Consider the following 57,671-nt stretch of genomic DNA (forward strand, 5'->3'; position numbering starts at 1 on the left):
GACGTAAATTACGTTTAAGAATCAAGCAGCCGCTTTCTGGACAACGATTAGCACTCGAACTTTGTAACCGCTATGATTCTTTTGATTTAAACGTAGAGTCGATAAAAATCAGTAGTAATCCGGGAAACCAACAATCCAATGTTATTACCTTAGATAATCGACCACAATTCATTGTCCCAGCTGGATCCACTTTATGGACAGATGACATTGATTTTTCAGTAACCAAAGGAGCCGATATTCTGATAGAGGCATTATTCTCCAACGAGATCAATCGAGTATCTTCCTCGGCAAACTTACTATCTGATCAAGTAGTCCATTCGAATATAAGAGAAACCAATAACTTTATTTTTGGGATTACTTCAGTTGCTCTAGAAACGAAAGTTGATGCAAAAGTCATTGCTTTTTTTGGCGACTCTTTGACGAATCAAGGATATTTTAGTGATAGTGTCATCGACAATCTAAACAAACGTGGTCTGATTGCAACAAGCTTTAATGCTGGCATATCAGGCAATCGTCTGACACATGCTGGTTCAGGGATTTCTCGTTGGAAAGACAGCTTTGGTGTTGCAGGAATCGACAGGTTCCAAGCAGATGTCGTGGATCAAAAGCCAGATTTGATCGTTTCATTGATTGGGTTAAATGACTTATTTCATCCAGGAACGGGCTCTCCACTTTCAGAATTACCTACCAAAGATGAGTTGATCAAACACTACAAAGTTCTAATAAATCTGGCAAAAAAAGCAGACATTCCGTTTGTTCCCCTCACGCTTCCCCCTTTTAACTATTCTTACAACCAAGGAAAGCCGAGTTGGACCGAGGAAAAAGAAGCTATCCGAACTGCGTTTAATCAATGGATAATGACTCAAGCAAATACGATCGATATCAATGATATGGTAAGAGATCCTTCTGATAAAACGAGATTAGCTTCTGCATTTGATTCGGGGGATCATCTGCATTTTTCTCAAACTGGAGGGGAAATTTTAGGAAAAGCTGTGGCTGAGAAAATTCTTTGCCTTTCATTGCTGTGAATTGATAGACTCTCAACAAAAACTGTTAAAAATAGTCAAAAATAAAACCTACCTCCCATACACATCTGGTTAAAATGTATACGGGAGGTTGACTTTTTCACTATGAATTTTCTTCAACTCTGCACTTGAATATCCTTACTCTCGATCACTAGCAATTATTCTACATACAATGTCACAAATTTTGCATGGCCTATCTTTTCAAGAGTGACTACATTCTTTTCCACAAGAAGTGCTTCTTTTGTAGCTTCTTTTAAATCGACTGTTTCTACTACGTTCACTGGATGGTTAAATGTGATCGTCGCGTGTCCAACTTCATCTAAAAGCCCATTGTATAGACGCAAAATATAACCTGGACGAGCTTCGGCTTTTTTCAATACACTTAGGGTCAAATTGCCATTGATCTCAAAAAGACTATAGTTTGCCGGTAAGGTTGGTTCAACCGGCCCTAAAGTAAAAATCAATCGGGAATTCAGGAATTCTGCGGATTGATAAAGCGTGATCGGTGTTACTGCTTGTTTGGCACGTTGCGCAACATTTGCTTGATCAAATCCTTGCGCAAAGTAAGCAACAGAAAAATCAAAATGCATCGTTTTGTGACACTGCGCAGCTGGTGTCGCAATCACTGATTCTCCTGAAGCACGCCCTGGACGATACAGTAGATTCTCTTTCCCCATGAAGCCATAGGTTCGGAAAATCGTTAAGCGAATCGTATCAAACGCTTCCCCCACGATCTCATATTCACGTACACCCTGAGGCATTACTGCTACGCCATGGGATGCATCGAATAAACTGACAAACGATTGACACGTTTCTATGGCGATCGGTTGCTCATTCCATTGCTCTTTATTGGCTTCCCAAAGGGCCATTTCTTTTTCAAACATAACCGGACGCTGCAATGTACCAAACTGTTGGTCAGCCAGCGAAAATTTCGAGGCAATTCCGGTATCAAATAGCACACATACCCGATGGCTATCCACTTGTTGATTTTCAACCGTTAATTTGAAATCAATTTGTTGCGATTGTTTTTTTAACACGATCGTCAATTGGATCGGCAGTGAAGCCGAGATCTTCTTTTCTGCACGTTCAGCTAAATCCTTCGGAACCCTCAGGGTGAATGCCACATCAATCTTTTGGTAGATCGCTGATTGCAGAATCGAGATCGTTGGTTGCGCATCAATTGATGAAATCACAAAATCTTTCACAGGTGGTGAATAATTGAATGAATCACCATCGTCGCCATTTTCTTCAATAATCCCTTGATTTTGATAAAGCACTTGATTGGTTTTATCTAGAATATCCAACGAACCATTGCTATTGACAGTGATCTGATAGTACTCATTTTCGATCGTATTGGTTGTAATCTCCTGCAATGGTGCGCTTGTATCACCTTTTAAATCAATCGTCAGCTGGGTATACCCCATACTCGGCACGTCAGTCGTTTCTATGGCAATTTTTGCTTTATAGACTTTCTCCGGCAAATAGATCTCCTTGACTGGATCTAATATGTTCCCCTGATTCAACACATACTCCGTTTGGTCGGTAAGCTCTAAAATCGTATAAGGTAACGCCTGACCTGACTGGTCAAGGATCGCAAACTCTTTTTGCGGCAAATAAACCTCTGCTTCGATCACCCCATTACGTTTTGTGTCATAGGTATTGAAAAGCGTAAAAGTAATTTCTTTTGCTTGTGGGTTGTTGATTGCAGTAGAAATCTGTCGTAACGTCAATTCGACAAGATTCATAGAAATATCTCGCGCTTGCTTATAGCGCATATAGATATCTTCGTTGGTCGTATCAGAAACACAAGAACCAATCGAATCATGCGCCGCATTTTCAAACATTAACTTCCAAATCTCTATGACTGTTTCTACGGGGTACTCAAATCCTAATTGCATAGCCATGGTTAAGATAGGCTCCATGACATTGACTAAGTAATGTTGGATCTGGGTGTTCATCGCCTTCAAATCAGGACGTGAAGAAAAAATCGTTTTGTGGATTCGCATCAATTTGCCGTTGATCAGTTCACCAGCGATTTCTTCCAACTCAGGATGGCGTGCTTTGACCGCAGCAATGTATTTTTCGATCGTTGAAAATTGTAACACATACTCATCCTGATACAGTTGATTCATTCGATCAACCAATTCTGGAAGATTTTCTCTAACTGGTGCTTGATCGAAACCATTTGGAAAATACACTTGATCCGTTGCACTGCGTCCCCAAGTCGTTTTAAACGGTTCTTGATGTAAGAACTTTGCTAATTCTACTTCTCGCTCAGGAATGGCACCGCCAATGTAGTACCCACTTGGGATCTGATAAACATTGACCACAGAACCATCTTCTCCACGCCATTTGTACTCTGTGCATTTAACATCGTCATCACTGACACCGCGCCAAAACATCGTGTCAGTGATACCAAACTCACGATAGATTTGCGGCATACTAGCTGCTTGTCCGAAAGAATCTGGCACATAGCCGACATTCATGTAGGTTCCGAATGCTTCACAAATTTTCATGCCATATAACATATTTCGAACAATGCTTTCTCCCGAAATCACTAATTGATCGGTTTGTGTGTACCATGGACCAATGATCAACTTCCCTTGTTGAACAAGTTGTTGAATCCTTTCTTTGTCCTGTGGGCGCCATTTCAAGTAATCATCTAACAGAGAAGCCTGTCCATCTAAAATGAAACTTTCATAAGGATCATCCTTTTCTAGTTGTTCAATGACGTTTTTTAGATCGTGCATCAAATAGATTTTCGAGCGACTCGTCGTAAAATACCATTCGCGATCCCAATGACTGTGGGGTACGACATGTACTGTTTTTTTCATTCAATCATTCCTCTCCCGTGATTAAAAAAGGCACGTAACGATGGGTGTCGTTCGTGCCTATTAATTTTTCTCAATTTTTTTACCATCTGGTACGCATAATTTGATTCTTACACAAATACTTCGAATTTTGAAAATCGATTCTCTTCAAATACTCTCGTTTTCTTCCCCAAGTCTTGACATTGTCAGATGCCTTAAAGCGTTCTTGAAAAATCACCTGCTCGTGCCTTTTCTTTTGCTACTATTTAGCTAATCAGCCTTGTTGCTTAATTTTCAAAGCTCACTTCAATATCATCGAGGGCAATATCTTCTGTTTGTTCTTCTTGCTTATTGAAATTCACGAATAAAGGCGCGACAAAACCGATGAAGGCTGCTCCTGCAAATAGTCCAATCAAATACGCCCAACCGTTTCCAACAGTGAAGAAGCCGTATATTCCCCCAACTGGCGGCATTTTGTCATACATTCCTAATGCGATCCCCAAACCAGAAGCGATTGCTCCTCCCAACATGTTGATCGGCACAAGCCGTAATGGATTGACTAATGTAAAAGGAATTGCTCCTTCTGTGATTCCGATGAACCCCATAATAAAGTTATTACGCCCAGCATCCAGTAGCTCTTTGTTGAATCGATTTTTGTGGAACAAAGTTGCTAAGGCATATCCAAATGGTACCGCACAAATCGCAACATTCACGATGATAGCTGGCAAAAAGACCCCTTCCGCTAGTAACACATTTCCTGCCATCCAAGCAGCTTTGTTTACAGGTCCCCCTAAGTCAGAGCCAATCATTGCCCCCATGATGACTGCCAGTAAAATTTTGTTAACGTCATTTTCAATCATGGTTCGGATCCATTCAACCAAACTAGTATTGATCCACGCCAATGGCTCAGAGAGTAAGGCGCCCATGACGATTGCTACAGACAATGTAGCAATCAAGGGTAAAATTACCAGCGGCATCACCCCAGCAAACGACTCCGGTAATTTGATATGTTCTTTCGCCCACTTCACTAAGTATCCTGCTAAGAACCCAGCAATAACTGCCCCTAAAAACCCAGCATTGGTGCTAGAAGCGACTGCACCACCGATAAAGCCGGCACCTAGCGCAGCCTTATCTCCAACAGAATACGCGATAAAACCAGCCAAGACAGTATTGATCAAGCCGATTCCTGTCCACCCTACTTGTTCAATCAAATAAAGCGCATGTTTAAAGCCTTCCGTGTCAGCATAAGGATCTAAGCTTGTGATCCCCATACCAAGAGCAATCATTTTCGGAATGGCAACAACCAGTGAAGCACCAATAATCAATGGCAGTACAAAACTAATTCCACTCATCAAGTGGCCTTTTAAATCTGCTAGAACTCTTTTCATCATCCTTGCCTCTTTCCTTTAGTTTGCGTTTCTTTGTTCAACAGCAGCGACACATTTCTTCAGCACCGCTTCCGGTGCTTTGATACACGTATTGATATTTACTCGAATTTGCGGTTTTCCTTCAAACCGTTCCATCCCAACAACTTTTTGGTCAGTCGCTAAAAGCAAGAAATCTGCTTCTTTTGCTTCGGCTGCAGTGATCTCATTGACTTGCCCTAACGAGCCTTGCTGTTCGATCTTGACCTCATAGCCAAGTTTCGCACCAGCTTTTTCTAAAGCTTTTGCCGCCATCGGTGTATGTGCCAATCCTGCTGGACAGGCGGAAATCCCTACTATTTTCATATAATTTTCTCTCCCATCATTTCCTTTTTGATTAATTCTGCTAAATAAGCTTTGTCTTCTGATTGTTGAATCTGCTGGATGAATGTCTCTTCAAGCAATGCGGTTGCTAGACGACTCAGCATTTGCAGATGCACCGTTCCTTCATCTTTTTTAGGGACCATCAAAGCAAACACATTTTTGACTGCCGAATCATCGAAAGTTTCCCATTCGATGGCTTGCTCTAAACGAATAAACAAAACGGTCGGTTCCAAAACCGGTTCAGCTTTTGCATGTGGAATAGCAAAGCCTTCTTGTAAGCCGGTTGAATATTGAGCTTCCCGTTCAATGAATGCCGCACATGTATCTGCTGCATTGGTAACGATCCCTGATTCATAGGCATGATGTGCAATCACGTGAAACAGTTCTTCTTTTGATGTAACAGCCACATTCAAGAGAATATTTTTTTCCTGAAAATCCATCTCATCTGCTCCTTTCCTTTATTATGAAACCATTAGCGTAATTCGTGTGGTTTATTTTCTGTACACGTTTAATTTACGGTTTCTGATTCACGATGTAAACACAACAAATTTCCAATTCAAGTGGCAATCATTAGTAAAGCGTTTTCCAAAATGATTGCCAACTCTTCTGGAAATTTTCGGTACTGGTGAAGCATTTCCTTCTTATTCTTTCTATTGTATGATGAGAAAGAGCACGGAGGTGAAACAAGTGTCAAAACTTGCTTATCAACGATTAAATGATCTAATGGAAGTATTAACTAGACAAACGGCGCCGCTACCAATGAAGGAGTTAACGAAAAACTTCTCGATTTCTGAGCGAACGGTTCGGACCGACATTGCAAATTTGAATGATTTGTTAACAAATGTCGGTGCCTCCATCAAGTTGATTCGAGGGCAAGGCTATTTGTTGTCTATTGGTTCAAAAGAGCAATTTCATGACTGGTGGACTGAAAGTATGTCAACTACCGAGTCCTTTCTGACTACGAGTGAAGAACGACAAGCCTATCTACTTTTCCTTTTATTTAAGAATGAAAACCCTTTATCCTTAGATGATTTTCTTGATCGATTATTTATTAGTAAAAACACCTTTTACTCATACTTAAAAACGGCTCGAGACAATTTAGCGACCTATCAATTAAAAATAGTAAATCGTCCAAATATTGGCTTTGAAGTCTTGGGTAACGAATTCGCCAAACGCCAAGCAATCAGTGATCTGTTGATTGAAAAAGATCTCCAAGAGTATTTGGTCGGCTTCACGGAAATGGAACTTGAGTTGTTTGATACGATTGATCTGACCCGTTTGCAAGAATTGTCATTAAATCATCTGGCGTCCTTAGACTTGTTAGACTCTGACTACTATCATAAAAACATTCTTTCTCATTTTGCTTTAGCAATCAGTCGCTTTATAGCCGGTCATCAGATCAACGAATTTCCCTTGCATGTGCCCGCGCTCAAAAAAGATGCCCAGAAAGTTGTAGGTCACTTCTTAGAAGAAATCGATCATGCATTTGATATACAATTGACTGCTGGAGAAAAACAATACTTCATTTACTATCTCGCGATGAATGCACCACGTTTAGTTGAAACAGGTGATGCAAGCGATTCTTCCACGAAAACTGCAAAAGCCATTGTGGAAGAATTATTGACTGCGATCAAACAGACGTCAAACTATGCATTAGAGACAGACAAGATGCTAATAGAAGATCTGACATCTCATATTGAGGGCTTTATCAATATGAATCTAATGGATGCACGCCGTAGCAATCCATTGCTGGCAACGATCAGAAAATCTTTTCCACAGGCTTATGATTTATGTTTGACTCATTTAGAAACGGTAAGCCTGAAACACGGTTTTTATTTTTCTCCTGATGAGATCGGCTATATCGCTTTGCACATCGCAGGTGCTATGGAAAGGAGTTCCATCAGAAATCATCATAAACATCGCGTCATCCTTGTTTGTGGAACTGGTCGAGCCATGAGTCGTATTATTGAAGCAAAAATTATCAAGCACTATCAAGAAACGATCGAAGTCGTTGATCGCTTTTCTTACGTCGAGCTACAACAATGTGATCTTTCTGCGATTGATTTTGTGATCACAACCGTTCCATTAGAACAGTTTTCGGTTCCCTCTATTTACATCAACATGGCCAAGCTAGATAAAGAAATTGGCAAAATCGAACCGTTCATTGAAACGCTCAGTGAAACAAAAGACGGCATCTATTCATTGTTTCAAAAAGCATTTTTTCTTCATGAAAATCATGCAGATAAAGAAACCTTACTAAAGAAAATGGCGCAGCAATTGTACCAAAAAGATTTTGTGCCCCAAGATTTTTATGACAGTGTGAAAAAACGAGAAGCAATCAATCAGACCAATATTAACGAGTGGCTTGCTATCCCCCACCCCATGACATTGCTGGCAAAACGCTCAGCCGTTTCAGTGGCGATCATTCCTGATGGTGTTGATTGGGGAAATGGTGATTTGGTTAAATTTGTCTTTCTCTTTGCGATTCAAAAAGACGAATATGAAGATACCGAAGAAATCTATAGTCTTTTATTAGAATTGATGGATCGTGAAGATATTCAACAAGCAATCTTACAAAAAAGTGACTATCACCACTTTTTGAGCTGTATCAAGCAATTATAAAAGGAGCTGGGGAATCCAGCTCCTTTTGTTGATATGACTAATCTTATTTTGATAGTTCTTTTTTCTCATTCATAGTAAGCAAAATTAAGACTGTTTCTTGACCTTTTTATTTTTTAGTATTATTAAAAAGATGAAACAAATGATACAGAACAATCCAACGAGTATATATCGTTGATCTACAGTTTCTCCTGTCTTAGGCAGAGCATCACTATCTGATTTTTTTATCCTTTTATTTTCTTTCTCCAACTCTTTTTCCCTGGTTGCTTTAATTGAACGATCATTTATTGAAAATTTGATAGGGGTTTTATCGATTTGATACCCATCTGGTGCTTTAGTTTCAACTAACTGATATTCTCCTATGTCTAAATTGCTTATCTCAACTTTTCCATCTTTATTTGTAACTATTTTTTTCTGTACAATATTTCCTTTCGAATCTTGCAACTCAAACTCTGCATTTGCCAGTAGCTTTCCTGTTTCGCTATCTACTTTTTTCAGAGTTACTTTCCCAAGTTTTGGTGATACATAAGTATTCTTGAAAAGAATCGATTCTTGGTACGCTGGACTTGCCACTAATTGCCCCGATTGATCTTCCACATTTACCGTTACATTGTAGACTGTGTCATCATAGGTGATCGTGCTATCTGTTCCTGTGACTTCTCGGATCGTATACTTGTATGTACCAGCTTGGTCATAGTCGATCGCATCGAAATAAATTTTCCCATTGGCATCATTGCTCTTAGTTTGGAGCACTTCCCCTTGCTCGTCCAACAGCTGGAATTGAAATTCATCTGCACTTAGTGCTTTGCCAGTTAGTTCTTTGCTTGCTTCTAGAACCGCACTCCCTTTTGCGGGATTATAGCTATTTTTAAAAGCAGCACTGCCTTCATAGCTTGGACTTGCCACTAATTGCCCCGATTGATCCTCCACATTTACGGTTACATGATAGACTGTGTCATCATAGGTGATCGTGTTATCTGTTCCTGCGACTTCACGAATCGTATACTTGTATGTGCCAGCTTGGTCATAGTCGATCGCATCGAAATAAATTTTCCCATTGGCATCATTGCTCTTGGTTTGAAGCACTTCCCCTTGCTCGTCCAACAGCTGGAATTGAAATTCATCCGCACTTAATGCTTTGCCAGTCAGTTCTTTGCTTGCTTCTAGAACCGCACTTCCTTTTGCGGGATTATAGCTATTTTTAAAAGCAGCACTGCCTTCATAACTTGGACTTGCCACTAATTGTCCCGATTGATCCTCCACATTTACGGTTACATGATAGACTGTGTCATCATAGGTGATCGTATTGTCTGTTCCTGCGACTTCACGGATCGTATACTTGTATGTGCCAGCTTGGTCATAGTCGATCGCATCGAAATAAATTTTCCCATTGGCATCATTGGTCTTGGTTTGAAGCACTTCCCCTTGCTCGTCCAACAGCTGGAATTGAAATTCATCTGCACTTAGTGCTTTGCCAGTCAGTTCTTTGCTTGCTTCTAGAACCGCACTCCCTTTTGCGGGATTATAGCTATTTTTAAAAGCAGCACTGCCTTCATAGCTTGGACTTGCCACTAATTGCCCCGATTGATCTTCCACATTTACCGTTACATTGTAGACTGTGTCATCGTAGGTGATCGTGCTATCTGTCCCTGCGACTTCACGGATCGTATACTTGTATGTGCCAGCTTGGTCATAGTCGATCGCATCGAAATAAATTTTCCCATTGGCATCATTGGTCTTGGTTTGAAGCACTTCCCCTTGCTCGTCCAACAGCTGGAATTGAAATTCATCTGCACTTAGTGCTTTGCCAGTTAGTTCTTTGCTTGCTTCTAGAACCGCACTCCCTTTTGCGGGATTATAGCTATTTTTAAAAGCAGCACTGCCTTCATAGCTTGGACTTGCCACTAATTGCCCCGATTGATCTTCCACATTTACCGTTACATTGTAGACTGTGTCATCGTAGGTGATCGTGCTATCTGTCCCTGCGACTTCACGGATCGTATACTTGTATGTGCCAGCTTGGTCATAGTCGATCGCATCGAAATAAATTTTCCCATTGGCATCATTGGTCTTGGTTTGAAGCACTTCCCCTTGCTCATCCAACAGCTGGAATTGAAATTCATCTGCACTTAGTGCTTTGCCAGTTAGTTCTTTGCTTGCTTCTAGAACCGCACTTCCTTTTGCGGGATTATAGCTATTTTTAAAAGCAGCACTGCCTTCATAACTTGGACTTGCCACTAATTGCCCCGATTGATCCTCCACATTTACCGTTACATGATAGACTGTGTCATCATAGGTGATCGTGCTATCTGTTCCTGCGACTTCTCGGATCGTATACTTGTATGTTCCTGCTTGGTCATAAACGATTGCATCAAAGTAAATTTTTCCTTTGGCATCATTGCTCTTAGTTTGGAGCACTTCCCCTTGCTCGTCCAACAGTTGGAATTGAAATTCATCCGCACTTAGTGCTTTGCCAGTCAATTCTTTACTTGCTTCTAGAGTCAAAGCGACAGGTTTTTCTATTTTCTTGTTTACAACATTTTTCGTCACTTCTTTATCGTTGCCAAAGTCGCTTGGAGTAACAGTTAGTACCTGATCCAATAATTCATAACCCGCAGGAGCTTTTATTTCCTTTATCGTATAATTATCCTTCAGAAGATCATTGATAGAAGCTCGCCCTTCGTCATCTGTTATCAATTTTCCTACAACTTGTCCCGTTGACTCACGTAGAACTTCAAAATGTGCACCAGAAAGAACTTCCCCTGATTCATTCGTTTTAAGAATACTTACCGTGTAATTATATCCTTCGGCTTCGCCTCCTCCTTTTTGGTAATTTGTATAGGCAACGCCATCCTTTATCACTACGTCATTTGATGTCAATACAGCCGTATTAACGATATTCTCTCCATCAACAGGTGTATACGCTAATTCTGCTTTATAGTAAATTGCGTATTGATCTTCACTACCAATATCTCCAAAATCTATTGAGAATGATCGTTGATCACTAGAAATATTGATTTCATAATCTCCAGTCACGTTGACACGATTTACTAATTCCCAATCATTTCCAGCAGCATTTAATTGCCACTTTCCTTTATAAATAATGAACGAACCTGGAACATAATTGACAGCCTGACTATTTATCGCATCGGTGATCGTAGCATCAGGATAGTTACCGCTACTTCGATTGATTGCAACATAATATTGAATCGTTTGATCACTTCCGTCTGTAAACCAACCAGATTTCGTTAAAGGATATGTGGTTGTATCTATACCAGCATAATCAATTTCAATTGGAAAGGTCGTTCCTTCAACATCAATCGTCGTCGTTATTATCTGTTCCTCTTGAACAATTGTTGAATCAACGCCCGCGTAAAAATAAAAAGAGCCATGTATATCTGAATGGATTTCTGCATAATCTGTATAGGTCAGAATAATCTGTTTTGAATCTGACAAAACGGTTGCATTGGCGACGATGTTACCGTTCGAATCTTTTAATTCAAAGGATTCGTTACTACCAAATCTAAGTTCAGGCGGCAAGGTGATCGTTGTCGTATCTCCTTCTTTTACTTGGTTATTTGGTAGATCAAACGTCCCATTGATTCGAAATGTCTCCCACTGTCCAACAGCTTCCGTCAGAGGAGCTCCATTTTTATCCGTGATACTAAAGGAAGTGATCACATCATCAACTGCTGAAAATGGAGCAATGGTTGGCGCTCTTGATTGTTTCTCCGAAGTCTGTAAAGTTTCTGATTTAAGATCTGATTGTACCTCTGTATTCTGTAAATCTGTAGATTCTACCGATCCACTTGATGTGGTGGTCGATGTTTCACTTTGAGACTCACTTGTTCTATTTGTTACATCACTCGTCTCACTTGTGGCTTGTGTACCTTGGGTTTCACCAATACTCATTTCAGCAATCGCGTGTAATGGCGCAACCAAGATAGATGTTACAATTACTAAAAGGCTAAAATAAGTAGAAATTCTTCTTTTCATATTCACCGATTCCTTTTCTATACTATTAATGTGTTGCATACTGACATTTTTATACCGTTGCTACAAGATTCATCTATTTCAACTACTATCTTTTATGCAAATATTCCGTGTACTTTCTTCCATATAAAATTCCCCCAGACATACTTTCTAAAATTCTTCCTAAATAGATGGGTTTATCATTTGAAAGCAAATAAGGTTGTTCCGTTAACATTGTTAATTGTTGCTCAATTGAGAGGAAATTTTCCTTTTGTTTTCTGTATTTCGCTAATTTTTCTGAATCATTCTCAACGACGATTTCATTCTCATTGGAACCTACTTCAAACGCATATACAGGTGCTTCTTCTTTCGTATGTTCGCTAGGCAAGAAACTCATTTGATTGATTAGAAAAAAGGGCAAAACTACCCATGAAAAATATTTATCTTTCAAAAGCTGCCTCCTTTAGTTGTACTAGCAACTCTCCCAGTTCCTTCCAATCATTAGATGTAGGCGGTTTTTTCCAAATAAGTTGTTCACAGTTCAATTTATCCATAGCACAGTCCGAAAGAAATAACTTGGTATTATTACTGATTTTGGCTTCAAAGATAAGATTCATCGATTGTAATGACTGTAGCATCATTTTTATATAGCTGTTGTAATTATTCCCATGAGAAAAATCAATACAGATATTTAAAGGTGTCTCAATTTCTTCCATGGGTAGCTGCGTAACTAATAAGAAAAGATAGTCATAATAAAGCTTGTTTTTCTCGGAATTAGATTGGAAAAAAGTGGATTTTTCTATTTCCCGAAAAAAATCCTGAATAAATTTATCAATTGCTGGATTGGTTTCCTGAAAATAATTAAACTTCCCTTTGATAATGAATGACTGATTTTTAAAGCGATAAACTAACCATTTTATATGTATATTTGTTAGTTCCTTCTCTATAAAATCATCTCTTATTTCATAACTGAATGTGTCAAAAAACATAGAAATAAATTTTTGAGTCAACTTAACTGCTTCTTGATACAAATCAAATGTCATAAACTTCGTAACGAATTGTTCATTGTCGATTTCAAAATGACAGAACATCAAAAAATAACCAATTTCATTCTCTATCTGTTCATCGTCGATCGAAGAGTCACTGTTTATCGCTTTTTTCAACCACTTCGTAAAATCATTTTTCACATAGTCTACATAAGTCTCTTGTATAAAATGTTTATTTTTTATTCGAATGAACCAAACACTAATAAAGATTGCTAGTTTTATTTCTTTTGTTCTGGGGATAGTTACTATATATTGTGATGAAAATTGCTTTATAATTCTATCGGTCATTTGACGAATTTCTTTTGGAAAAGGATTTTCAATGCCGTTAAATAATTCATAGTAAGTACTAAAAAAAATACTGCGTACGCTTAACTCATTCCCAATAATTCTGCTCTTTTTAATCAAAATGTTTTCTTCATTTAATAAAGACTTTAAATGGCGAAACTTCACATAGCTAGAGGTCTGGCTGCTGTGAAGCAAACCAACTTGCTTTTTCATAGGAATCTCATTAATGAAGAAATTATCCAAAATATTAAAAAGTTCACAAATTCTCATAAACTTAATTCTTATTTTTTTTACTGTTACGTAATCCAGATTAGCACAAGTAATTTCTCCTGATTTTTTGATATAAATTTCAGTATCCTTGGAAATTAAGCTCAAATACGTATTCAATTCATCTATGTAAGTTTCAACTTTATAGCTAGAAATAGCCAAAATCGTACTTAATTCTGAAACTGTACAATAATGATTTTTATAATTCTCTATGTATTTAAGAATTACCCACTCATAACGATACCTATCAATCAATAGTTCTTCTGACAACATAGAAATACGCCCTCCCCTATATAAGTTTACAAGATTAGTCAAAAAGTAGTATAAGCTTTTTCAAACAAAATTGCTTATTTTTTTTATTTATTAGAAAAATATAGTAATTTTGAATTGAATCTTTTGCTTAGAATCTAAATTAAGAAATGATAATATAACTTTACGTATGATTAATAACTAGTTTTCCTAACATCTTATCTTTTTACAACTATTTAATTACTTGCTAAAAAATAACTTAATGGCTAGTCAAAGACAAACTGATTGAACCTTGATTTCCTTGGCTATCTAGACGACAAAATTACCTTTCGTTCTTGAAAAAAACTTGATAGTTGACTTCGCTTATCGTTGACATTCCGCCTCTTTTCAGCTAAGATTTTATTATTGTTACATTAATTGAATATCCAAAACACCACCGGGTGATAGAAGTGTTTGGTAAACTCATTAGGTCCTTGAAGAGTTTACTGAATGCTTATTTTTTTTTGAGGAGGAGAATAAATTATGACATGGATTTATTTACTTTTAGGAGGATTTTTTGAGGTCGTATGGGCATCTACCATGAAACTGAGCAACGGGTTTAGCCACTTTTGGTATAGTATTTCAACAGTCATCGGAATGCTTTTCAGTTTTGGCTTCTTGGCTTTAGCGGTCAAAAACCTACCATTAAGTATCGCTTATCCTGTTTGGACAGGGATAGGTGCGGTGGGATCGATTATTGTGGGGGTCGTGTTCTTTAAAGACCAGCTATCCCTTCTGACTTGGGTTTTCGTCGTCTTGTTAATAGTTGGTATTTTGGGCATCAAGTTTACCAGCGGACATTGATTTAGCCATTTGATAATAGTTTTGCTAGCCTTTTTGTAGGTACCTTCATCAATCAAGCGCCTTGACTCCTATAACGAAACACGGATCCAAATCGCCATTTTCAGCCCATCTAAAGAATTTTTTTTGCAATTAGCCTATAGGTAAAAAATATTTTCAAAAAACGTTTGACCTTATAGTCACTCTAACCTTTATGCTATTCATGTAAAGAAAACGGAGGGAAAATAATGAAACAATGGCATAATTTGGATATTGAAAAGGTGCAGTCAGCGACAAGTAAGACGCTTATCACAAATGAGGTACGTAAAGCGTATCAAGAAAAACACGGGAAAAATAAATTACAAGCATCAGAAAAGACACCCGAATGGAAGAAGTTTTTATCTTACTTCCACGATGCGTTAATGTATGTCTTGATCGGTGCAGCTGTTTTAAAATTTATTACGGGAAGTTTAGTTGAAGGAGCGATCGTTTTACTCGTTGTCGTTTTAAACGCAATGATTGGTTACTACCAAGAGAGAAAAGCAGATGATTCACTATCTAGCATTTCAAAATTACTTAGTTCAAAGGCGACAGTCGAATCTGAAAACGGACGTCTTTCAATCGATGCAGAAGATTTGATTCCAGGGGACCGTGTTTATTTAGCACCTGGTGATGTTATTCCTGCTGATTTGCGTATGGAAACTGTGAATCAACTAAAAATCGATGAATCGATTCTGACTGGAGAGCCTGATGCAGTCGTAAAAACAACTGCTCGTTTAGAGGGGCAAATAGCACTTGCTGAACGAACCAATATGGCGTATTCAGGTACGCAAGTACAGTCAGGAACTGGAAAAGGGCTCGTTGTTGGAATTGGCTCGGACACTGAGATTGGTAAAATCAATGCTTCTTTAGCAACCATTGAAGTGAAAGAAACCCCTTTATTGAAAAAAGTGAACGAAATGAATCATGCTATTTTTAAAGGGATCGGCGTCTTTATCTTCTTATTAGGATTGATCAGCTACTTCATTTATGGCATGAGTCCGATGTATATCGTGTCAGCAATCATTGCTTTGATCGTTTCTTCTATTCCTGAGGGATTGCCTTCTATTTTGACGATTATTCTGTCTTCCGGCGTGAAAAATATGTCTGAGCAAAATGCGATCGTAAAGGGATTGCCTACTGTCGAAACACTTGGCTCAATGACAGTCATCTGTTCTGATAAAACAGGTACTTTGACCAAAAACGATATGACCCTTACCAATGTGTTTTCTAATAATCAGGTAACAGTGATTGATCATGAAGACCAAACAGATTCTTCGAACAACGAACTGCTAGCCAAAATCATGCAAAACTGTCAAGAAACACAGAGTTTCGATGATCGCCACTGTCCAGTGACCGGAAATGCAACAGAATTAGCTTTATTACGTTGGACTAATCGTATTGGCACACCGCGGATCAAGAGTCTAGAAACATTACCTTTTGACTCAAAATATAAGTATATGGCAACAAGCCATTTGATCAATGGGAAAAAGCGGATTTTTGTAAAGGGTGCTCCAGATATCGTTTTAAATAAAGCGACTGCTGCACATATTGATGGGCAGATAGCGGAGTTTGATCATGCACAGTGGGAAAAGATCAATTTGGCTTTTGCTTCAGAGGGACAACGAGTGATCGCGTTTGCTTATAAAGATGTAGATACAACGACTGAATTGACTCATGAAGAGATGGACGAGCTCGTAATCATCGGATTAGCTGGCATTATCGATCCAGCAAAAGAATCAGCGATCGAAGCGGTAGCAGATTGTAAAAAAGCCGGGGTCAGAGTCGTAATGATCACCGGGGATCACCCAACGACCGCAAAAGCGATTGCCAAAAAATTAGGAATCGACCATTCTGAACGGGCAATCACTGGAACTGAATTGGATCGTTTATCCACAGATGAGTGGCAAAGAGTGGTAAAAAATACCAATATTTTTGCCCGAATGACACCTGAGCATAAACTGATGATCGTTACTTATTTACAAGAACAAGGCGAAATCGTTGGAATGACTGGTGATGGGGTCAATGACGCACCCGCACTTAGAAAAGCAGATGTAGGGATCGCCATGGGAATTAAAGGAAGCGATGTTAGTAAACAAGCTGCCGACATGATCCTCATTGACGATAATTTTGAAACGATTGCAAAAGCAATCAAAGAAGGCCGTCGAATTTTTGATAATTTAAAAAAGACGATCCTCTTCTACTTGCCAACCTGTCTGGCCCAGGGGCTTTTGCTGATCGTTTCTATGTTGGGAAATCTTCCTTTACCACTAAGCACAGTGCAGATTCTTTGGTTAAATCTAGTTGCGTCAATTACACTCTCCTATGCGTTAGGTTTTGAACCAGCTCACAAAATGATCATGAATCGAGCACCTCGTGATATGAAAGAAAAAATCATTTCCAAATATACACTCTTTCGAATCGTTTATGTCGGCCTACTCTTGACCTTCTTCGGCTTTCTAACGATGAATGCATTCGGCGACGAAGCTGTCAGACAAACCGTTTTGATCAATGCGATCGTTTTCGGTCAAGCTTTTTACATGATCAACTGTCGTGAGATCACGGATTCAGCCTTCAGTAACAAAATCAAGCAGAATAAAGCCTTGATTTACTCATTACTTGTTATGGCGATTCTCCAATTAGGAATGGTCTATTTTTCACCATTGCAAAGTATCTTACAGACCACCTCTTTAACTTTATCCGAACTGCTTATCAGTGTTATCCCAGCAACTCTACTTTTCTTATTAGTAGAATCTGAAAAGCACGTAACACGAGTCATTCTAAAGGAAACTACTCCCACCTACTCAATGGATACCAAAGTAGAGAAATAAGAACAGTTCTATTTCATAAGTCATCTTATCGATAAACTTGCTGAATCACTAAGTACCAATAGATACGTTTCTCCTTGATTGATTCTGTTTTAATCGGGTTGATCAAGGAGAATTTCTATTTTACTCACGTATTCTTCCGGTAAATTCGTCTCATGAAAATCAATCAAGTAGAACTCATAAAAATTTCCTTTCGCGACCAGTCTATTTTTCTTTAGGTAACTTTTTAGTTCTGCTAAAGCAGCTAAGCGCTGCTTATATGTGCCCGTATAATAAATAGCGAGATACTCTCCTGCAGGCATTGTAAATGCCTTCTCATCTGCCAAATCGTTTGTCAGACAATAGAAAACTTGATGCCTAAATGCGTCTTCGTGCGGCAGTAAAATCGTTCCGAAAACATTTTGATTATTGGCATGCAGTTCTTTTTCAAATTGTTTGTGCAGGCGTTTAAGTTCAAAGTACAAGTCTTTCCCCACTGTGTCTTTCTCTTGACTTAAAACAAGGTACCGTTCTTCATAAAATGTACGTTCAATTTCATAGTTTTGCTTTTTTTCAGCGTAGACAAGCAAGTCAATTCGCTCTTTTAACAAATCTTGTTTCTCTTTTAACGCATGGATTCTATCTTCTAATTGCTCCATCTCGAAATGAAGGATTTCTTTAGTCAGCGCTTTATTCTTTGTATCCAAGTAGTTCTTAATTTCCTCAAGTGACACATCAAAAAAACGCAGGTCTCTAATGGTATTTAATCGCTCAATATCCTCGTATGAGTAATCTCGATACCCATTCTCAGTATAGTTGGGTGATAGCAAACCAATTTGTTCATAGTACCTAAGAGTATGTGGTGTGATATCATAGTTTTCACTCACTTGTTTTATCTTCATAGTTCCATCCCTCCTTTATCTTTCATAGCGTGTCTCTGTCACAAAATCATATCATAATTTTCTTCAGAAAACGAAGGAGTTTTTCTATTGAAGTGGTCAGAAGGTTTGGTGTGTGATAGTACTTGAACAAGCTTCAAATCATAATGAAAAGACTGCTGATAAATTTCCAAGATTAGTATGGGAAATTATCAGCAGTCTTCTACTTCGCCAGTATTCTATTCCATTTCAAAAGAAAGCTTTTTCTGATTTCTTATTTTCGTTTCTGTCTTAAGCGTCTTAAGAAAAATGCTAGCAGGGATGATACCGCCATAGTCACTCCAGCGTATAATATGAAGGGTTCCTCTTTCTCTCCTGTTTTTGGAAGACTTTTTTCACTCGTGACTGTTCTTGTTGTTTCTGATACGTTAGTCGTTATTTTCATATCAGTAGACAGTGTGTTATCATCTGTTTTTGTCTGATCATTTGGCGTGTTGCTTGACTCTTTTGATGAGTCTGTTGGATTGGCTTCGTCTGTTGCATTTTTTATATACGTCACAGTCAGCTCCGTATCTTCATCTTCTGCAGTCATTCCTGTTTGTTCTTTGACTGTCGTCAGGTCTGCCGTGTAGCCCTCAATTTGCTTGCTTTTCACCTCATCAAATGTCGTGTCACCATTTGTGGCTGTCCAGTCACTATATGCGACTTCACCAGTCAGCAGATTGGTTGTTTCCGTGCGTGTATAGGTTAAGGTTTCCGTATAACTTTCTGCCGCTTGGCTACCATCTTCATAAACATAATGAATCGTCCGCGAAACCTCTTTACTTTCCTCTTTCGTTTCCGTATTTGCTTTGTAGATCACAGTCAACTCGGTATCTTTTGCATCGGGTTGAATATTCGTAATTGCTTCGATCAACTCATTATCTGGTGTGCAATATTCAATCATTGGGCTGGAAATTTCAGCAAAAGTCGTGTCGTTGTCTTTTGCCTTCCATTCGCCATAGGTCACTACACCAGTTGCCAAATTCTTTGCTATCACCCGGGTGAACGTGACTTTATCGGTATGATCGTCCGCCGCTTTGCTACCATCTTCATAGACGTAATGAATCGTTTGCTTGACTTCCTCAGTTTCTGTTGCGGTTTCCATTTTTGGCACATACGTAACGGTGACTTCGATGTCTTGATTATCAACCGCTACTCCTGTAACTGCTTCGATCGTTTCCTTATCGACGGTATAGTTCTTAATCTCAGGACTCTTCACTTCGTCAAATGTCGTATCGTTTTCTTTGGCTTGCCATTCTCCATAGATCTTGTCACCAGTTGCTTCATTCGTTGTCACTGTGCGTGTAAAGGTCACCGTGTCTACTTTGTCTGGGGCTGCTTCTTTGCCGTCTTCATACACATAATGAACCGTTTGTTTGACCTCTTTGGTTTCTGTTGACTCAGTCATATTTGGTGAGTAAGTAACAGTCACTTCACGATCTTTGTCCTTTGCTGTCAAACCTGTGACTTTCTCAATGCTTGTTTTGTCTGCATGATAGTTCTTGATCTCAGGACTCTTCACTTCATCAAATGTTGTATCATCACCTTTGGCTTGCCATTCGCCATAGGTCTTGTCGCCAGTTGCTTCGTTCGTGGTGACCGTCCGCGTGAACGTGACCGTGTCTACTTTATCTGGTACGGCTTCTTTGCCGTCTTCATACACATAGTGGATCGTTTGGTTGACTTCTTTGGTTTCTGTTGATTCAGTCATATTTGGTGAGTAAGTGATTGTTACTTCACGATTTTCTGATTTTTCTGTCAGCCCTGTAACTTCTTCGACTGTTGCTTTGTCTGCATGATAGTTCTTGATTTCAGGACTCTTCACTTCGTCAAACGTTGTATCATCATCTTGGGCTTGCCATTCTCCATAGGTCTTGTCACCAGTTGCTTCGTTCGTGGTGACCGTTCGAGTGAACGTAACCGTGTCTACTTTGTCTGGGGCGGCTTCTTTGCCGTCTTCATATACAAAATGGATCATTCGTTTGACTTCTTTGGTTTCTGTTGACTCGGTCATATTTGGTGAGTAAGTAACAGTCACTTCACGATCCTTGTCTTCTGCTGTCAAACCTGTGACTTCCTCGATGCTTGTTTTGTCTGCGTGATAGTTCTTGATCTCAGGACTCTTCACTTCGTCAAATTTCGTGTCATCATCTTTCGCTTGCCATTCGCCAAAAGTTTTGTCACCTGTTGCTTCATTTATTGTGACAGTTCGTGTAAAAGTAACAGTGTCCGGTTTGTCTGGCGCGGCTTCTTTGCCATCTCCATACACATAATGGATCGTTTGGTTGACTTCTTTGGTCTCCGTAGATTCGATCATGTTTGGCGAATAAGTGACAGTCACTTCGCGATCTTCTGATTCTGCAGTCAACTCAGTGACTTTATCAACCATTTTTTGGTCTGCATTGTACTTGTCTATTTCTGGACTTAACACTTCATCAAACATCGTGTCATCATCTTGGGCTTGCCATTCGCCATAGGTATTTTTCCCTGTTGCTTCATTCGTTGTCACTGTGCGTGTAAAGGTGACCGTGTCGACACTGTCTGGCGCGGCTTCTTTACCATCTTCATACACATAATGGATCATTCGCTTGACTTCTTTGGTCTCCGTAGATTCGATCATATTTGGCGAATAAGTGACGGTTATTTCGAAATCTTCTGATTCTGCCGTCAAGTCTGTGACTTTATCAACCATTTTTTGGTCTGCATTGTACTTGTCTATTTCTGGACTTAACACTTCATCAAACATCGTGTCATCATCTTGGGCTTGCCATTCGCCATAGGTATTTTTCCCTGTTGCTTCATTCGTTGTCACTGTGCGTGTAAAGGTGACCGTGTCGACACTGTCTGGCGCGGCTTCTTTACCATCTTCATACACATAATGGATCATTCGCTTGACTTCTTTGGTCTCCGTAGATTCGATCATGTTTGGCAAATAAGTCACAGTTATTTCGAGAACTTCTGATTCTGCCGTCAAATCTGTGACTTTATCAACCGTTTTTTGATCTGCATTGTATTTGTCAATTTCTGGACTTAACACTTCGTCAAACGTCGTATCATCATCTTTGGCTTGCCATTCGCCATAGGTATTTTTCCCTGTTGCTTCATTCGTTGTCACTGTGCGTGTAAAGGTGACCGTATCGACATTGTCTGGCGCGGCTTCTTTACCATCTTCATACACATAATGGATCATTCGCTTGACTTCTTTGGTCTCCGTAGATTCGACTATCTTTGGCGAGTACATGACAAATTCTTCAATATCTTCTGAATCGGCCTTTACATCGATAACTTCATCGATAAACTCCCTGTCTGTATAGTAGTTGACTATCTCTGGACTTTTGACTAAATCAAATATCGTATCATCATCTCTTGCTTGCCATTCACCAAAGGTTTCTTCGCCAGTGGCTAGATTCGTCCTTACTTCTCGAGTAAATTCAACTGTGTCTACTTTATCTGGAGCAGCTTCTGTACCGTCTTCATGCAAATAGTGAATGACTCGTGCGACAATTTTTCTTTCCTCATTACTTTCTATTTTAGGACTATAGATATACGTGACCGTTTGCGGAACATTGCTAAAGACAATTTGTTCCTCTCCTTGAACTTCCTTCAATGTATAGTTAGGAATATCCTCAGGAACAACTTCAATTGAATCGCCAATATTTCCACCAGTCAATACATTAGGTGGCAATAATTCATTACCCTCTTCATCTAGGTAATTGACTGTGACTGGTGCTCCTTCAATAAACCGAGGCTGCCATACATAGGTGTCAGCCATCGTCGCGCCATCATAGGTCAACACTAGTTCCTCTGATTTTAATATATGTTCACCGTATGGCGCATCTATGGTGCCAGCCCCTACATTTTGCCAATAGCCGGTATAGTAACTGGAATGAAAACCATACATTCCACTAGGGTCAACTAAGTTCACTGGATAGGGATTGCTTGACCAATTGTTCCACCCAACAAAGCTGAATTTTGGTCCTAATGTTAATTCTCTTAGGTAGCGTACCTGTCCAAAAAATTCGTTCATCCCGGCACCTAAAGAATTTATAACACCGGAGCTATCAAAATTCGATAAATCTAATGTAGATCCGCTATAGCCATAAAACATACTATTCATCGTGGTCGCTTGACTCGTATCAAGATAAGTCAACCCAACAATCTCATTCAATTGAGAGGGTACAGTGCCATTGTGAGAGTAGCTCTCAAACAAACCTGCCACATCGGCTGGCAAAATGACGGGCGCAGTGAGAATAACTTTTTTTATGACCATGTTCTTAAGTTCGTCCGTTAAAGGAACCACTTGGTCCACCGCCGTTGTCAATGTACCTGCTCCTACAGTCAAAACCCCTTCAATATCTAATGTGGCTGGAGCGGTTCCCCAGTTACCTGACCAAAGGATATTTTCTGCTTCCGCTACTTTTGTTTTCGACTCCTCATCAGATGTTGTACTGCTCTCAGCGGCTTCTGGCTCACTGGAGGATTCTGTCATTTGCTCTGTGGATGGTTCCACTTGATCTTCACTTGCTTGTGATGACTCCGATGCCCCATGTTCCCCTGTACTTTCTACTACTTGTGTTTCTGAATCGACGGTTTCTTCACCTGTAGCTTGTTCGACTATTCCTTCTTGTTGTTCAGATATGAATTCATTTGTACTTCGTGTTACTTCTTCTGTCGTTGAAGTGCTGATCGTTTCAGCTACTGCCGGAACACTGACAATTGCTTGCGTGATCAATGGGCTGCCTAATATAAAAACAGAAGAACTGATCAGAATACGTGATAAAAGTTCTTTCTTCGCTGGTTTTTTCATTGCTTTTCCCTCTTTCAAATTAAGTAAATAAGATCAGCTACACTCTCTCCAATTAAAAAAAGCTGCCCATTGACAACTACTTCTTACATCTATGTAATACGTTCGCTGACTCATTCCTTATGACTGCATTATTGCATGGTTTTCAGGGACGAACACGACAATAATTGTCATGAATATGACAAAATAAGTCCTATTTTATAAAACGAAAATAAAGAATATGAATGATTGTGTCTCTGAAAGTGTGAACAAATTAAAGAAATATAGTTTAACTTACTTCCTAGAACTGGTTCACACTATGTTTACAAAGCGTTCGGAGTCCTCGTAAAAAACTTTGGGTGTAACCGATCAATCCAATTAACTCGAAGGAAATAATAGCTATATAGAGATACAAAAAAAGAGACTGGATATTCAGCCCCTTTTGTTTATCATTCTTATTCATAGAAACAGCCAAGACTCTCTTGATCTTCTCCCTTTATCCTACGGCTAACAAGCAAAAACATCGAAGCCCATTTTTGATTTCTACGAACTTACTTTCCCTGATCTTCCTTAAAAGCAATAGCATCGATTTGAAAAAGAATGCCTACCTCTCCAGAATGAGCGAAAGCTGTCTGAATTGATTTTCTAACCGGAAATTTCCCATGGAAGGTTTCTTTTAAGAGCTTCTCCATCACTGGAATATCAAACACATCTTTAAAAAGTACATCCATTTGAACCACATTTGCAAATGTCAAATCGACTAATTTCAAACGTTCTTCTAAATGATTCAATGCCCCTACAATCTGTTGCTCTATTGGCTGCCCGATGTTCCCCACGCAATAGCCCACGAAAACAAAATTTCCCGCTTCAATCACACCTGAAAGTGCCCAGTCCTCATTGATATCGTATCGCTTCATTCGTTTTGTTTCCCCTTTCTATTTTTTTATAATAAAAACCATGTCTATTAATTGACTTGGTCATATTATTGCTTTTTTTGTCTTTGAGCGTCAATCCGTACATTCCAACTGATAAATTCCTACTCCACCGAAAAATGCAAGGAATGAGGGGTTGGGGCGATCAATGTCAGCCCGCACCTTTCTTTAAAGTAAGTCTTGCTGTCTTCTTTTGCCACTTGCAAGATTTCCGCTTCAGTAAAAGGCACAACACTGTCACTGCCTCGAAGCTCACTACACTCTAAAATAATCAAAATCTCTGCTTCAAGGGTATTGATTTTCGCAAGCTGTTCGAAAAAATTTTTTTGATTGATTTCTTGAATCGCCATGCGAATTTCTAAACAGTTTCTATGGATTTTTTCTTTGATTTTCCCATACTCATCTTTACTGAAAAGCCGTTCAGATTCCTCAATATAAAAGTTCAAATATTCTTGCAATGTGTGGATTTTAAATGGTTCCTCCATCTCCAGCACCTCCTGTATTTTAATGGTTGATTCTTATGTAAAATGATTTATTCCAGTTTTGTATGTCTGTATTATCACACGGTTTTTAGCTGGAAACGCGTCAATATGTGACTGATTAAATACAAAATACGTCCTGTTATATAAATACTGATTCTAGTTAGTACAGTTCATTTACATAATCACCTTTATCTCCGAACATACTTCGCAAGCTATAGAAGGTGTGACACTGTTGTTCAGCAAATTTCTATCCTCTGGCTATAAAGAAAAACAGGCAGTCCTCTCAGATTTGAGAATACTGCCTGTTTGCTGAATCTTGGGTAAATCAATCATTTTCATTGTATTTTTTATTGGAGGTATTCTGAAATGTTTCCACCGCTTCAATTAGTTCCAGCCACCGGTCACCGGTTGGAAAGCTATTCCACTTAAAAAATTGGACGTTTGGATTTTGGTCCAAAAAGGCTTGCCGATCAACTGGATAATCGGTCACCACAAAATCTGGTTTTTCTGAAACGAAAGCGAGGGTATAGCCAAACCAGCGTTTCAATCGTTCTTTTTGTCTGATTTCTTGAATTTTTCCAAATTTTGATTCATGAAAGATGCGGACTGTCGTTCGATCGATTTTTGCTACAATTGAAAGAAGCATGCTGTATTGAAAAAGCAGTCGATTATTGGAAGCATACATGGTAGTAAAAATTGGGGATTGTTGGGCTAACGCTTGGTACATCTCCTGCACGAGTGGAAAAATTTTGGGAAAGACTCTGCGATAATCTTTATCCGTTGTCGTTTTTCCAAAAGCATCAATTTTATTTTTCGACGCAAAGAGGAGTGACACAGAATGAATGTTCAAGGCATTAACGAAAAGATACTCGATCTCCCCTTCAGGGACGAGAAAGATCTTCTGAGCAGTTTTTGCAAACAGTCTTGCTGTTGCAATTGATCCTTCCGAGAAGTGATCAACAACTCTTAGTTGGCTAGGAATCTCTTCAGGCAAATACGTCGTCATCACAGAAAACATATAATATAAGAAGAGAAACTCTGTTTCTGGAACGTCACTTAGAATCAAGTTAGCGTTTAGCAATGGTTTTATGAGCTCTTCTTTGAATTGCTCGTAGGAAATCGTGTGATGGACCATTTTCTTCATCTCTTGAGGAATCTCTTTTACCGGAAAACCTCTTTTAAAACGATAAAGACTTAGTGCAAGCAGTTGGATAAATTTTTCCTGATCGATACCGCGATAAAAACTAGGATAACTTGTCAACTTCTCCTTCAATGCACGAACACTTTGCTTCGACAATCCAATATAACGCACATTCGTCGCATCATAGATCTGCCAATACATGATATGGAAAAAATGACGAATTCGGTATTCTTCCGCTACAAATAACGGTTTCTTTTTTAAATTCAATTTGATTTGATAATTCTCAAGAATCGTTTCTACTTCCTTGAGCTTTCTTTGAACCGTGCGATTACTGACATAATGTTGTTGGGCGGTTTCTTCCAAAGACACGTATTTATCACTAAAGAGTCTGTCTAAAATTTGAAAGGGCATACTTTCTGCTAACATAACCGAATAGAATTTTGACAACAAAAAATTAGGCGCAAAATCAAGGGCTAGCTCCCTTCCTTCTCGCATGTCGATTTCAAAAAAAGGGTATGATTTTTGTAAGTCTCTGGCACGCTCAAAAACTAAAACGATTCTTCTTTTTGATAAATGCACATGATCCGCAAGGTCACTCAATAGTTCACGATCAATGGCATGTTCAAAAAAATACGCAAATAGCTCATAGACATCTTGATCCAATTTAGTTAAAAGAAATTTATACATAGTAATACCTCTTAACTTTAGTTTTACAGTAATTATACTCTTTTAAACGTGCATTTTCATTTCCTAGGTGTTGATTCATTCGTTTCTCTCAATGAAACATTCTTGCTAAATAATTCTGTTATTCGAGATTGTCTTGGAACGTTAGTCTGATAAAGAATCAGAGTCTCAAATGATCAGAAATTCTTTGAGCTACTGGGAATAGTCAGATAAAATCCATTCAAAGATTAAGGAGACGAGGAAACCGTCCAATCCATCCTACAAAAAAGGAGTGGATCGCCCCACTCCATAAAAGGTTAACTTTTTAAACCAATCGTCCATTCTGGACATATTTTACTCTTTATAGAGAAGCTTTAATTCTCAGTTTTTCTTTTTCTTCGCCAAATTGCTAAGAAAGAAAATAGAACAATGATCGTTCCCAAAAAGCCCATGATTCGTTGACCTGTTAGTTGCTCTCCTGTGGCAGGTAATTTACTTTTCCCGTTGGTTTGTGTGTTGGTTTGTGTGTTCATTTGATTGTCTTTGTTTCCTGATTTATCCTCTTTTTCTTCTTCAGGGGTTTTGTTTTCTGATTCAGGCGTATCTGCTCCTGAATCATCCTCTGGTTTATTCTCTTTTTCAGCACCGTACACATAGATGACTTCTTGTGCGGTAGTACTGAACATCCCTTTGGCATTGCTTGGTATTTGAGAAACCGTCCAGCCTGAAAGTTCTTTGGCTTCACTCTCATACGGCAAACCTACTTTGCCGTTCAGAATCGTTGGTTCGGCTAACTGATTGCCTTCTGTATCTTCGTATTTTACCGTCACTGGTGCAGCATCACTACGTTCATACACATAGACCACTTCTTGCGCGGTGTCACTGAAGATGCCTTTGGCATTCGCTGGCGATTGAGTCACCGTCCAGCCTGAAAGTTCTTTGGTTTCACTCTCGTATGGCAAACCTACTTTGCCGTTCAGAATCGTTGATTCTGCTAACTGATTGCCTTCTGTATCTTCGTATCTTACTGTCACGGGTGCGGCATCACTGCGTTTGTATACATAAACGACTTCTTGCGGGGTATCACTGAAAGTACCTGTTTTATCCCCTTGGATTTCTTTCAATGTATAGCCAGCAATCGGCTCTTCTTGTGTCGTATACGGTTCACCAACAACCCCTGATAAAGTGACGTCTGGTAACAATGTCTTTTTATTTTCATCAACATACTTGACGCTCACATCTTCTGCAGTATTCACATACTTCACAGGTAGTTGATAATTCACTAAATATTGAATGGTACCTGTACTAGCAGCTCTCTCGGTGGATAAACGATTAGGAACAAAAGAAGTGATTGATAAATAATCAACATTGGCGGGAATATTTTTAAATTGAATCCCTTCTTCAGTAAGTTCAAACCCATCATTTTCATATAAGGGAAAGATATAGCCATTTTTATCTATCCCCCGAATCGAATAAGAATACTTTTTGTTGGACAAAGAAGAGAGCAACGCATTTCCTTGGGTATCAACCATCATACGGTCTTTATAAAGAACATCAGATTGGCCGTCTTTTACTAACATTGGCTCTAATAGTATTTTCTCCTGAGTCATAATAGATAGTTGGGAATTTTGATGGTGTTCTGCAGATAGCTCTAACTTAGAAAAATCCGTCATGCTACTTGCATAGACCGTCAGATAATCTGTAACCCACCCACTAAGATATTGACCAACCCCAATTAATTCTTGGGCTGTCAAATAGGCATCATAATTTCCTATGTGGATATTTGAAAAAGATCCTTTTGGAAAAATTTGTGCTAGTACATTAGGACGGGTAAACAATGTTGCATTGTCCGCCATAGTGATTTTGGGAACATTCGCAGCAATAATAGACGTCGTATATAACGCTTGTAAGTTGCTAGCGTATTCTAAGCCAGTAAAATCGACTACTGTGTCTTTGACTAAAGAAGAAAAATCTAGCTGTTTTAGATTCGCCATATCTTCTTGAGTGATTGTATCAACTGTTTTGTTTAGCCCTTTCGCTACCTCATTTTGCAAATTCTTATCCGGCATCCAAGCGTCCAATGGAACGCTGCGATCAGAGAATGCCTCTTTCATTTTTGCTGACGATTCGGTTGCCAAGCTAGCTGTGTCTTCACTTGAATCAGGTAGTTTTTTTTCTGTCCTTTCCGTCGAGCCATTTTTCTCATCATCATTAAACACTTCTTGCGATTCTGAGTTACTTGTGGTGTCCCCGTTGAATTCTTCTATACGAGAAGAAGCGACTGTTTCAGTAGTCTCCTCCACTTTTTCTAATGTTCCTAGTGTCGTTATTTCCTTGTTTGATGGAATGGTTTCCTGTTCCTCAGCCATAACTTGTGCCAAAGGTGCCAACACAGGCTGACTTAACAAGATCGCCAATGACAAATAGCCCCAAAATTTCCTTTTCATAACATTCTCCTTTTATATTCGTTTAAATACGATACGCTTTCCTATCTTTCACCTATCTACAAACTTCGCCTTCTGATGATGGTGATGACTTGTTAATTACAACTTTTAGACACAGGATGCTCCTGTTCATTTTGATAGTATTGCATGGTTCATCATTCTGAACACGTCAACATTTGTATCAGAAATGACCAAACTTGTCAGGTTTCAACGAACAGGTTATTCAAACAAACAGATCGTTCACTTAACCTGCTTCTTCATGCTCCAAGCTTGGACTCGGTCAGTGTTCCAATCACTGATTTAAATTGTTATTTTTACACACATAAAAAGAGACACATAACATGCATCTCTTTAGGCGCCCCATTGTAAGTTCAGTCTATTATTGATTTTTTACTAGTTATCCCGATACTCGATCGTCAATCCTTTTAAAAAGTTGCGGGCATATTTGTCTAAGCATGGCTTGTAATTGCGATGGCCTTCTTTGCGTAAAATGGCGCCCAGTTCACCTTTTGAAACCGTAACTCCCGCTTGCTCGAAAATGTTCAGCATTTCATCCGTTGTTAGGGAAAGGGCGATTTTTATTTTCTTCAGCATCAAATTATTCACATTGCCATTGTTCAACTCTAAGACAGGTTCTGCAGCATCTGACTTTGTTCCTCGTTGCGAGCGAATCAAACCATTTAAGAAACGCTCAAAGGCTTCATTGGTACACTCAATCTCGTAGGTCTCAGGGTCTTTTTTCTTCAATAATTGTCTTACTTCTTCTTTCGTGAAAGAAGCGCCGCCAAGTTCAAAAATTTTCACCATGTCAGTATCTTTGATATCCAAAGCATAGCGTAAACGCGTCAAGCGATCATTGTGATTCATTCTATACACCATCCATTTCTTAGGTTGATTATAACAAATAAACCTAGACGAGTAATCCCGTTTTCGCTTTTTTACTCTAAGAACCCATTGTTTTCGTTCAAATGTATATCGCTTCTCTCATTCTACTTCCTCCGCTATACTTGATTTAGGGAGTAAATTTATTCTAACAAAACAATAAACAAAAAAAAGCATCTGGTACGATGATGTTTTGGATTGCTTTATTGTTTTTATTTTGTATACAAAAAGGAGAGGAAAGAAATGAAGAAGTATGGGAAATTTTTGGTAATGATTGGGGTATCGACGGTGATTATGTTTTGTATGATGTATTTCAATGTCTATGCCCTCGATCATATTTTTTTCAGCCAAACCCGCCTGTTTATGGCACTTATGATGGGCGCGATGATGGCGATCATCATGCTATTGTTTATGTGGAAGATGTATGACAACAAGAAAATGAATATCGGCATTCTAGTTGTCAGTGTTGCACTCTTTTTTAGTTCACTTTTTATGGTCAGAAGCCAAACTGCCGTGGGAGATACAGCCTGGATGAAAGCCATGATTCCCCATCATTCGATTGCGATTCTAACCAGTAAAAATGCCGATTTGTCTGATCCAAGAGTAAAAGAACTTGCAGAAAAAATCATCGACGCACAGGAAAAAGAAATCAAAGAAATGAAAGAATTGATCGAAGAGTTAGAAAACAAATAGCAATTTTATGTGCTCACTTAAAGAACCAGCAGATCAACTTTTTCCTCACGGATGAGAAGCCCTTCAAGCAATAGCTGAAGGGCTTCTTTTTTATCGTCAGCTACTTTCTTTCTACTGAAAAATCCTGACCGTTATTGCATCCGCTCTTGTTTGACTTTCTTATCCACAACATGACGCTTGGCAAGCTCTTGGCGAATAGCCGCTAAATCAATCCCCATTTCTGCCATTAAAACCAATGTATGATACGCCAAATCAGCAATCTCATAAACGGTTTCTTGACGGTCTTCCTTCATCGCCCCAATCACGACCTCGGTTGCTTCCTCGCCGATTTTTTTTAAGATTTTCTCACTGCCTTTTTCAAACAAGTAGCTGGTATAGCTGCCTTCTTGCGGCGTATCTTTACGACCTTTTATCAGCTCATACAACGCATCGATGGTCGGAGAGGATTCTGTACCATAAAGCACTTCTGTAAAGCAGCTTTCTGTGCCTGTATGGCAAGCAGGTCCGTCTTTTTTTACTTTGGCGACTAAGGCATCTTGATCGCAATCTGCTGTCAATGACACTAAATGCTGGTAATTGCCGCTGGTTTCTCCTTTGCGCCACAATTCTTGACGACTGCGGGAATAAAAGGTCATCAATCGGTCCTTCAAGGTCAAGGTCAAACTTTCTTGGTTCATATAAGCCAAAGTCAAGACTTCATTCGTTTCCACATCCTGCACGATCACTGGAACCAATCCTTGTTCATCAAATCGTACTTGCACCATGTTATCCACTCCTTCTGTTGCCTATCAAAACGCCTACTCTATACGATTCGTACGGGAATATCAACTGCCTGTAATTGTTTTTTCAGCTCTGGGATTTTTACCTCGCCATAGTGAAAAATCGAGGCTGCCAGTCCTGCTTCAATATTTGGCAATTGAAACAGCTCGATAAAATCGGCACTTTTGCCAGCACCACCCGATGCGACGATCGGTAATTTGGTGATTTCGCTGACAGCTTTCAGCAAGTCGAGATCAAACCCCTGCTTCACGCCATCGGTATCCATGCTGTTGATGACTAGTTCACCCGCACCTAACTGCTCGGCTTGGCGAATCCACGCCAATGCTTCTAAGCCTGTATCTTCCCGCCCCCCTTTGGCAAACACATGCCAGTTCTCACCGACTCGGCGAACATCGACGGATAAAACAACGCACTGGCTGCCATAGCGTTTCGCACCTTCTGCAATCAACTCTGGTCGGCGAAGCGCCCCCGAATTGACGCTGACTTTGTCGGCGCCACAGTTTAAGACTCGTTCAAAATCTGCTACCTGATTGATGCCGCCCCCTACCGTCAAAGGAATAAACACTTCTGACGCTACGCGCTGCAAAATGTCCGTGAATAAGCCGCGTTCTTCTGCAGAAGCAGTAATGTCATAAAAAACCAGCTCATCGGCGCCTTGTTCATTGTAAAAGCGCGCCAAAGTCACCGGATCATTGACATCTTTTAAGCCAGCAAAGTTGACCCCTTTCACTACTCGCCCATCTCGCACATCAAGGCAAGGAATAATTCGTTTGGCGATCATGCTTCTGCCTCCCCTGCTGCTAAGACATCGGCCAATTGGAGACTGCCGTTATATAAGGATTTCCCGACGATCACGCCAGAGATGCCCAACTGTTTTAATCCTTTGATATCTGCCAATGAAGCCACGCCGCCAGAAGCCACGATGTCGCAATCCAATTGATTGAGTTTTTCGTATAAGGGCAGATTGATGCCTTCTCCTGTACCGTCACGGGAGATTTCTGTAAAGATGATCGTTTGCGCTCCCCATGCCACCAATTGTTGGCAAAAAGTAAACGCGTCTGTTGCCGTTTTCTCGAGCCAGCCTTCCACTGCCACTTTTTCTTCCTTGGCATCGACTCCAATGGCGATCTTATTGCCGTATTTCTTGAGCATCGCTTTTGTGAATGCTGGGTCTTTCTGGGCAATCGTGCCGAGGATCACCCGATGAACGCCTGCTGCCAAACAATGTTGGATCGTTTCTTCCTCACGAATCCCGCCGCCAACTTCGACAAACAGATTGGTCTGCTGGACGATATTTTTTGCGACATCAAAGTAATGGAGTTTGCCGGCTTTGGCACCATCTAAGTCGACGAGGTGCAGATAGTTGGCACCTTCTTCTTCAAAGGAACGAGCAAATGCCACTGGATCGTCCCCAAACACTTCTTTTTGCTCATAGTCTCCTTGGTACAAACGGACCACTTTTTGATCTAACAGATCGATTGCTGGAAAAATTTTCATAGCGGCACCTCCGTAAATGCTTTTAAAATCTTCAACCCGACTGCCCCGCTTTTTTCTGGATGAAACTGAGTGCCGAAGACATTGTCTTTTTGCACGATACCGGGAATTGCTAGACCATAGTCACTGTCTGCCACGACATACTCTTGGCAATCAGCAGCAAAATAACTGTGGACATAGTAGACAAAGTCTTGTTCCCCTAACCCGCTGACGAGGGGGCTTTCTTTTCTGACATTCAAACGATTCCAACCAATCTGTGGCACTTTCAGATTCAGTTTGGCTTCTTCAAAGGCGCTTTGCATGGAAACGATCCGTCCTGGAATCAAACCGAGCCCCGCATGTGTGCCAAACTCCTCACTGCTGTCGAACAACAGCTGCATCCCTAAACAAATGCCTAAAAAGGGTTTGCCAGCTGCTGCCAATTCTTGGATCGGTTCGATCAGAGACAACTCTGCTAACTTTTGGCGGGCATCGCCAAAAGCGCCTACGCCGGGTAAAAGAATGCGGTCGGCAGCTTTTAATTCTGCTAGTGAACGCGTGATTCGGCAGTCAACACCCAAATAATCCAGCGAACGAGACAAGCTGAACAAATTGCCGACCCCATAGTCGATGATTGCTAACATAATACGCCCCTTTCCTTATCTCATCCATCTGTGTGGAAGATACGTAATCATTTTTCCCTCATGTATCACTGGATCGTCCCTTTGGTTGAAGGGATCTCATCTGGGGCTGCTTGATTGATCGCTACTGCTTCACCTAAGGCACGCCCAAAGCCTTTAAAACAAGCTTCCACAATGTGGTGGCTGTTTTTCCCAGCGATTTGATGGAGATGGATCGTAGCACCTAATTCACGGGCAAAAGCAATGAAAAATTCTTCAACCAATTCCGTATCAAACTGCTGCCCGATTTTTTCGCTCGGTATCGCCAACTCTACGACTGCCATGCCACGACCGCTGATATCGATCGCTGTCATGACTAAGGCTTCGTCCATCGGCAGCAGCATACTGCCATAGCGTTTGATGCCTCGTCGCTCCCCAAGACTTTCTGAAAACGCTCGGCCAATGGCGATGGCAACGTCTTCTGTTGTGTGATGGGCATCTACTTCTGTATCGCCATCACAGACCAACGTCAAATCAAAGCGACCGTGGCGGACAAATAATTCCAGCATGTGGTCTAAAAACCCCACACCAGTCTTGATTGATTGCTGACCAGTACCATCGATCGTCAACTGCAGGTGGATCTTGGTTTCAGTCGTATTGCGGGTAACTTCTGCTTTTCTCATTCCTTCACCTCTTCTATGATCGTTGTTAACACCGTCATCAATCGTTCCATCTGGACCCTCGTTCCTACCGTGATTCGCAAATACTCTTTGATGCGGGGCTGATTAAACCAGCGGACGAAGATTTTCTGCTCTTTCAGTGCCTGATACAACTCTTCCCCAGCAATCGCAGGGTGCCTCGCAAACAAAAAATTTCCTTGGCTGTCGGTCTGCTCAAAGCCGAGTTTCGCTAGGGCTTGCTTGCTCCACTCACGCACGTGGATCGTTGCTTGGATCTTCTCATCGACATACGCTTGTTCTTGCAAAACGGCTGCACCAGCGGCTTGGGTCAAACTATTGACATTGTAAGGATTCAAGCTAAATTTCAACCGATTCAAGTCTTTGATCAGTCCTTCATTAGCAACCGCAAAGCCTAGGCGTGCCCCTGCCAGCTGCCGAGATTTTGAAAACGTCCCCACGACTAAGAGATTTGGGTATTGATCTATCATAGAAACCATTGAAGAGCCGCCAAAATCGATATAGGCCTCATCGACAATCACTAAGCGATCGGGATGCCGTTTTAGAAAGGCACAGATTTCGCTTTGTTCTTGATAAACCCCAGTCGGGGCATTGGGATTGGCAAAAATGACGGTCCCTTTGAGTGAATCGTAGTCCGTTAACGCGATTGAGAAATCTTCTTGCAGCGGAACAACGGTGGCAGCGACTTGGTACAAGGCACTATATACTTGATAAAACCCGTAGGTCACATCGGGAAAGGCGATGCCGTTTTCCGTGAAGCCTTGAAAGAGGTAGGACAAGACTTCGTCACTGCCATTACCGAGAAACAGTTGGGCTGGCGTAACGCCAAGATAGGCAGCCAGAGGGTTTGTCACCACTTCAGCAGCAATATCCGAGTAACGATTCAGCTTTTGGGCGGCATCAGCAACCGCTGCTTGAACACTTGGCGCTGGCGGATAAGGACTTTCATTGGTGTTCAGTTTAATAACGACTTGCTCATCTACTTGTTCCCCCGGTGTATAAGGAGTCAGCTTGTGATACTTTTGATGTAAAAAGGTCATTTTTCTCCCTCTCTTCGTACATTGATCGAACGGGCATGGCCGATCAAGTCTTCGGTTTCCGCGAACAACGCTACAGCTGGACCAGCTGCTTTCATGGCTGCCTCTGGGTAATACAAATAACTGCTTTTCTTAATAAAATCATCCACTGATAACGGCGAATAGAAACGAGCCGTCCCTTCTGTCGGTAGGGTATGATTTGGTCCAGCAAAATAATCTCCCAGTACTTCCGGTGTATGGTGACCTAAAAAGACACTGCCCGCATTTTCTACTTGTCCCAATAATGCAAAAGGATCAGCCACCGCTAATTCAAGGTGTTCTGGAGCAATTTGATTGGCAATGGTAAGTGCTTCGGTCAAATCTTTGACCAGAATCAGCTTTCCGCTAGATTCAAGCGCCGCAGCAGCAATGTCTTTGCGGGGCAGTTGCTTCAGCTGCAACTCAAGCTCGGCTTGGACTTCTTCAATCAAAGCTGCTTCTGTTGTGACTAAGATGGCTTGCGCTAAGGGATCATGCTCGGCTTGTGCCAAAAGATCCGCCGCCAGCCAGCGAGGATTTGCGCTGGCATCAGCGAGGATCAGCACATCGCTGGGCCCTGCGATCATATCGATATCAACTTCGCCGTACACCATTTTTTTCGCTGTGGCGACATAAATATTTCCCGGTCCGACGATTTTGTCGACTTTGGAAATTGTTTCTGTTCCATAAGCCAATGCCGCTACGCCATGGGCCCCACCGACTTTGTAGATTTCATCCACTCCGGCAACGGAAGCTGCCGCTAAAATAGCAGCCGGAACTTTTCCCTGACTGTCCGTCGGTGTGATCATAACGATTTTTTTGACCCCGGCGATTTTTGCCGGCAGGACATCCATCAAAACCGTACTTGGATAAGCTGCTGTGCCGCCAGGAACATAGACCCCGACTTTTGCTAATGGTAAGACCCGCTGTCCCATCACAACGCCATTTTCCTTCGTTAAGACAAAGCCTTGCTGGACTTGTTTTTGATGAAATGCCAAAATGTTTTCTTTCGCCTGTTCCATCACATTAAGCAGCTCGGGTGAGACGGCATGGACAGCCGCGTCTATCTCCCCTGGACTGACGGTTAAGGAAGACAAGGTCACTTGATCGATTTCCTCAATTAATTGAAACAACGCCTGATCTCCTTGCTGCTGAACACGGGCAATGATTTGGGCGACAACGGTTGAAACATCCTTCGTTTCCGACTGTTTCCTTGCCACAATCGTTTCGATCGTATCTTTTTGGGTCGAAAAAATTCTCATAATTGCTCCCTCACCTTCTCAATCACTGTTTGAATGCGTTCTTGCTTGAAACGCCACGTGGCGTGGTTGATCACTAATCGCGCTGAAGACGGCGCGATGTCTTGGATCACTTCTAAATCATTTTCTTTTAGTGTCGTCCCCGTTTCGACGATGTCAACGATCACATCGGAGAGACCTAATAAAGGGGCCAATTCAATCGATCCATGCAGTTGGATCAATTCCACCGAGCGACCTAACCCTTGATAAAACTGGCGGGTGATCTGCGGATATTTTGTAGAGACCCGCAGCGGTCGGGAGAAATCTTCCTCGAATTCCTTACGCGCCGCTACGGCCAAACGGCAGACCCCCATATGCAAATCAAGAAATTCGATGACTTCCGCCTTGCTTTCCATTAAAATATCTTTGCCTACGACACCGATATCCGCCACTCCGTGCTCCACATAGATTGCTACATCGCTAGGCTTGACTAAGAAAAAGCGCAGCTTGTTTTCTTCATCACAAAAAATTAGTTGGCGATTGTCTTTAAAGACGCCTTGCGCAGCGACTCCGGCTTTCGTGAACAAATCGTATACGGCATCCCCCATACGGCCTTTTGGCAGCGCAATGTTCAAATAGCCTGAACTTTCGTTGTCAGTCGGCAACTTTTGCCCTACATGGTTGAGCTTCATACCAAACCCGATCGCCCCTTGCGCTTTGCCTTGCCGACTCATTAAGCGATCATAACGGCCGCCATATAAAATCGTCTCTCTTGCTTCTTCGATAAATCCTTGAAACAGCAAACCACTGTAATAATCGGCATCATTTAAAATCGAAAAATCCAACCTTATCCGAATGGAGGCTGACAGTTGCTCTTTTTGCAATGCTTGATACAGTTGGTTCAGTTCTGCTAAACCAGCTTGTGCTTGGGGATATTCTGCCAGCAGCTCTTTGGCTTTTTGATACTTGGTTTCAAAATCACCTGACAAACGTACCAGTTTCGCTAATTTTTCAGCTTCTGTTGCTGATAAGCCAGCCTTTACAGTCAGTGCATCCATGCCATGAGAACTCTTGTCCCGCAGGCAGTGCAGTACCTTTTGTCGATCCGCTTCGGGGAAGCGTTGGCAGATACCGTCCAAAATCCCCATATGGGACAGATCTAAGGTTCCTTTTCCCACCTGAGCCAAACTTTCCCACGCCAGTTTTACAACCTCCAGTTGATCTTCCCACGTGATTTGGTCAATGAGCTCCAAACCGATTTGATCGATTTTTTGGTATTCCCCAGCTTGACGATCCTGTCGATAGACATCTTCCACGTAATACACTCTACGCGCCTCTCCAGACGGTGTATTTTTGGCAATAGACAAGGTAACATCGGGTTTTAGAGCCATCGTCCTGCCATCCGTGCCTGTAAACGTGATGATGGAAGAACCACGCAAAAACTGATCATTTTGCTGATAGTTGCGATACTCTTCAAAGTTGTTCGAGTGATAAGGTGAAAAATGATGCTGCGTATACAATTTTCTTAATTTCAGTTCGACTTGTTCGGCTGGTTTCAATACATTCCATAACTCTTCCACACTTATCACTCCTATTTCATGCCACTGATCCGGCTTTCTCACTGTTAAAGCCACGCTTTATCATCGATTCACCATCAGTTTTTCTAATAATACTAATGGTTTTGCCATAAATAAGCAATGGTATTTTTCGAAATATTCTGGATTTTTTCGATACAATTCATTGGTAGAGACAAAGAAAGGGCATCAAATAAAAAAGCCCTGCTGAAAATTCAGGACAGGGCTTTCACTTGAAGGTATAGTTGATGTCCGCGTTAAGAAGCTTGAAAAAGAAATGATTGGGAACCCATTATTGAACTGAAAATAAATACTCGCTGCTATTTACTTTTTGCTGTATCGTCTGAGCAAATGGTTCATGATCAGCTGTGTTTGTGACAATGATGGGGATCGTTAGATCATAGCCTGCTGCACTGATTTCTTTTTCGTCAAAAGAAATCAGTTTTTCTCCAGCTTTAACGTATTGATTTTCAGCTACATAAAGAGTAAATCCTTTTCCATCTAAATGAACCGTGTCGATCCCGATGTGGATCAAAAGTTCGACCCCATTTTCACCTCTTAAGCCAATCGCATGCTTGGTGGGTGTAGTCATAATCACATAACCATCAAAAGGAGCGACTATGGTCTCATCAGAAGGAATGATCGCCACTCCGTCCCCATCATTTTTTCCGAAAACATCGGGTCCTTGACTGTCTCAAGGGAAACAACGCTTCCCGATATTGGACTGCTGACTTTCAAAGCATCTTCGGCTTTACTCATTTGACTTACTTGAACTCTTTTTCGTTCTAAGAGAATCGTTGTAGTAAAAGAAACGCATACTGCTAGAAGAATGACGACAATTGCAAACCAAAAATTGCTATTGAATCCAGAACCATCTGTCGGGATAAAAGTCGGGATCGCAACCAGACCTGGTGAAACAACTGCATATTGTTTTAGTTGAACAAATCCTGCCATGATCCCACCTACTGCACCACCTAGAATCGCTCCTATAAAAGCACTTCGATAGTTGATCAAGATGCCAAAAATAGCCGGCTCGGTGATCCCCATCACACCAGTCAGTCCTGAAGAAAGAGCCAATGCTCGTTTTTCAGTATTTTTTTCTGTATAAGAAATAGCTAAGGCTGATGCACCCACGGCAACGTTAGCTGCTAGCATAGCCGGCATAACAAATGAATCATAGCCGTAGTCCCCTAACATAGCAAAGACCAAGGGGAACAACGCTTGATTGGTGCCGGTCATGACCAATAGCGGAGTCATTGCTCCTAAGACACCAACTGAAAACCAACCGAGTTTGTCGTATAAAAAGCTCAACCCACTAGCAATGTATCCGCCCACTGCATTTCCAATTGGCCCTAATACAATTAATGTGACAGGCACTGTAATTAAAATAACTAATAATGGCTTGACGAAATACTTGATCGATTGCGGAATACACTTATCCCCGATTCGATCCATTACCGCCATAAACAAAACACCAAATATTACGGGAATAGTCGTTGTATTATAGCTCATCGTTGGGATAACGATTCCTAAGAAATTCAATCCTTCCACGCCATTGATCAATGAGTGGACGAGGATCGCACCTAGGAACATACCCATCAAACCATTGATACCAAGTTTTCTAGCAGCACTATACCCAATATAAATCGGCAGAAAATAAAAACCCGCATCGTTGATGGCATTTAAAATCGTGTAGGTCCCGCTGTCAGCTGCAAGTCCGAAAAAGGTCACACCAATATTCAATACCGCCGATACCAGCCCAGCAGCTACCAATACGGGCAGAACCGGAACGAAGGTTCCACTGATAAAATCGACAATCAGTAAGCCGTAGTCTTTGAGGGTGCGCTTCGTTTTTCGTTCCTCCTTCGCCTGACCATTCATTTGATTTCGCTCTTCTGTAAAAATTGCATACACTTTTGGCACATCCGGACCGATGATCAGTTGAACTTCATGTCCTCTTCTCACTGTGCCCAAAATGAGTTTGTTTTCTTTTAATTGCTTGTCATCAAAAGCGGTCGGATCACTTAGCTGTAGACGAAGCCTAGTAGCACAGTGATTGACTGTTTGAACATTTTCGATTCCTCCGATATTTTTTATAATATACGCAACCAGTTCATGATAGTTTGACATAGTGATTCATCCTCACTTTATTTTATAAACCGCTTTCATTAAAGTAGTTTTTGGAGCGATAGAAGCTCTTTCTTCTATCGCTCATTTCTCATCCTTTTGGACGTGCTAACGTTTGACCATTTGATTGGATCACTTCTTTATACCAATAGTAAGAATCTTTCGGGATTCTACGTAAATCCAGTAAGTCTTCATCAGTTGTATTGATATAGACAAGTCCATATCGCTTCGCCATCCCATTGCCTGTACTCAAAAGATCAGTAAAGGACCATGGATTATAACCAAAGACTTTTGCGCCATCTTCAATCGCCAATCCGACTTGATAAATCTGATCATTTAAAAAATCGATTCGTTCTTGATCATGTACTTGTCCATCCTCACCCAGCGTCTCATGCGCCCCGTAGCCATTCTCAGTAATCACCATTGGTAAATGATAGTGGTCTTCCATATAGCGTAACAAGTAACGCATAGCAACTGGATCGATCTCCCAATCCCAATCGGTTGTCTCGACAAAAGGATTGACCGTTTGCGCAAAAATCCCTGGATAATTTGGGTAAACAAATTCCCCTTTTTTCCCCGATTTGTTCAACCCAATTTCTTGATGATCGGATGCCACTGGTGACTCCTTCGCTACGTTGCTACGGTAACAGTTGATGCCGAAAAAGTCGATTTTTGCTTGTGCAACCAATTCCATATCCCCAGGGCGAATATCGGGATCAATATTATTTTCTTTCCAATAACGTTTAATAAAACCATTGTATTCACGATTTGCATTAAAATCATTCCAGATTTTTTCCGTCAGTTCTTCTGCATTCATCGCTGCAATCTGATCTGCTGGTTTTGCTGACTCAGGATAAAACGGAACCATCCCAGGAACCGGGCCGATCTTGCCGTCTTCAACCAATTCATGACACGCAATCACCGCTTTTGCATGACATAGGTTCATAATATGATTGACTTTCCACTTATCTTCAAACCAAGTCTCTGGGTATTTGCATACTCCTAACCAGTCTCCATAGACAATTTGCATGTTTTGCTCATTAATTGCCAGCCAGTATTTCACACGATCGCCGAATGACTCAAAACAGGTTCTAACATATTGGTCAAATGCATCAATGATGCCTCGGTCGTACCAACCATTAAATTCTTCGTCAACCCAGACTGGCATATCGTAGTGATACAAAGTGACGATTGGAGTAATGCCATGTTCAACTAATTCATCAATCAGCTGATTGTAAAAGTCAATGCCTAATTGATTGGGCACCCCTGAATTATCAGGATAGATCCTAGGCCAAGCAATCGAAAAGCGATATGAAGTAAAGCCCGCATCAGCCATTAATTGGACATCTTCTTTGTATTTATGGTAATGATCAGCGGCAATCGAATTATCTGTATAGGGCTTTTTCTTTTTGCTGTTTAAGTCGATGATCGCAGTTGAACGCCCATCTTCTGCTACAGCCCCTTCAACTTGCCACGCCGCACTTGAAGCGCCCCATAAAAAATCCTTTGGAAATAGTGGTTTATCTTTATAATGCATGCCCATTGCCTTCTCTCTTAAATTTAAGTAAATAACCATTGAATAGTAGATCAAGTACGAAATCAATGCCATACGTATAGTAAAGCAGCTCAGTGATTTCTTTCTCATGTGTTTGTGAACTTAAATGATACAATTTATCAAAATAGCGGTTATAGATCGGGTTTCTATTATTTGTAAACAAAATCGTTGGTGCCTTGACCTCTTTTAGTATTTCAAGCATAGAAGAGACGAAGAGACCCGATAGCGAAAAAACAATGATCAAGGGATCTTGGCAATGTTCCAAGGCTAATGTCAGATCGCTCTTTGATGTTAATAAAGTAATTCTTTTACCAAAGATAACCATTCGCTGCTGGAAAGTTTTTACACTACCAGTAATATTGCTTGAACACAAAATCATAACTTCCCGGCTATCATTGATTAATCGGACAAGACGATCGACTTCTTGTGTATTAAACCGCAGACTTAATTCTTCCATTAGCGAAGTAATATTGGCTTGAAGCTTAGGCAAAAAATCAGAGTAGCCGTAAAACTTTAGAAATTCATTGATTCCATCATCAAAAGTTTCCGCGTTTTTTTTCATATCTAAAAAGTTCTCGTAGCCCAATTGTTTCGCAAATCGTCGAATGGAGGCCCGTGATACATGCTGCTCTTCTGCAATCTGATAAATGTTCCAGCGAGTCACGCTTTTGAAGTTCTCTAAGAAAAATTTAGCAAGTTCAAATTCAACCGTCCCTACTTCATTTTCGTTCACAATATGATTTAACTTATAAATGAAATTCAATCGATTATTATCCATTTTTTTAATCTCCCTTGGCCAAGTTTGATTGTATCTAAATTATAACGTATCCGCTTCCAAAGTTGGGGTGCATGTCTTGTCCCCAGTTAAATCTTATCTAGAAATAAAAAAAGAGGCCCAGAATTCGGCTTCTGTCCCCTTTTACCTATTGTATGTTGTATAGTCACTGATAGTACTTCTTTCTAATCAGAGTCTTCTTCACAAGAATGAAGCAAAAAACTACTCTGTCGATCACTTTACAGGTCTTCTGAACTTTGTTGCTATGAAACCTGACTAGCATAAAAAAGCATGTGCTAATCATGTTTTTTAGTAGCTACACGAGGCCGTGCTTTTGGAGCGCTTGCGCAATCCCGCCGTCTTCTGGTCGAGCCGTCACCTCGTCAGCTACTGCCAATAGCTGTTCACAGGCATTGCCCATTGCAATTCCCGTCGCAACAGCTTCAAACATTTCGACATCATTATGGCCGTCACCAAACGCCAAGGTATCTTTGTTATCGATCCCTAGATGGTTCAAGAGAAAATCGATGGCTGTTTTCTTGTGGATATTCTTGATGCCGATCTCGCCGCTATCTTTGCCAAAAACAGGTACCGTACTTCGAATCATTTGGAATTGTTCGTGGTATTGGTCATGGACCTGTTCATAAGGAATGGAATGATTGATGAAGGAAACTTTGTTCACGTCATCGTAATCGATTTTCGCTTCGTCCTCAATCAGTAAATCAAGGAACCACTGAATAGTTTGAACGCGTTGTTTTCCTGCTTCACTTTCAACAGACTCACCTGCTAAGACGATCTCCAGCAAACGATTTCTTAGATTGGTACTTGCAAATAAACCTTGGTTCGATTCCAAGTAATACTCGATTTGGTTTTCTTTTAAGAAATCAATCAATCTTAATAAAGCTTCTTTTTCAAAAACTTTGTGCAAAATCACCTCATTATGCACCTCACAATAACCGCCGCCGGCACCAATCATCCCACTTAGGGGCAGTGCCAACACGTCTTCTGTAATTTCGGCCTTTGAACGACCGGTACATAAGAAAAATTCATGGCCTTTCTTATGTGCCGCTGTGATCGCTTGGCGTGCACTTTCTGGTACATTTCCAGCATCATCACATAATGTTCCATCTACATCTAAAAAGACAATTTTTTTCGTCAAATCATTCCCTCTTTTCTCACTCAATCAATAAAGCGCTCACATGAACGTACTTGCCGAACACAAGGTGTCAAGATCAGCTCCTTAGAATTAGTATAACAAATCACAAGGAAAGTGCGCTAGACTATTTTACTAGATCATAAGATGGGATTCTGTTATTGTGATCCCTCTTTCTATTCCTCTACTCCCGTGTTCATCGCGTTATTGCTCCATGTGTTCTTTCTTGAGATGGTTGAATTATCCTAAAATATGCTTACTCCTCACTTAAATAAATTAAACTCCATTTTGGTACTTGATTGTTTTTTTGACCTGTAAGCTCGCGATAATAAGATTTTTTATCATTTTTGATCATACAAATAATTTCATGCTCATCCATACAAAACTCTTTGCATAGGTTTGTTCTACTATTTTCAAAAAGTTCCAGTAAAATTTGAATCTGCGCATCTATTGCTAGAAGTGCTTTGAGCTGATCAAATAAATTTTTTGATCGATCATAATAAATGTACTCAAATTCATTGCAGAGTTCTTGATAAAAATGAAAAATTTTGGGGAAATCTGTCATTACCCCTAAACTTAGCAACACTTCTTTTGAATAACACAAATAGTCTTTCGGTTCCTTGATATTTTCTGATATCATATCCTTACTCCTTTACATCTATTTTTTTTTGGTGAAAGTAGCGCTATCCCTTCTGCTCGCTTTGATTTTCTTCCGATAGGTTTTTTAATTGAAGCTTAGCTGTCCAAAAACCACTAAAAATGATTGGGTCTTTAGCTCTTACCAATGCAGACACATTAAGAAAATCAGTTACGCCTATTATAGTTTCCCTTTCAGATTCTCTTATAATTACTTTTTATTAAATAAAAGAAATAAGAGTGAAAAAGAGGCGGCCCCGTTCCCTTCTGCTAAAAAGTAGTGCCCGAATGCAACTAGATCGTCTCTAATGACAAGAAAATGACTATAATATCCACAAAAATCAACAGATAGCTAAAATTGTTGCTTCATGTAAATAGACGCCCCATATCCATACCAACAAAAAAAACCAATAATCGAATCTATCGATCATTGGTCGAAACCTCTAATATACTGCTGGAAGAAGACGTTCAGTCCATTCTATTTTTCACGCTACAGATCAAAAATAGAAATGATTTTTAAACTGTATCAGTAAAAATAGATCAAGCATAGATATAATCTAAAATATCCTGCGGCGCTTCTGCCAAAGCATCTGGTTTTTCAGCGGAAAGTTTTTTCGCATCGTGGCTGCCCCAGGTAACAGCGATGGTTTTGACACCGGCTGCTTTACCCATCTGGATATCAAAAATAGCATCTCCTACCATGATCGTCCTTGTCGGATCAAACTGATAGTGAGTAACTACTTTATCGATTCCTTCTGGATGAGGCTTATAGTGGGACACCGCATCTGAGCCGATGATTTCTTCAAAGAACGCCACAAGGCTCTGAGCAGCCAAATTTCGTTTAACGACCGCTGTCTTCTTACTTGAAACCACGAAACAAGGAACCTTTCGTTTCATTAAGATTTCTAGGACATGGGGAATTTCAGGAAATACGTTCAAGGTACTTTCCTCGTATGTTTGATAATAGGTACGAAAAATCCGAATCAGTTCCGTTGCTGTTTCTTGATCCAATGGCTGTTCTGACATTTTAAAAAACGATTCTTCGATCGGTATCCCCATGTAATGTTCAATGACTACCTCACTCGGTACTTTGAGTCCCATCTCTGTAAAAGCTGCTTTTGTCGCCTTGATGCTGCATTCTCTCGAATCTAATAGGGTTCCGTCTAAATCAAATATCACACACTCAATCTTCTTCACGACATTTCCTCCTCTGAAAGATACTACAGCACGTTTCTCCAAAGTGCTTTTTAAATCCTGTAGTATTCCTTTTCATTACTGATTATCTCTATTTTAACACTAAAAAAAAGCATTACCATAATTTTAGATACCGTCATTTATTTAATACTAATATTTTTATATAAAAAACGACTCAATTTGAAAACAGAGTCGTTTCTACCTGAAAAGCAGTCGAAGCTACAAAGAGGTCTATTCGTGAGAAATAAGGCTTCGATGCTCTTTTGATCACACAATTTTCTTTTTATTGTAAGATATAGCCTTTGCCCCAAGCGGTACGAACCCGTTTTTCAGTGTAGTCGTATTCATCTAATTTTTCATTGATTCGTTTCGCTAATATCGACAACTGAGATTTTCTTGAGTTTGTTCCACCATTTCCCCAAATTTTCCAACATAGGTCTTCTCGATTGATAAATTGCTCTTCTCCTAAATTGTTAAAAAAGATCTGTTCTTGCAGACTAAGAAATTTAGGAAAGGATTCTTTCGTGACGGATGCTTTTTCTAACTTACGACTAATTGGTGGTAGTGCAGCCAAAAATTCTCTCAGCTCGACAAAAGAGCGATTCAGGTACGTGGCATTCTCAGCTTTTTCCATCCTACCTTCTTGTTCAATATTCCCTGGCAAGATACGGACGATTCGTTTTTGATAATAAGGAGCCAACGCCTGATTGATCAATAAAAATTCTGGATCTGCAATCGTTTCACTGACAAATAAGCAGTCAAATAATTTGGCGCTTTCTATCAACCATTCCGCCTCTTCTGTATTTTTCCCTACGAACACTTCATGACTCAAAATCTGTAACTCCCGCTGCAAATCAATCTCATATGATATATTTTTCGTCAGTATAATAATTCTCATGACACATCCTGCTTTCTTTCCCTTTTATTCAGAAATCATCTACTGAATCCTTTCCGACTCATTTCTGAATGCTTTATGTTGACATTATTACTTATTTTTATCAGTTTGAGGTGTCATTTTTTGTTCATAAATGATAGTCTACTGTCATGTTTTGTTGGAAGGAGCACCATTCGTTTCATGATTCGTTTTCTCGAGAGCTAATAAAAAAGCAACCTGTTGGTCAGGTTGCCTTATTAGTCATTTTGATTTTCTTTTTGCTGCTCCCACTTCAAATCTAACAGCTCCAGCATTTCATGGTAGGCGGTTTCTATGCGCTGCCGTTTTTCTTCAGTAACACGTTTGGCGTATTGTCCATCCGGTAGATAATCTTCGGCCAAGTAAACTTGAAAATCAAAGGCCTGCAAGACGCCGTATTCTGGATCATAATAGGTACGATCAGGGATCGGCTCTTTGGAGACCCAAGTTGGATGTAAGGCAATCTTACTTAAATAGGTCCGAGCTCCCTGTTTGGTGATCTCAACTTCTGGAATGACGCCGCGTTCGGTCCAATAGTTGTTATTGACGGTTTCATAACGTTGATTCGACAATAAGTTCCCCATTGAATAAATGATAAATTTCTTTTCACCGTCCTTTTCGATGATTTCGGTTGGTTCTGCTACATGCGGATGGCCGCCGAAAATAATATCAGCACCAAAATCAATCATCTTCCGATAAACAGTTTGTTGTTCTTCCGTTGGTTCTAAAGAATACTCGACACCAGACTGAGGCATCACGATGGTGATATCCGCCAAGGTTTCCACTTCTTTGATCTCTGCTTCCACTTTATCGAGGGACAAGTCTTTCAAATAGGTGTCATACTCTGCTTGAGTTAAGCTTTCTTCAAGTCCATTGAAGCCATAGGCATAGGCCAAGAGAGCAACTTTGATCCCGTTGACTTCTTTGACCAAAATTCCACTATTGTCGACCGTGACACCAATCGTTGCCAACCCTTGATCGTGAAAAGCAGCCGCCGTTGTTTTGACTCCTTCGATTCCCGTATCTAAGATATGATTATGAGCAAGATCGATCACATCAAAGCCCGCATCTTTGATGCTGGCAACGGCATCGATAGGCGCGTTGAATAAGGGAAAACCGCCAAGCGGTTTATTAGGATTGATGGTTCCTTCAAAATCACCCAGAGCAAGATCCGCCGATGCAATTAACGGTTTGACTTGCTCAAAATCATTGTCAAAATCATAACGCTTTCCATCGTAAGCGCTTAAATAAACAGGTGTATGATAAAGCATATCGCCACTAGCTGTCACTGTGATGGTTTTTACTTCTGGCTTTGTTTCGGTAGAACTACTTGATTCTTGCATTGGCTTAGTCGGTTTTGTCGATTCTGCTGTAAGACGCTGTTCGGGGATACTTGTCGCTTGAAGCACTAGATAGATCGCTCCGAATGTGATTGCCAATAATGCTACACTTAACCCAGCAATGATCCGCTGGCGTTTCTGACGCTCCCGTCTTCGTTGTTGTCTCATGCCCTCACCCTTTCACTCTGCTTTATCAAAAGCCTATCTTCGTTTACGTTCTAACTAGGTTCCTTGCTCCCTTTCCTACAAATCCCACTAAGTAATATCTTTTCATTAAATAATTATACTATATTTAAGATCCCTTTAATAGATCGTTTTTTAAAGAATAAAAAAACAGCCCGATCGTGATCGAACTGTTTCTCCACTTCTATGGTAGCTGATTTCCGAATGAATCTTTCTTGTAGAACTGGACTAACCTCAACCGGCATAAATTAGTATCATTAGATAATCCTTCGGCTGTTAACAGTTCTGGATGACATCCCTCGCTTTCGGATGAACAGCAGCAAACGATGAAGGCAAATTACTCCCCTTCGCACGCTTCTCTCAATAAAGACCAAAGAGTATATGCTTTATTCTATAATACTTACAGTTTTTTCGAAAAAATTTATACAACAGCAGTACGTAAAATCTCTGCAAACCAGTGATAAGCTGTTTCCGGACATTCATGTTTTTCTAATTCTCGAAAAAAGTCTTTGGATTCAATAAGGGTAATAAACTGAGTCATCGCATTTAGATGCTGCTTGCTGTCTAACGCAGAAAGAGTAAAGATGTACTTTACAGGAATCGTTCCTAAGACATATACTTCAGATTCTAACGTTGTCAATCCCATGCCAAGTTTTTTTGCACCTGCTTCAGGAACCGTATGCGGTAAGGCAACTTGATCGACTATCACCATATAAGCACCTTCTGATCTGGTTTGTTGAATGATCGAATCGATGTAATTTCTAGTGATGATCTTTCTTTCAATCAATGGATTGGCTGCGAGATAAAAGGCCTCTTCCCACGTTCTGGCTTTTTTGTTTAATTGTATCAATTCTGGACGCATCATATCCAACAGCATTGCAGGTTCTTTTGGCTTTTTCTCTTTTTGAGACATGATAGATGCCGTTGGCGAGCAGGACTCTTGTACAAATTTCTCTAGATGATGCCGCAGAGCTGACTCGCTGGTAACCGTTGAATATTGTTGAATAACCTGCATCAAGCCGTCGATCGTAACAGTATTGGGCTTTATACTTGTACTGGTTTCGAATTTGACATCTAAAAACAACTGGGTTCGTTCCTCGTAAGACATGATCGGGTTTACTACAAAAATCGGTTTTTTTAACGGATAAAGTTGAAAGTTGGGTTTTGTCGTAAAAATGATATCGTAAGACTGATCAAATGAATGCAGTTCGCTTGTTTCAATCGGTCCCAATAAGATAAAAGAGGGAAAGATTTCCTTTAATTCATTGTAAATGATTGCTGAGCTTCCAATACCATTTGGGCAAACAACGACCCCCACTTTTTGTTGCACCATATATTCTTCAGAATTCCTGATCAAAAGCGCAAAGTGCATTGTTAAAAAGGCTACTTCTTCATCTGGAAGCTTTGAATCAAAGCTATCACTGATTGGTCTCATGGTTTCTTTTACGATCTGATAAAGGTCATTATATTTTTCAAAAATTTTCTCCTGCATAGGATTGATGATCGGTAATCGAAACAGCATTCGGAAATAGGTCGGTCGAAAATGACTATATAATTGCTTGATGACAGAGTGTTTATCCTTGAAACGAATACCTGAAAGCAATTCAAATCGCTCGACGATTCTTTCTACCAAGTCAATGATGACCAAATTTCCTTGAAGCCATTCCTTTTCATTCCCTAATGCCATTCCCAGGACCCACCCACAGAGATAGTTCTTTTCTATACTATTCATCACCCCTGCGTTTTCTAAAACTTCTTCAGCAAAGCGGTACTCCTTCATTTTTACTAACTCATGATCATTAGAAAAGGGCTTTAGATTAAATTCATTCAAGCCCATTCTTGGGTATAAAAAAATAAGGATATAGTTCAATTCAATCAATCTATTTTCAACTAACTCTATCGCATGTTTTTCTAAAAGAAGAGAAAGATAGGTGTCCTGCTCATCCGCCAATTGTATTCGTTCGTTATGAATAAAGTAACGGTAAATAAAATCATCGTCCTTGCTAGTCACATCTTCCAAAATCATTCGAAATAAAGCGTAACGAATCATCAGTTCATCACCTGCTAAGTGATACCCCTCTTTTCTCGAGTAACTGATTGAAATATCGTACCCATGTAATTCCGCTTGTAATTTGCGCAGATCACTCATAAAGGTTGTTTTGCCGATTTTTAACGCATCTAAAAAATGATTGACCGACAGATAGTCTTTCTCGTAGTAAAAGAGCGTCAAAAAGATATATTTTCCTCGTTCTTTTGAACTCATCTCATAATACTTAAACATACGCTCACGTAAAAATGACTCCAACAAATATTCCTTGCTTTTTTCAGGCAGTCGAATCACACTTTCCTTATTCACGCTAAGTGGTAGTTTTTGGGCAGATAGAAACTGGTTGATTTTATCAATGGTATACTCTATTTGAGTGCGGTTCATAGAATAATTCCGCTGAAGATAATCGTAACTGATGGTCGGTTTTTCAATCAGAGCCATCATCATCTTTCTCGTCCTATAGTCAATTTTTACCATCAATGTTCCCCCATTTCTGCAGCCTACTGTTCTACTTTCAATGTAAATCCTTCCGCTTGTACATATTTTTGAAGCACTTGATCTACCTGCTGCTTTTCTTCTTTCGTAAGATCTAGAACAGGCAGTTTCGGTAACCCAACATCCTGTCCGATTGCCCGCAAACAGTATTTCAGCCCAGACGGAATCGTTGAGCATTTGCAGGCTTCTCTAAAATCATCAATACTTACTTGTGCTTGCCGCGCTTGTTCTATGTTTCCAGCTACAAATTGTTCATAGATCGCCACATCTGTTTTCGTCACAACATTTGCGGTTGAAGCCACAGAGCCATCTGCTCCTAACTGTAATGCTTCTAAAATCTTAGAGTCGCTTCCCATCAGCAAAGAGAAATCCTCTCGATGATTTAATTCAAGATAGCCCTTGAAGTTTTCTAGATCACCGCTTGAATCTTTTATCCCAATGATCGAATCAATTTTGAGTAATTCCGAGAAAACATGACGATTGATGAAATTTCTAGTATTTGGCGGAATATTGTACAAAATGATTGGTAGTGTCGTTTGCTCAGCAATCATTCGGTAGTGATGGATCAACTCCTCATCGGTATACTTCAAAAGATACGGCGTAATGATGGAAGCAGCATCAACGCCGATTTTTGCAAACTCATTTACTAACTCAATCACTTTATTCGTTGCGATATCTCCGGCACCTGCAAATACTGGTACTCTGCCCGATACTTCATCGACAACGATTTTTGCAAACTGGATTTTCTCTTCTTTGCTTAAGGTATGAAATTCGCCATTGGTTCCTAAAATAAACAACCCGTGGACACCACCAGCAATCAAATGACTTACAAGCTTTCTGGTGCCCTCTTCATTGATGCCGTTCTCATTTAATGGTGTGACCGTTGCTGGTATAATTCCTCTGATTTTCATTGCGTAAGCTCCTTTTTTGTCGTTGCTCCTAAGCTTCCCCCTGGATGCCATTTAAGGTAATCTTCTAACTTGATTTCTTTTGCTTCTTGCAGCAACACCGACAGAATCTGCAGCTGGATCATTTGGGCAATCACAGAGGAACGTGGCGGTTTATTCAAAGAGTCCCCTTCTTGGGAAACATAAGAAGACAATGTGACTTCAGCACAGGAAGCTAGGGAAGAATCTTCATTTCCTGTTACCGCTAAAATTACAGCGCCATTTGCTTTTAAGGCAGCAAGTGCATATTCTAATTCTTTGGTGTTCCCACTATTACTTATCGCAATCACTACATCGCCAGCCACGACTTGTCCTGCCGATCCGTGCACAGTTTCGGTTGTGTCTAAAAAATAGGTTGGCGTGCCGACAGATGAGAAAAGTGAAGCTGCATAGCCTGCTACATAGGAACATTTTCCCACGCCTGTTACATGAACACGCTTATGATTTTTTTCTGCATGGAGAATAAGTTCTTTGGCCTTCACCATCTGTTGATAGACTTCTTCTTCTTCAAGCCGATAAAATTGAGCATCGCTTTGGGCTTTTAAATTCGTACTATATGCAAACAAAACGTTTTTTTCATTCAATACAGATTTTCCTTCCTTATAGCAAGGAGAAATGGTATCCACCTTTCTCCTTGCTAATCATACTGTTTAACTAAATAGTTTTAAGATTTTATCTAGTAAAATTCCGATAATATTGTAGTCGATTTGAGGAAATCCAGCGTCTGTGATGCCTAATTCAGAAAAAGCTGGGAAAAGCACCAAAGGCAATGCAGTCAGCAAAATACCGCCTAAGAAGGATGCGATGATCGCCCCTTTCAACCCGCCTCTTATTGAACCAAAGACACCCATTGTTCCACCCGAGAAAAAAGCAATCCCAGCTGCTGGCAAAAGTACAACGGGAGAACCCATAGCAGCCATGGCAAACGTCGCTGTTAAGCCACCTATAAACGAGGTAATAAAGCCGACAGGAACCATGGTTGGCGCATATTGGAAAAACACAGGAACATCTACTGCCGGCATTGATCCCGGGATATATTTTTCAGAGATCGCCACGAAGGCAGCCGTTAATTCAGCAATAAATTGACGCACACCATAAATCAGTACAGACATACCCGCCGCAAATTGCAACCCTTGAATCAACGGATACAAGAACCATAAGTCGTTGCCAGCCATTTCTTGAACGACATCCATATGACCACTTAAAACTGCTGCGATCGTTGCAATGTAGAAAAGAATAATCATGAAAAATGCAACAGAGAAGACAAAATCTCGGAATACGGAGAAGAAATCAGGAAGCTCGCGATTGGCTGCTTTCTCTTTCTTTGCTTGCCAATTTTTCCCGCCAATGACACTGCCGATGACACCTGAGAACCAGTAAAAAATTAAGTTAAAGTGACCTAGTGCAACCCCTGCATTACCTGTCAGCTCATCTGTATATTTCTGAGCCAATTTGGGCAACCCTGCTCCTGCAAAACCTAGTACCAAAGAACCAAAGATAACTGTTACCCAAGTGGGCATACCATTCGAAATAAAAATCAACCCAATGACAGCAGCAAAGAAAAGATAATGCTGACCGGTTAAAAAAATTGATTTTAAAGGCGTCAATTTCGCAATAACTAATCCGAATATGAACCCTAGCCCCATAATCATTGATATTTCAAAACCATATACATCCATAGCTAACGCTGTAGCAGGCTCTACTGCCAGAACCGTCCCTTGAACACCAAATGCGGTCTGAAACAACGTGGCGAAATTTGCAGCAATCGTTCCTACATGACCACCACCAATATTAAAAATCATAAACCCAATGCCCACTTTGAGGACACCGCTCAGGGTCTCCTTCGCAGGCTTTCTTTGTGCAAGTAACCCGATCAAAGCTAAAATCATTAGCAACACAGCAGTATTTCTGAATTGGTTCATTACTAAAATTGCCATTCAATTTATTCCTCGCTCCATCAATTTATTTTGTTTGCATCGTTTCAAGAAATGTTTCTAGTTTTCCTTGGATCTCTTCTTTACTCATAATATTTTGAATGCCTATGACTTCATAAGGTTTGTTTTGAAAATCAGGTTCCGCTGCGATATCTGCCATACTCATAAAGGCATCACCCGTAAAACCAATGAGAACGTCTAGATTTCCATGAATCGTTTCAATGGGATAGCCGTTTTCTTCAATCACTGATTTTACCTTTATGTGAAGCAGCGTTGAACTCCCCATCCCAGCACGGCATGCAACCGCTATCAAAAATTTCTTGCCATTACTCGCCTTAGGTTTTGCATCTGATTGGATCGATGCATCATTTTTCTTTTTTTGAAAGAATCCCATCTTAACTCCTCGTTTCTTCTAATAGTTGTATAAATGCTTCTGGTGTCTCCACATTTGCTAAACGATCAATGATATTGTCCCTTGCTAAAACCTCTGCTAACTCACTCATCAGTTCCAAATGACTGGTCGGGTCTATCGCTGCCAAACAGAAAATGACTTTCACTGGATCATTGGGCGAACCAAATGAGATGGGGGTATTTAAGGTCATCGCACTTAGTCCTAAACGACAAACCCCATCTTCTGATCGGGCATGGGCCAAAGCAAACCCAGGCATAAGCACGATATACGGCCCGGCATCTAAGACGGATTGAATCATCGCTTCGACATACTGTTTTGAAACGCTGCCATTCCTCAATAACGGCTGGGCAGCTTTTTTGATTGCTTCTTGCCAACTGGTACTGTCTTGCTGAAGTAAAATGTTTTCTTTTGTTAATAATGTAGTTTGCAAACGACGATTTCCTTTCTAAAAAAATTTCTTTAGGTTTTAGTAAAAGAATTTCTCGAGATAATTCCTATACACACACTATAAGTGAAAAGTTCTGACCTGAATAGACGATTTGCGACCACATATTTGTACACGCTTCCAGATTAAGTGAACTGCTCTTCTCAAAAAGACCAGGAATACTGCCTATTTTTTTTGCTAGCCTCCAGTTTTTCTCGATAACCTTCTTGAGCAGTTCACAAAACTTATTCTATCAAGGAAAAAATGAACCAAAAATGGACAGATCCTTTGCTTGCACCCACAATAAAAAAAAGAAGCTCTTAAATAAACTAAGAACTTCTTAAAGCAAACACTCTATTCATGGCTATAGATCTACCGTTTCAATTGTATTTCTACCCGTAGGTGTTTTCACACGAATTTTTACTTACAACCGCTATTTTCTACTTTGCTTCCTCATGCTTCACGGGACAACTGCTGTGGCAATCAGAACAATGATCCTTTTTCACCATGCGGTACACCACACGACCGCCATAGCCAAAAATCAGTCCGCTTAGAATTACTGTAGCAATCATTTTTCGCCTCCTACGACTTGGATCAAGGGCGCACTCCCTCGGAATGGTTTCTTCACCAGAGCAAATACTAATAGACCAGCAATGACTATTGCCGCAAAAACACCTAGCGTGAGGTGTCCGCCTTCAAAGATGACGTGTCCGAATTGGTAGACCAGAAAACTGGCGCAGTACGCCAAGCCGCATTGATAGCCAATGGCTAACCACGTCCACTTGCTGTCCCCCATTTCACGGTGGATCGCACCGATGGCAGCAAAACAGGGGGCACATAGTAAATTAAAGACGAGGAAAGAGTATGCCGCCACAGCAGTGTAATCGCCGCGCAACACTTGCCAAATCTCCGTCCCACTTTCTGACAACTCACCGGTTTGTCCGTAGAGAATCCCGAATGTGCCGATCACATTTTCTTTGGCCACCAAGCCAGTGATCGTCGCCACGGCGCCTCGCCAAGTTCCCCAGCCTAGGGGAGCGAAGAGGGGCGCCAAAAGTCGACCGAAAAAGGCCAAAATGCTTTGGTCTTCACTGACCCGCTGCAAGGTAAAGCTGTAGCTGGAGGTAAACCAGACAAAGATACAAGCTACAAAAATTATCGTACCGGCTTTTTTTACAAAAGCAACGGCTCGATCACAGGCACTTTTCAAAATCGTTGTGAGCTGCGGCAAGTGATACGCTGGCAGTTCCATAATGAATGGTGCCAGATCACCTGCAAAAAGCGGCGTTTTTTTCAAGACGATCCCTGAAAAAATCACAGCGCCCATGCCGACAAAATAGGCCGATGGTGCGACCCAACTATAATGAGGGAAAAAGGCACCCGAAATCAATGCAATGATCGGCAATTTGGCAGAACAAGGCATAAAGGTCGTGACCATCACCGTCAACCGACGATCCTTTTCGTTTTCAATCGTTCGGCTTGCCATCACCCCCGGCACGCCGCAACCTGTAGCAATCAACATGGGGATAAACGACTTGCCAGATAGACCAAACTTGCGAAACAGTCTGTCCATGACAAATGCCACCCGTGCCATGTATCCACAGTCCTCCAAGATAGCCAAGCAAAAAAACAACACGAAAATCTGCGGCAAAAAGCCTAAAACCGCACCGACCCCAGCCACAATGCCATCCAAAATCAGTTCTTGTAGCCACTGGGCGACCTGCAGCTGTTCTAGCCAATGCGCTGCTGTTTCGGGAATCCAGCTGCCAAATAATACATCATTGACCCAATCAGTGCCGATCGTGCCAATCGTCTGAATCGATAAATAGTAGATTCCCCACATAATGAAGGCAAAAATCGGTAGTGCCAATACGCGATGAGTCAACACGCGGTCGATTTTGTCGCTGAGGGCTAAGTGCTGATCTGTTTCCTTGATGACTGCCAGCGCCAACAATTCTTCAATGAAGCCATAGCGCTCATTAACGAGAATGGCGTCACTGCTGTCTTTAAAGATCATCTCTAAAATCGAAATCGTCTCCTGAAGGACTGCTTGCTGGGAATCAGTCAGTTTACACATTGCTTGAATCGCTTCATCTTTTTCAAAGAGTTTTATGGCAAACCAGCGTTTTTGCTGCTGAGGGATCGTCTCTGGCAAAATCGCCATGATCTCGGTCAAGCCAGCTTCTAAACGATCATCGTAGCGGGGAGGGAGCTGTTGTGTGTTGACTGCGTGCTTCGCTGCCTCGATCATTTTGGCTAAACCACGTTGTTTCAAAGCACTGATCCCCACTACAGGAATCCCTAATCCGTAAGCCAATTTTTCGAAGTTGATCTGCAAGCCTTTTTTCTTTAATAGATCGATCATGTTGATGGCTGCCACAGTCGGAACATTCATTTCTAATAATTGCAATGTTAAATACAGATTTCGCTCAAGATTAGTTCCGTCAATAATATTGATCACCGCATCCAGCGATGCTTCCATCAAATAATTGCGGGAAATCAGTTCTTCCGGCGTATAAGGCGACAAGGAATAGATCCCGGGCAGATCTTGGATCAGCACGTGCCGGTCTTTTCGCAGTCGCCCCGCTTTACGTTCTACGGTGACACCCGGCCAATTGCCCACTGTTTGTTTGGCACCAGTCAATTGATTGAAAGTACTTGTTTTCCCGCTATTGGGATTTCCTGCTAATGCAAATTGATAGGTCATCAAGCTTCGACTCCTTTTTCGATAAAAACCAACGCTGCTTCTTGCTTTCTCAAAGACAATTCATAGCCGCGGAGCCGAATCTCCATTGGATCACCCAATGGAGCCAGTTTCACTACTTCCAAATGAACGTTTTTCGTAAGCCCCATATCCATCAAACGACGGCGCAAAGCACCTTTTGCACCAATCTGATTGACCTTCCCGCTTTCACCAACTTGCAGCTGATCCAAAGAGGTAATGACCGTTTGCTGCTGGATTTCTGTGACATCGATTTGTTCCATGACCCGTGCATCTAAAGCAATCCGCGTCCCTTGGTGCAAAATGATGCCGCCTTTGCGATCTTTTTGCACCACAACGATTTCAACCCCCGTGCGAATGCCAAGATCGTTTAAATGAACCGTGATTTCTTTGGTTGTTGCCAACGAGTCGATTTTGTATGTCCCAGAAGCCCAAGTTTGCGCCATTTTCATTGGTTCTTACTCCTTTTGTGAAGTGTTTTTTAATTAACCTACTTTAATTAAGAATGATTATCATTATAATAGAGCCATTTTCATAGGAAGTCAATCTGTTTTCGACTTAACTTTGAATCTTCCTTCACAATGGAGATTTTTTTTACTCATTTTGATTGCATATCCCCTCTAATAATTACGCAAAAACCTTGTAATTCTAAGTATTTTCCGCTTTTTTCATTTGCATAAAAAACACAGAAACACTATAAATTGTGTATGCCGAATTCACAAGCACAAGATATAGTGTTTTTTCGTTGAC

Annotated in this window: 45 protein-coding genes (1 of these 45 cut by a window edge); 5 read left to right on the top strand and 40 right to left on the bottom strand. The window is 40.6% G+C overall.

Going from position 1 to position 57,671, the window contains the following annotated elements:
* Window positions 1-1,028 carry the 3' portion of a GDSL-type esterase/lipase family protein gene (locus IGI89_RS01435; protein ID WP_225869260.1) on the top strand. Its footprint begins 64 nt before the window's first position, so only the last 1,028 of its 1,092 coding nucleotides appear in the window; its start codon lies off the left edge, out of view; it ends in the stop codon at window positions 1,026-1,028.
* Window positions 1,029-1,183: 155 nt separating this feature from the next.
* Here the strand turns inward: IGI89_RS01435 and mngB are convergent, their stop codons facing one another.
* The 4 genes from mngB to IGI89_RS01455 form a co-directional block, all read right to left on the bottom strand.
* Complete coding sequence (gene mngB / locus IGI89_RS01440; RefSeq protein ID WP_194188906.1) at window positions 1,184-3,859, bottom strand: mannosylglycerate hydrolase; 2,676 nt, start codon at window positions 3,857-3,859, stop codon at window positions 1,184-1,186.
* Window positions 3,860-4,122: 263 nt separating this feature from the next.
* Window positions 4,123-5,223, bottom strand: coding sequence for a PTS fructose transporter subunit IIC (locus tag IGI89_RS01445; RefSeq protein ID WP_008377165.1), 1,101 nt, complete (start codon window positions 5,221-5,223; stop codon window positions 4,123-4,125).
* Between the two features lie 18 nt (window positions 5,224-5,241).
* Complete coding sequence (locus IGI89_RS01450; protein ID WP_005237427.1) at window positions 5,242-5,565, bottom strand: PTS fructose transporter subunit IIB; 324 nt, start codon at window positions 5,563-5,565, stop codon at window positions 5,242-5,244.
* Window positions 5,562-6,023: a PTS sugar transporter subunit IIA gene (locus IGI89_RS01455; protein WP_016621827.1), complete on the bottom strand. Its 462-nt coding sequence runs from the start codon at window positions 6,021-6,023 to the stop codon at window positions 5,562-5,564. Before IGI89_RS01455 ends, IGI89_RS01450 begins: the two co-directional genes overlap by 4 nt.
* Before the next feature lie 247 nt (window positions 6,024-6,270).
* Here IGI89_RS01455 and IGI89_RS01460 point away from each other — a divergent pair, with 247 nt between their 5' ends.
* A complete protein-coding gene (locus tag IGI89_RS01460) occupies window positions 6,271-8,205 on the top strand; it encodes a BglG family transcription antiterminator (RefSeq protein WP_438735188.1) in 1,935 nt (644 codons plus the stop codon).
* A gap of 84 nt (window positions 8,206-8,289) precedes the next feature.
* On the opposite strand, the gene IGI89_RS01465 is transcribed toward IGI89_RS01460, so the two are convergent.
* The 3 genes from IGI89_RS01465 to IGI89_RS01475 form a co-directional block, all read right to left on the bottom strand.
* Window positions 8,290-12,198 (bottom strand): Spy0128 family protein, encoded by a 3,909-nt coding sequence (locus IGI89_RS01465; RefSeq protein WP_438735190.1) that lies wholly within the window; start codon window positions 12,196-12,198, stop codon window positions 8,290-8,292.
* Between the two features lie 85 nt (window positions 12,199-12,283).
* On the bottom strand, window positions 12,284-12,625 hold the full coding sequence (locus IGI89_RS01470) for a hypothetical protein (RefSeq protein ID WP_016619463.1): 342 nt from the start codon (window positions 12,623-12,625) through the stop codon (window positions 12,284-12,286).
* Entirely contained in the window at window positions 12,615-14,045 is a 1,431-nt protein-coding gene (locus tag IGI89_RS01475; RefSeq protein ID WP_429947447.1) for a hypothetical protein, read from the bottom strand. The genes IGI89_RS01470 and IGI89_RS01475 overlap by 11 nt, the downstream gene beginning before the upstream one ends.
* Window positions 14,046-14,543: 498 nt before the next feature.
* Here IGI89_RS01475 and IGI89_RS01480 point away from each other — a divergent pair, with 498 nt between their 5' ends.
* Together IGI89_RS01480 and IGI89_RS01485 are read left to right on the top strand one after the other, a co-directional pair.
* Complete coding sequence (locus tag IGI89_RS01480) at window positions 14,544-14,864, top strand: DMT family transporter (protein ID WP_005237430.1); 321 nt, start codon at window positions 14,544-14,546, stop codon at window positions 14,862-14,864.
* Between the two features lie 224 nt (window positions 14,865-15,088).
* Window positions 15,089-17,710, top strand: coding sequence for an HAD-IC family P-type ATPase (locus IGI89_RS01485; RefSeq protein WP_438735193.1), 2,622 nt, complete (start codon window positions 15,089-15,091; stop codon window positions 17,708-17,710).
* 89 nt (window positions 17,711-17,799) lie between these two features.
* Here IGI89_RS01485 and IGI89_RS01490 read toward each other — a convergent pair whose 3' ends face one another.
* The 7 genes from IGI89_RS01490 to IGI89_RS01520 form a co-directional block, all read right to left on the bottom strand.
* Complete coding sequence (locus tag IGI89_RS01490; protein ID WP_008377156.1) at window positions 17,800-18,588, bottom strand: MerR family transcriptional regulator; 789 nt, start codon at window positions 18,586-18,588, stop codon at window positions 17,800-17,802.
* 250 nt (window positions 18,589-18,838) lie between these two features.
* The gene (locus IGI89_RS01495) at window positions 18,839-23,413 is read right to left on the bottom strand and encodes a mucin-binding protein (RefSeq protein WP_438735194.1); all 4,575 of its coding nucleotides are present in this window, start codon (window positions 23,411-23,413) and stop codon (window positions 18,839-18,841) included.
* 527 nt (window positions 23,414-23,940) lie between these two features.
* A complete protein-coding gene (locus IGI89_RS01500; protein WP_008377153.1) occupies window positions 23,941-24,306 on the bottom strand; it encodes a RidA family protein in 366 nt (121 codons plus the stop codon).
* 119 nt (window positions 24,307-24,425) lie between these two features.
* Window positions 24,426-24,806 (bottom strand): DUF7006 family protein, encoded by a 381-nt coding sequence (locus IGI89_RS01505; RefSeq protein ID WP_008377151.1) that lies wholly within the window; start codon window positions 24,804-24,806, stop codon window positions 24,426-24,428.
* A gap of 322 nt (window positions 24,807-25,128) precedes the next feature.
* Window positions 25,129-26,631, bottom strand: coding sequence for a helix-turn-helix domain-containing protein (locus IGI89_RS01510; protein ID WP_420657435.1), 1,503 nt, complete (start codon window positions 26,629-26,631; stop codon window positions 25,129-25,131).
* Between the two features lie 350 nt (window positions 26,632-26,981).
* The gene (locus IGI89_RS01515) at window positions 26,982-29,054 is read right to left on the bottom strand and encodes a MucBP domain-containing protein (RefSeq protein ID WP_438735196.1); all 2,073 of its coding nucleotides are present in this window, start codon (window positions 29,052-29,054) and stop codon (window positions 26,982-26,984) included.
* Window positions 29,055-29,444: 390 nt separating this feature from the next.
* Window positions 29,445-29,918 (bottom strand): DUF1456 family protein, encoded by a 474-nt coding sequence (locus IGI89_RS01520; RefSeq protein ID WP_086299161.1) that lies wholly within the window; start codon window positions 29,916-29,918, stop codon window positions 29,445-29,447.
* A gap of 258 nt (window positions 29,919-30,176) precedes the next feature.
* On the opposite strand from IGI89_RS01520, the gene IGI89_RS01525 reads away from it, so the two are divergent.
* Window positions 30,177-30,626 (top strand): DUF305 domain-containing protein, encoded by a 450-nt coding sequence (locus tag IGI89_RS01525; RefSeq protein ID WP_005237438.1) that lies wholly within the window; start codon window positions 30,177-30,179, stop codon window positions 30,624-30,626.
* A 131-nt stretch (window positions 30,627-30,757) separates the two neighbouring features.
* Here the strand turns inward: IGI89_RS01525 and hisIE are convergent, their stop codons facing one another.
* From hisIE to IGI89_RS01655, 26 genes are all read right to left on the bottom strand, one after another.
* A complete protein-coding gene (gene hisIE, locus IGI89_RS01530; RefSeq protein ID WP_010747556.1) occupies window positions 30,758-31,390 on the bottom strand; it encodes a bifunctional phosphoribosyl-AMP cyclohydrolase/phosphoribosyl-ATP diphosphatase HisIE in 633 nt (210 codons plus the stop codon).
* 38 nt (window positions 31,391-31,428) lie between these two features.
* Entirely contained in the window at window positions 31,429-32,187 is a 759-nt protein-coding gene (gene hisF, locus IGI89_RS01535) for an imidazole glycerol phosphate synthase subunit HisF (RefSeq protein ID WP_005225205.1), read from the bottom strand.
* Window positions 32,184-32,903, bottom strand: a complete 720-nt coding sequence (hisA, locus tag IGI89_RS01540; RefSeq protein WP_194199805.1) for a 1-(5-phosphoribosyl)-5-[(5-phosphoribosylamino)methylideneamino]imidazole-4-carboxamide isomerase — start codon at window positions 32,901-32,903, stop codon at window positions 32,184-32,186. The genes hisF and hisA overlap by 4 nt, the downstream gene beginning before the upstream one ends.
* Window positions 32,900-33,523 carry an imidazole glycerol phosphate synthase subunit HisH gene (gene hisH, locus IGI89_RS01545; protein WP_301387971.1) on the bottom strand — a complete coding sequence of 208 codons (624 nt, stop codon included), beginning with the start codon at window positions 33,521-33,523 and terminating at the stop codon, window positions 32,900-32,902. The genes hisA and hisH overlap by 4 nt, the downstream gene beginning before the upstream one ends.
* Before the next feature lie 65 nt (window positions 33,524-33,588).
* Complete coding sequence (gene hisB / locus IGI89_RS01550; protein ID WP_005225202.1) at window positions 33,589-34,182, bottom strand: imidazoleglycerol-phosphate dehydratase HisB; 594 nt, start codon at window positions 34,180-34,182, stop codon at window positions 33,589-33,591.
* A complete protein-coding gene (gene hisC / locus IGI89_RS01555) occupies window positions 34,179-35,237 on the bottom strand; it encodes a histidinol-phosphate transaminase (RefSeq protein WP_438735197.1) in 1,059 nt (352 codons plus the stop codon). Before hisC ends, hisB begins: the two co-directional genes overlap by 4 nt.
* Window positions 35,234-36,514, bottom strand: coding sequence for a histidinol dehydrogenase (gene hisD, locus IGI89_RS01560; RefSeq protein WP_438735199.1), 1,281 nt, complete (start codon window positions 36,512-36,514; stop codon window positions 35,234-35,236). The genes hisC and hisD overlap by 4 nt, the downstream gene beginning before the upstream one ends.
* Window positions 36,511-38,070 (bottom strand): ATP phosphoribosyltransferase, encoded by a 1,560-nt coding sequence (gene hisG, locus IGI89_RS01565; RefSeq protein ID WP_438735200.1) that lies wholly within the window; start codon window positions 38,068-38,070, stop codon window positions 36,511-36,513. Before hisG ends, hisD begins: the two co-directional genes overlap by 4 nt.
* 286 nt (window positions 38,071-38,356) lie before the next feature.
* On the bottom strand, window positions 38,357-38,713 hold the full coding sequence (locus IGI89_RS01570; protein ID WP_438735201.1) for a PTS sugar transporter subunit IIA: 357 nt from the start codon (window positions 38,711-38,713) through the stop codon (window positions 38,357-38,359).
* Window positions 38,683-40,194 (bottom strand): PTS transporter subunit EIIC, encoded by a 1,512-nt coding sequence (locus IGI89_RS01575; protein WP_438735203.1) that lies wholly within the window; start codon window positions 40,192-40,194, stop codon window positions 38,683-38,685. The genes IGI89_RS01570 and IGI89_RS01575 overlap by 31 nt, the downstream gene beginning before the upstream one ends.
* Window positions 40,195-40,282: 88 nt before the next feature.
* Window positions 40,283-41,728, bottom strand: coding sequence for a glycoside hydrolase family 1 protein (locus tag IGI89_RS01580; RefSeq protein ID WP_005237448.1), 1,446 nt, complete (start codon window positions 41,726-41,728; stop codon window positions 40,283-40,285).
* The gene (locus IGI89_RS01585) at window positions 41,718-42,524 is read right to left on the bottom strand and encodes a MurR/RpiR family transcriptional regulator (protein ID WP_005237449.1); all 807 of its coding nucleotides are present in this window, start codon (window positions 42,522-42,524) and stop codon (window positions 41,718-41,720) included. The genes IGI89_RS01580 and IGI89_RS01585 overlap by 11 nt, the downstream gene beginning before the upstream one ends.
* A 313-nt stretch (window positions 42,525-42,837) precedes the next feature.
* A complete protein-coding gene (locus IGI89_RS01590; protein ID WP_034878757.1) occupies window positions 42,838-43,680 on the bottom strand; it encodes a Cof-type HAD-IIB family hydrolase in 843 nt (280 codons plus the stop codon).
* Window positions 43,681-43,930: 250 nt separating this feature from the next.
* Window positions 43,931-44,314 (bottom strand): DUF7006 family protein, encoded by a 384-nt coding sequence (locus tag IGI89_RS01595; RefSeq protein WP_005237452.1) that lies wholly within the window; start codon window positions 44,312-44,314, stop codon window positions 43,931-43,933.
* Between the two features lie 536 nt (window positions 44,315-44,850).
* A complete protein-coding gene (locus IGI89_RS01600; protein WP_034872860.1) occupies window positions 44,851-45,507 on the bottom strand; it encodes an HAD family hydrolase in 657 nt (218 codons plus the stop codon).
* Window positions 45,508-45,787: 280 nt separating this feature from the next.
* Entirely contained in the window at window positions 45,788-46,402 is a 615-nt protein-coding gene (locus IGI89_RS01605) for a hypothetical protein (RefSeq protein ID WP_005237455.1), read from the bottom strand.
* A 233-nt stretch (window positions 46,403-46,635) separates the two neighbouring features.
* Window positions 46,636-47,925: a CapA family protein gene (locus IGI89_RS01610; protein WP_438735205.1), complete on the bottom strand. Its 1,290-nt coding sequence runs from the start codon at window positions 47,923-47,925 to the stop codon at window positions 46,636-46,638.
* Window positions 47,926-48,361: 436 nt separating this feature from the next.
* A complete protein-coding gene (locus tag IGI89_RS01615; protein WP_438735206.1) occupies window positions 48,362-50,464 on the bottom strand; it encodes a BglG family transcription antiterminator in 2,103 nt (700 codons plus the stop codon).
* A 23-nt stretch (window positions 50,465-50,487) separates the two neighbouring features.
* On the bottom strand, window positions 50,488-51,393 hold the full coding sequence (gene dapA / locus IGI89_RS01620) for a 4-hydroxy-tetrahydrodipicolinate synthase (protein WP_061053821.1): 906 nt from the start codon (window positions 51,391-51,393) through the stop codon (window positions 50,488-50,490).
* On the bottom strand, window positions 51,390-52,055 hold the full coding sequence (locus IGI89_RS01625; RefSeq protein ID WP_061053820.1) for an SIS domain-containing protein: 666 nt from the start codon (window positions 52,053-52,055) through the stop codon (window positions 51,390-51,392). Before IGI89_RS01625 ends, dapA begins: the two co-directional genes overlap by 4 nt.
* A 24-nt stretch (window positions 52,056-52,079) precedes the next feature.
* Window positions 52,080-53,366: a PTS ascorbate transporter subunit IIC gene (locus IGI89_RS01630; RefSeq protein WP_016610457.1), complete on the bottom strand. Its 1,287-nt coding sequence runs from the start codon at window positions 53,364-53,366 to the stop codon at window positions 52,080-52,082.
* Between the two features lie 25 nt (window positions 53,367-53,391).
* Window positions 53,392-53,757 (bottom strand): PTS sugar transporter subunit IIB, encoded by a 366-nt coding sequence (locus IGI89_RS01635; protein WP_005237463.1) that lies wholly within the window; start codon window positions 53,755-53,757, stop codon window positions 53,392-53,394.
* A gap of 1 nt (window position 53,758) precedes the next feature.
* Window positions 53,759-54,205 carry a PTS sugar transporter subunit IIA gene (locus IGI89_RS01640; RefSeq protein WP_016611962.1) on the bottom strand — a complete coding sequence of 149 codons (447 nt, stop codon included), beginning with the start codon at window positions 54,203-54,205 and terminating at the stop codon, window positions 53,759-53,761.
* A 434-nt stretch (window positions 54,206-54,639) separates the two neighbouring features.
* A complete protein-coding gene (locus IGI89_RS01645; RefSeq protein WP_005237465.1) occupies window positions 54,640-54,771 on the bottom strand; it encodes a hypothetical protein in 132 nt (43 codons plus the stop codon).
* Window positions 54,768-56,906 (bottom strand): ferrous iron transport protein B, encoded by a 2,139-nt coding sequence (feoB, locus tag IGI89_RS01650; RefSeq protein WP_429947436.1) that lies wholly within the window; start codon window positions 56,904-56,906, stop codon window positions 54,768-54,770. Before feoB ends, IGI89_RS01645 begins: the two co-directional genes overlap by 4 nt.
* Complete coding sequence (locus tag IGI89_RS01655) at window positions 56,906-57,373, bottom strand: FeoA family protein (RefSeq protein ID WP_005237467.1); 468 nt, start codon at window positions 57,371-57,373, stop codon at window positions 56,906-56,908. Before IGI89_RS01655 ends, feoB begins: the two co-directional genes overlap by 1 nt.
* Window positions 57,374-57,671: the final 298 nt, after the last annotated feature.

Origin of the sequence: Enterococcus sp. AZ141 (assembly GCF_051714385.1) — a bacterium.
Taxonomy (GTDB): domain Bacteria; phylum Bacillota; class Bacilli; order Lactobacillales; family Enterococcaceae; genus Enterococcus_D; species Enterococcus_D entomosocium.

What these genes read in the sequence shown, in the direction of transcription:
- mngB (WP_194188906.1), bottom strand. Translation starts at nt 3,859, where the DNA reads ATGAAAAAAACAGTACATGTCGTACCCCACAGTCATTGGGATCGCGAA.
- IGI89_RS01445 (WP_008377165.1), bottom strand. Translation starts at nt 5,223, where the DNA reads ATGAAAAGAGTTCTAGCAGATTTAAAAGGCCACTTGATGAGTGGAATT.
- IGI89_RS01450 (WP_005237427.1), bottom strand. Translation starts at nt 5,565, where the DNA reads ATGAAAATAGTAGGGATTTCCGCCTGTCCAGCAGGATTGGCACATACA.
- IGI89_RS01455 (WP_016621827.1), bottom strand. Translation starts at nt 6,023, where the DNA reads ATGGATTTTCAGGAAAAAAATATTCTCTTGAATGTGGCTGTTACATCA.
- IGI89_RS01465 (WP_438735190.1), bottom strand. Translation starts at nt 12,198, where the DNA reads ATGAAAAGAAGAATTTCTACTTATTTTAGCCTTTTAGTAATTGTAACA.
- IGI89_RS01475 (WP_429947447.1), bottom strand. Translation starts at nt 14,045, where the DNA reads ATGTTGTCAGAAGAACTATTGATTGATAGGTATCGTTATGAGTGGGTA.
- IGI89_RS01480 (WP_005237430.1), top strand. Translation starts at nt 14,544, where the DNA reads ATGACATGGATTTATTTACTTTTAGGAGGATTTTTTGAGGTCGTATGG.
- IGI89_RS01485 (WP_438735193.1), top strand. Translation starts at nt 15,089, where the DNA reads ATGAAACAATGGCATAATTTGGATATTGAAAAGGTGCAGTCAGCGACA.
- IGI89_RS01490 (WP_008377156.1), bottom strand. Translation starts at nt 18,588, where the DNA reads ATGAAGATAAAACAAGTGAGTGAAAACTATGATATCACACCACATACT.
- IGI89_RS01495 (WP_438735194.1), bottom strand. Translation starts at nt 23,413, where the DNA reads ATGAAAAAACCAGCGAAGAAAGAACTTTTATCACGTATTCTGATCAGT.
- IGI89_RS01500 (WP_008377153.1), bottom strand. Translation starts at nt 24,306, where the DNA reads ATGAAGCGATACGATATCAATGAGGACTGGGCACTTTCAGGTGTGATT.
- IGI89_RS01505 (WP_008377151.1), bottom strand. Translation starts at nt 24,806, where the DNA reads ATGGAGGAACCATTTAAAATCCACACATTGCAAGAATATTTGAACTTT.
- IGI89_RS01510 (WP_420657435.1), bottom strand. Translation starts at nt 26,631, where the DNA reads ATGTATAAATTTCTTTTAACTAAATTGGATCAAGATGTCTATGAGCTA.
- IGI89_RS01515 (WP_438735196.1), bottom strand. Translation starts at nt 29,054, where the DNA reads ATGAAAAGGAAATTTTGGGGCTATTTGTCATTGGCGATCTTGTTAAGT.
- IGI89_RS01520 (WP_086299161.1), bottom strand. Translation starts at nt 29,918, where the DNA reads ATGAATCACAATGATCGCTTGACGCGTTTACGCTATGCTTTGGATATC.
- IGI89_RS01525 (WP_005237438.1), top strand. Translation starts at nt 30,177, where the DNA reads ATGAAGAAGTATGGGAAATTTTTGGTAATGATTGGGGTATCGACGGTG.
- hisIE (WP_010747556.1), bottom strand. Translation starts at nt 31,390, where the DNA reads ATGGTGCAAGTACGATTTGATGAACAAGGATTGGTTCCAGTGATCGTG.
- hisF (WP_005225205.1), bottom strand. Translation starts at nt 32,187, where the DNA reads ATGATCGCCAAACGAATTATTCCTTGCCTTGATGTGCGAGATGGGCGA.
- hisA (WP_194199805.1), bottom strand. Translation starts at nt 32,903, where the DNA reads ATGAAAATTTTTCCAGCAATCGATCTGTTAGATCAAAAAGTGGTCCGT.
- hisH (WP_301387971.1), bottom strand. Translation starts at nt 33,523, where the DNA reads ATGTTAGCAATCATCGACTATGGGGTCGGCAATTTGTTCAGCTTGTCT.
- hisB (WP_005225202.1), bottom strand. Translation starts at nt 34,182, where the DNA reads ATGAGAAAAGCAGAAGTTACCCGCAATACGACTGAAACCAAGATCCAC.
- hisC (WP_438735197.1), bottom strand. Translation starts at nt 35,237, where the DNA reads ATGACCTTTTTACATCAAAAGTATCACAAGCTGACTCCTTATACACCG.
- hisD (WP_438735199.1), bottom strand. Translation starts at nt 36,514, where the DNA reads ATGAGAATTTTTTCGACCCAAAAAGATACGATCGAAACGATTGTGGCA.
- IGI89_RS01575 (WP_438735203.1), bottom strand. Translation starts at nt 40,194, where the DNA reads ATGTCAAACTATCATGAACTGGTTGCGTATATTATAAAAAATATCGGA.
- IGI89_RS01580 (WP_005237448.1), bottom strand. Translation starts at nt 41,728, where the DNA reads ATGCATTATAAAGATAAACCACTATTTCCAAAGGATTTTTTATGGGGC.
- IGI89_RS01585 (WP_005237449.1), bottom strand. Translation starts at nt 42,524, where the DNA reads ATGGATAATAATCGATTGAATTTCATTTATAAGTTAAATCATATTGTG.
- IGI89_RS01595 (WP_005237452.1), bottom strand. Translation starts at nt 44,314, where the DNA reads ATGATATCAGAAAATATCAAGGAACCGAAAGACTATTTGTGTTATTCA.
- IGI89_RS01605 (WP_005237455.1), bottom strand. Translation starts at nt 46,402, where the DNA reads ATGAGAATTATTATACTGACGAAAAATATATCATATGAGATTGATTTG.
- IGI89_RS01610 (WP_438735205.1), bottom strand. Translation starts at nt 47,925, where the DNA reads ATGAGACAACAACGAAGACGGGAGCGTCAGAAACGCCAGCGGATCATT.
- IGI89_RS01615 (WP_438735206.1), bottom strand. Translation starts at nt 50,464, where the DNA reads ATGGTAAAAATTGACTATAGGACGAGAAAGATGATGATGGCTCTGATT.
- dapA (WP_061053821.1), bottom strand. Translation starts at nt 51,393, where the DNA reads ATGAAAATCAGAGGAATTATACCAGCAACGGTCACACCATTAAATGAG.
- IGI89_RS01630 (WP_016610457.1), bottom strand. Translation starts at nt 53,366, where the DNA reads ATGGCAATTTTAGTAATGAACCAATTCAGAAATACTGCTGTGTTGCTA.
- IGI89_RS01635 (WP_005237463.1), bottom strand. Translation starts at nt 53,757, where the DNA reads ATGGGATTCTTTCAAAAAAAGAAAAATGATGCATCGATCCAATCAGAT.
- IGI89_RS01645 (WP_005237465.1), bottom strand. Translation starts at nt 54,771, where the DNA reads ATGATTGCTACAGTAATTCTAAGCGGACTGATTTTTGGCTATGGCGGT.
- feoB (WP_429947436.1), bottom strand. Translation starts at nt 56,906, where the DNA reads ATGACCTATCAATTTGCATTAGCAGGAAATCCCAATAGCGGGAAAACA.
- IGI89_RS01655 (WP_005237467.1), bottom strand. Translation starts at nt 57,373, where the DNA reads ATGAAAATGGCGCAAACTTGGGCTTCTGGGACATACAAAATCGACTCG.